We start from the raw sequence: 53679 nt of genomic DNA on the forward strand, positions 1-53679 counted from the left end.
CGCCTTCAGCTGCTGCGGCTGCTGATGGACGAGCCGAACGTGCTGTTCCTGGACGAGCCGACCAACGACCTGGACATCGAGACCCTCAACCAGCTGGAGGACCTGCTCGACGGCTGGCCCGGCTCGATGATCGTGATCAGCCACGACCGGTTCTTCATCGAGCGGACCACCGACACCTCGTACGCGCTGCTCGGCGACCGCCGGATGCGGATGCTGCCGAACGGCGTCGACGAGTACCTGGAGCGCCGCACCGCGATGGCGGAGGCCGCCGCCGCGGCCGCGGCCGCGCAGATCCCGGCCGCCGCGGAGACCTCCGGCCTGTCGGCGGGCGACCTGCGGGCGGCGAAGAAGGAGATGCAGAAGCTGGAGCGGCAGATCGCCAAGCTGGACCAGCAGGAGTCCAAGCTGCACGCCCAACTCGCCGAGCACGCCGCCGACTTCTCCAAGGTCGCCGAGCTGGACGCGCAGCTGCGCAAGGTCCGCGAGGAGAAGGAGGAGCTGGAGATGGGCTGGCTGGAGCTGGCCGAGCAGGTCTGAGCACGGCGAGGGCCGCGCACCCGCCGGTGTGCGGCCCTCGCGGGTCAGCCGAGCAGGACGTCCAGTTCGTCCGCGGCCCGGGCCAGTACGCTGCGGGTCGGGTCGTGCGGGCCGGTCGGGCGGGCGGCGCGGCCGGACGGCGGGTGGTGGGCGCGGGCGGCGTCGGTGAGGCGGTCCAGCGAGTGCAGGACGCGTTCGATCACTTCCGGCTCGGGTTCCCGTCCGCCGTAACGGAGTTGGGCGGCGTACGCGGCGACCGCGCCGGCCAGCCGTTCCAGTGCGGAGGTGGCGGGCAGCCACTCCTCGGCGAGGCGTCCGGCGGGCGGGGGTTCGGCCAGGCCCAGGTCGACCTGGCGGCGGGCGTCGGCCAGTGCCCGGTAGGCGGTGCGGCGCAGCCACACCTCGGCGACGGGTTCGACCCGGGCCACCGCGGCCAGGTACTCGTGGACGGTGGCGGCGGCCTTGACGATGCCGGGCTCGATCCGGTGCGGGGCGCGTTCGGGCCACAGCAGGTAGCCGAAGACCAGCACGATCGCGCTGGCCAGCGTGGTGTCCAGCACCCGCGGCCAGAACTCGGCGGCGCCGCTCTCCCCGCCGAGCTGCACCAGGATCAGCGCCACCGGCGTCATCACGGCGGTGTTCAGCCCGTAGTGCGCGGCCGTCGAGTACGGCAGCAGCGCCACGCACAGCGACACCGCGACGCTCAGCGCCCAGGACTCCGTGGTGACGGCCAGCAGGACCGCCGTCGCCGCGATGCCGAGCACGGTGCCCAGCACCCGGCTGACGGCCCGATGGAACACCGAGCCCAGATCCGGCTTCAGGACGAACGCCACCGTCAGCGGCACCCAGTAACTGCGGCTCAGCGTCAGCGCGTTGACGGCCGCCTCGGCGACCGCCACGCACAGCGCGACCCGCAGGCCGTAGCGCACCGAGCCGGGCGAGAGCAGACGGGCGCGCAGCCGCCACGGGTCGGGCGGCGGCGGGGCGGCGGTGTCCAGCGGCGCCCAGCGGCCCGAGACGGTGTCGGCGGCGGCCCGCAGCGCCGTGTCGAACGCCGTCCGGGACGGGGTGTCCGGCTGCCAGTCCGGGTAGGCGGGCTCGGGTCCGCCGGTGATCTGCCGGGCCAGCGCCGCCGGGAACTCCACCAGCTCCGGCGGCACCGGCCGCCACGCCCAGAGCAGCCCGGCGGCGGCCTCGGTGGCGCCCAGCGCGGCCTCGTACGAGCGGCGCAGCCAGCGCAGCCGCTCCGACTCGCGGCGGCCCGGGCGGGTCGGCGGCAGCAGGTCCTGCATCTGGTTGAGGCGCGCGGTCAGCACCCGGCGGGCCGCCGGTCCGTCCGGGGTGCCGAGGGCGGCCAGCATGCCGCCGAGCGCCCGGTAGACCTCCGCCAGCGCGACGGTGCGCGGGTCGGTGCGGACGTCGGTGCGGTAGTGCAGGCCCAGCACCAGGACCAGCGCCGCGCCGCACGGCATCATCGCGGGCGCCGCCCACCACGGGTGGGGCAGCGCCATGCCGCCGCCGAGCGAGGCCGAGACCAGCAGCAGCATCCCGGCCGCCGAGCCGCGGGGGCCGGTCGCGGACAGGGCGCCGCCGGCGAAGCCGATCAGGGTCAGCGCGATGCCGACCAGCAGGCCGCCCGCGCCGAGGTGCTGGAGCGCCGCGCCGATCAGCATGCCGGTGGTGGAGGCGGTCAGCGCCAGCGCGATCCGCGGGGCGCGCAGCCGCAGCGGCTCCACCCGGTCGTTCATGGTGGCGTGCATCGCGCCCAGCCCCGCGAAGACGCCCAGGTCCAGGCGGCCGAACAGCAGGCCCGCCGACAGCGGCACCGCCATCCCGAGCGCCGCCCGCACCATCGGCCGCCACGGCACCGGCGGCCGGGCCGGCCGCAGGGCCAGCGCCCACCAGGTGGAACGGTCGGAGGAAACACGACTGCGGCCGGGGGCTGACACGGGATCACGCGCTTTCGCTGAACGGGAGTTCGCGGCTGCTGGGCGACATTGCAGAGCAGATCGGGTCTTCTCGGGCAGTTTAGCCCGCCCACCTGGTCGAAGCTGATTTCCCAACCGGTCCGCCGACCATGTAATGTCTTCCTCGTCGCAAGGGGAACCGCAAGGAACCCGGAGCAACAAGCCCCTATAGCTCAGTCGGTAGAGCGTCTCCATGGTAAGGAGAAGGTCTGCGGTTCGATTCCGCATGGGGGCTCAGCAGACGAAGGCCCCGCCACTCGGCGGGGCCTTCGGCGTCTGCCCGTTTCCCGACTCTTGGCCAAACCGCGACGGCGGTTTTTCGGTACGTCCCCTGGCGGCCCGCGCACGAATGCGCTGTGATGGTGCGTCTGTCCTGCCGAACCGGGGAGGGGGCGGCATGAGCGTGCGGCTCGTAGTGGCGGACGATCACCGGCTGATGGCCGAAGCCCTGGGCACCGCCCTGCAACAGCGCGGCCACCGGGTGCTCGGCGTGGGTTCGCCGTGCGGCTCGGTGCTCGACCTGGTCGTCGGGCGGCGCCCCGAGGTGTGCTTACTCGGGACGGCCGCCGGCCCGGACGACCCGTTCGACGTGCTGCGCCGGTTGCGCCGCGACCGTCCGGAGATCGCCGTGGTGGTGCTGGGGCCGCTGAGCACGCCCGGCCGGGTCGCGGCCGCGTTCGCCGCCGGTGCGGCGGGCTACGTGCGCAGCGACGAGCGGATCGACGTGGTGGACCGGGCGATCGCCCGGGTCCGGGCGGGGGAGGCGGCCGTCGCGGTCGAGGTGCTGCGTGCCGCGTTCGAGCACCTGCTGTGGCCGGTCGTCGAGCCCGACGACGAGGCGGTGCGGCTGCTGCGGCTGCTGACCCGCCGCGAGGTGCAGGTGCTGGGCCGGATCGCCGACGGCGAGGACACCGCGGCGATCGCCGCCGCGATGCGGATCGCCCCGTCCACGGCGCGCACGCACGTCCAGCGGGTGCTGACCAAGCTCGGCGCCCGCTCCCGGCTGGAGGCCGCCGCGCTGGCCGCGCGGACCGGCATGCTGGATCAACTGGCCTGAGTCGCAGCGGTGTTCAGCGCGCCGCGTAGGCAGGGGGCGGGACGCCGACGGTGCGGGTGAACTCGCGGGTCAGGTGCGCGTGGTCGCGGTAGCCGAGCTCGGCGGCGAGCCGGGACCGGTCCGGGGCGTCCGGGCGCTGCGCCGCCTCCAGGGCCTCGTGGATCCGGTAACGCAGGACCACCCACTTCGGGGGACGCCCACCCGGGCGGCGAACAGGCGCCGCAGGCCGCGCACCGTCAGGCCGCTGCGGGCGGCGAGGTCCGCGACCCGGGCGGACCGGGGCCCGGTCGGGGCGATGGGGATGTTCGCGGAGCCGGTCGGTTCGCCGGCGCCGATGGACCTGGTCGTGCACGGCTGGGACCTGGCCCGGGCCACCGGCCTGCCGTACGGGCCAGCGCCGGAGGCGGTCGCCGTGCTGGGCCCGCTGACGGCGGAACCGGTGCCGAACGGGCGGGCGGTGGGGATGTCCGCGGAGCCGGTGGGCTATGCCGGGGACGACGCGTTCGAGGCGCTGCTGGCGCTCACCGGCGGGCCCCCGCTGGTCGGCCGGACCGGGCCTTTAGTGCAGGTGCCATATGCTCCGAGCGAGGAACACCGAGCGTTGCGGAGGTCGAGGGCATGAGCAAGTACCTGGTCACGGGCGGAGCCGGCTACGTGGGCAGCGTGGTGGCGGCGCACCTGCTGGAGGCGGGGCACCGGGTGACGGTGCTGGACGACCTGTCGACCGGTTTCGCGGAGGCCGTGCCGGACGGTGCGGAGTTCGTCCGCGGCCGGATCCAGGACGCTTCCGACGTGCTCGACGCGTCCTTCGACGGGGTGCTGCACTTCGCCGCGTCCTCGCAGGTCGGCGAGTCGGTGGCGGACCCGGAGAAGTACTGGCGCAACAACGTGGCCGGCTCGCTGGAGCTGGTGTCGGCGATGCGCAAGGCCGGCGTCGGCAAGCTGGTGTTCTCCTCGACCGCGGCCGTGTACGGCGAGCCGGAGGAGGTGCCGATCAAGGAGACCGCGCGCACCTCGCCGACCAACGCCTACGGTGCCACCAAGCTCGCCGTGGACCACCTGATCACCTCCGAGGCGATCGCCCACGGCCTGGCCGCCGTCAGCCTGCGGTACTTCAACGTGGCCGGGGCGTACGGCCGTTACGGCGAGCGCCACGAGCCGGAGTCGCACCTGATCCCGCTGGTGTTCCAGGCCGCGCTCGGGCAGCGCCCGCACATCGCGGTGTTCGGCGAGGACTACCCGACCCCGGACGGCACCTGCATCCGCGACTACATCCACATCGCCGACCTGGCCGAGGCGCACCTGCTGGCGCTGGACGCCGCCAAGTCCGGCGAGCACCTGATCTGCAACCTCGGCAACGGCACCGGCTTCTCGGTGCGCGAGGTGATCGAGTCGGTCAAGCGGGTCACCGGCCGGGAGATCCCGGTGCAGGTCGCGGACCGCCGCCCGGGCGACCCGGCGGTGCTGGTGGCCGCCGCGGACCGGGCCCGGGAGGCCCTCGGCTGGGCGCCGAAGCACCCCGAGCTCGACCGGATCGTCGCCGACGCCTGGGAATTCACCCTCGCCCACCGCGCCTGACCAGCCCCGCTCCCGGCCCGACTCCGACCCCCGAAGTCTCTGCGTACAGGAACTTCACCAAATCCCCACGCCGTACGGGCGGCCGCCCGTACGCTGATTGAGGCACCGGTGGGGGTCGGGCCAGGAGCAGGGGGGCAGGACGATGGGGCGGATTCGCGTCCTGGTGGTCGACGGCCACCGTATTTTCGCCGAGGCACTCGCCACGGCGCTCGCCGCCGAGCCCGATGTGGACGTCGGGGCGGCCGGCAGCGCCGCCGCGGCCGAACGCGCGCTGGAACGGGCGGCGGCCGAACGCCGCCCGTACGACGTGCTGCTGGTCGACGCCGACCTCGGCGCCGCCCCGGCACCACCACCCCGTCACCACCTCGGAGTGCCCCAACAGCGGCCAGCCGCCGGACAGTTGACGCGCCCATCGGCCGCCGCCCGGCCGCCCGTCGACGGGACGCGACCGGGCGACGGGATCGCCCTGGTCGGCCGGGCCTGCCGGGCCCACCCGACGCTGCGGGCCGTGATGCTGGCCGTCGCCGACGACCCGCAGCGGGCCGTCCGCGCCCTGCAGGCCGGCGCCAACGGCTGGGTGGCACGAGAAAGTTCGCTGGGCGCGCTGATGGCCGTGATCCGCGGCGTGCTGCGCGACGAGACCCACCTGCCGCCCGCCCTGCTGACCGGGGTGGTCCGCGAACTCACCTCCGCCCGCCGGGACCGCTCGGAGAGCGAACGCCTGGTCGCCGCGCTCACCCCCCGCGAGGAGGAGGTGCTGCGCTGCATGGTCGCGGGACTGGGCAGGCAGGCGGTGGCCGAGCGGCTGTTCCTCTCTCCGCACACCGTCCGCACCCACATGCAGAACGTCCTGGGCAAGCTCGGGGTGCACTCCACGCTCGCGGCGGTCGCCGTCGCCCGCCGTGCCGGGATCGCCCCCTCCGAGCCGCCCGGGCCGCCTATCGTGCCCGCCCCCGCCCCACCGCCGACCGTCGCCTCGACCGCAGGCCCCGGCGCGGGCTGAACGAGCCCCGCCTTCCGAGCAGGTTTCCACTCCGTGAGTCAGCGAGACCGGAGGTCAGATGTCGTCGCACCGCGCTTCCGCACGCCCGCACGCAGCCCGCGCCCGCACCCGCATCCCCGAGCAGCGCGCCGGCTCGGCCGGCATGCGCACCCTGGTCGTCGGGGCCGGAGCGGCCGGCACGGCACTGGTCCGCGACCTGGACCGGACCCCCGAGTTCGGCCTCACCCCCGTCGGGGTGCTGGACGACGACCCCGCCAAGGCCGGCCGGCACGTCTCCGGCCGCCCCGTCCTCGGCCCGCTCGCCGACCTCACCCGCCACGCCCTCGCCCACCGCGCCCAGGTGGTCGTCCTCGCCATCCCCGGCCTGCCGCACCAGCGCGTCCGGGAACTCGCCACCGCCGCCGCGGCGGCCGGCGCGGCCGTCCGCTACCTGCCGTCCTTCCTGTCCGCGCTGCGCCGCGCCGTGGTCGGCTCCGACCTGCGCACCCTGGACGTCAACCGGCTGATCGGCCGGCACGAGGTCCACGTCGTCTCGCCCGACGTCCGTACCGTGATCGAGGGCCGCCGGGTCCTGGTGACCGGCGCGGGCGGCTCCATCGGCAGCGAACTGTGCCGCCAGGTCCAGGCGTTCGGCCCCGCCGCGCTGTACATGCTCGACCACGACGAATCCAACCTGCACCGGCTCCAACTCGACATCTGGGGCGAGGCGTTGCTCACCGACGAGTCCCTGGTGATCGCCGACATCCGGGACCGCCCGCGGATCCAGCAGATCTTCCGCGACCTGCGCCCCGAGGTCGTCTTCCACGCCGCCGCGCACAAGCACCTGCCGCTGCTGGAACGCCACCCCAGCGAGGCCGTCAAGTCCAACGTCCTCGGCACCGACCACCTGGTCGAGGCCGCGCTCGCCACCGGCGTCGAACGCTTCGTCCTGATCTCCACCGACAAGGCCGCCGACCCCACCTCCGTCCTCGGCGCGAGCAAACGCCTCGCCGAGCTGATCGTCCAGGCCAACGCGAAGGACGCCCGCAACCTCGGCACCGGCGTGTTCGCCGCCGTCCGCTTCGGCAACGTGCTCGGCTCCCGCGGCTCGCTGCTCTCCGTCCTGGAGGAACAACTGCGCAGCGGCGGGCCGGTGACGGTCACCCACCCCGACGTCACCCGGTTCTTCATGACCATCGAGGAGGCCGTCGGCCTGGTCCTGGAGGCCGGACGGATGGCCGAGGGCGGCGAGGTCTTCGTCCTCGACATGGGGGAGCCGGTGCGGATCGTGGACCTGGTCCACAACTTCGCGGAACAGGTCCAACTGGACGCGGCGGAGGTCGAGATCCGGTACACCGGGCTGCGGGCGGGCGAGAAACTCAACGAGGCGCTGTTCTCCGACACCGAGGAACGGCTTCCCACCGCACACCCGCGGATCTACGCGACGGCGGCGAACGCGACCGGCGTCGAGGACCTGGCGGGGGGCCTCACCGCGTTGTACGGGGCCGCGACGGGCAACGAGGACTCTGCGGTTCGCGACTGCTTGGCGGCGCTGCTGCCCGGCTACAAGAGTGCCCCGGACAAGCCTCCGGCGCTCTCGGCCCTGTATCCGGACGGCTTTTGAGTTTTTGTCTTCAGGGGCTCGGGGAACGGCGAGGCCGGGACTGCGGATGGTCGGACCTTGCGATGCGGTCGTGCTGCTTCGGGTGTCTTGAGGCACCGGGAGACCCGAAACGTATGAACGCTCAGCGCCCTGTTGATCAACCGCAGACTCGGCCTCGCCGTTCCCCGGGCCCCTGAAGAGCCGATCTTCCGGCCCCTCGAAAAATCAGCCTGCCCGGTCGAAGGGGATGACCAACTGGCGGAGCAGGGACGCGAGTTCGGCGCGCTGGGTGGGTGCCAGCTGCGCGAGGATCTCGCGTTCGTGGGCGAGGAGGCCGGCCAGGGCCTGGTCGGCCTTGTCGCGGCCGGCGTCGGTGAGGCGGACGAGGACGCCGCGGCGGTCGTCGGGGTCGGGGAGGCGGACGACCAGGCCCTTGGTGGTGAGGCGGTCGATGCGGTTGGTCATGGTGCCGGAGGTGACCAGGGTCTGGGTGAGGAGCTGGCCGGGGGAGAGCTGGTAGGGGTCTCCGGCCCGGCGCAGGGCGGTGAGGACGTCGAATTCCCAGGGTTCGAGGCCGTGCTCGGCGAACGCGGTGCGGCGGGCGCGGTCCAGGTGGCGGGCGAGTCGGCTCACCCGACTGAGGACCTCAAGGGGCTCCACGTCGAGGTCGGGGCGCTCTCGGCGCCATGCTGCGACCAGGCGGTCGACCTCGTCCTCCATGACGATCAGTGTATCGGGGGATGTGTCGATGTGAAGTCTCTTGACATCAAGAGATAACAAAGGAACGCTCGGCGTCCGAAAGATATCTTGACGTCGAGATACTTCTGGAGGTCCGCCATGCCCGCCGACTGGGACGCCCACCAGTACCTGCGCTACGCGGAGGAACGCATCCGGCCGCTCAACGAACTGCTCGCCCGGGTCCCCGAACTCCCGCCCCGCCCCACCGTGCTGGACCTCGGCTGCGGCCCCGGCAACTCCACCGCCGTGCTGCGCCGCCGCTGGCCCGAGGCCCGCCTGCTCGGCCTGGACACCTCGCCCGCCCTGCTGGAGACCGCCCGGGCCACCGGCGAGCCCACCGCCGAGTACCGGCTGCAGGACGTCACCGCGTACGACCCCGCGCCCGAACGGCCCGACCTGATCGCGTCCAACGCCGCCCTGCACTGGATGGACACCCCGACCGCCGACCACCTCACCCTGCTGCCCCGCTGGGCGGCGGCGCTGCGCCCCGGCGGGGTGATCGCCTTCCAGCTGCCCGGCAACTTCGCCGCCCCCAGCCACACCCTGCTCGCCGAGCTGAGGCAGAGCGCCCGCTGGCGCGAGCGGCTGGGCACCGTCCGCCCGGACGCGTCCTGCCACGCCCCGGCGCGTTACCTGGAGGCGCTGCTGGCCGCGGGCTGCACGGCGGACGTCTGGGAGACCACGTACCTGACGGTGCTGCAGGGGCCGGACCCGGTGCTGGAGTGGGTCAAGGGCACCGCGCTGCGCCCGGTGCTGGAGCGGCTGCCCGATCCGGGCGAGCGGCAGGCGTTCCTGGCGGAGTACGGGGCGCTGCTGCGCGAGGCGTACCCGGCGGGCGAGTACGGCACGGTGTTCCCGTTCCGCCGGGTGTTCGCGGTGGCGGTCAGGCGCTGAGGGAGGGTCACTTCGCGCTGGGCAGGGCCGGGTGGCGGCCGAGCACCACCACGCCGACCACGATCGCGGCCATCCCGGCGCTCTGCCAGGCCAGCGCGGCGGGGGTGATCCGGACCCGGTCGCCGAGGAATCCGACCGCGCAGGCGATGCCGGCCAGCGGCTGGGCGGCGGTGAGCGCGGGCAGCGACATCCGCAGCGGCGCGGCCTCGAACGCGGACTGCACCAGCAGCAGCCCGACCACGCCGATGCCGATCACGGTGTACGGCTGCCAGGAGGCGAACGCGGCGGGGGCGCCGTGCTGGTCGATCAGGTCGAAGGTGGAGCGGGTGAGGGCGTCCTGGAGGCCGTAGAGCAGGCCGGCGGCCAGCGCGAGCAGGGTGGCCTCCTCGAACAGGGGGAGGCGGCGGGCCACCGAGACCAGCAGCAGGGCGAGGCCGGCGACGGTGCCGATGACCAGCCACTGCCGCACCGGTCCGACGCCGGGGCCGCCGCCCTGGGGCTGTCCGGCGGCGATGAACGCGGTGACGCCGAGCGCGATCAGGGCGACGCCGATCCAGCCGGAGCGGCCCAGCCGGGTGCCGGTGATCCGGCGGGCCAGCAGCATCGCCCAGACCAGGTTGGTGGCCAGCAGCGGCTCGACCAGGGTGACCTCGCCCTGGCTGAGCGCCAGCGCGGACAGCACCTGCCCGGCGATCATGAATCCGATGCCGAGCAGCCAGTCGGGCATCCGCATCAGGTCGAGCAGCAGCCGCCAGCGGAGCATGTCGCCCTTGGGGGCGCGCTGGGCGGCGTGCTGCTGCAGGACGAAGCCGAGTCCGAGGCAGCAGGCCGCGCCGAGGGCCAGCAGGAAGACCGTCAACAGGTTCTCCTGTCGTGCGGGACGGCCCGGTGGCCCCGGTGACGGGGCCGGGCCGGTCAGTTCTTGCGGTCCCCGACCAGCTTGGGGTGCCGTTCCAGGCCCTCCAGGCCGTGCCAGGCGAGGTTGACCAGGTGGGCGGCGACCTCCGCCTTGGCGGGCTTGCGCACTTCCAGCCACCACTGGCCGGTCAGCGCCACCATGCCGACCAGCATCTGCGAGTACATCGGCGCCAGCCGGGCGTCGAAGCCGCGGGACTTGAACTCCAGGCCGAGGATGTCCTCGACCTGGGTGGCGATGTCGCTGATCAGCGAGGCGAACGAGCCGGTGGACTGGGCCACCGGCGAGTCCCGGACCAGGATCTTGAAGCCGTCCGTGGAGGTGTCGATGTAGTCCATCAGCGCGAACGCGGCCTGTTCCAGCAGCTCCCGGGAGTGCCCGCCGGTGAGCGCGCCGGTGACCATGTCCAGCAGGAGCTGCATCTCGCGGTCGACGACCACGGCGTACAGGCCCTCCTTGCCGCCGAAGTGCTCGTAGACGACCGGCTTGGAGACCCCGGCGCGTTCGGCGATCTCCTCCACCGAGGTGCCGTCGTAGCCGCGTTCGGCGAAGACCGTTCGGCCGATCTCCAGCAGCTGCTCGCGGCGCTGCTTGCCGGTCATCCGCACCCGGCCACTTGTCTTCGCGGCGGCGCCGCGGGCCGCGCCGCGCCGCGAAGGCTGCTGATGGCCGGCGCTGTCTCCGTTGGTCCCGTTCACCCCTCCATCATGCTGCAGGCGCTGCCTCATGCGGCGCGGCGGGCGGCGATCCGCTCCGCACCCGGCCAGCGGACGTCGGTGGCCCAGCCCGCCTTCTCGAACCAGCGGATGACCCGCGCCGAGGAGTCGACCTGGCCGCGCAGTACGCCGTGCCGGGCCGAGGTGGGGTCGGCGTGGTGCAGGTTGTGCCAGGACTCGCCGCAGGACAGTACGGCCAGCCACCACACGTTGCCGGACTTGTCGCGGGACTTGAAGGGGCGTGAACCGACCGCGTGGCAGATCGAGTTGACCGACCAGGTGACGTGGTGCAGCAGCGCGACCCGGACCAGCGAGCCCCAGAAGAAGGCGGACAGCGCGCCCTCCCAGCTCCAGGTGGCCAGGCCGCCGATCACCGCGGGCAGCGCCAGCGAGAGCGTCGTCCAGAGCCAGAACAGCCGGGAGATGCGCCTCATGGCCGGGTCGCGGACCAGGTCGGGCGCGTACTTGAGCTGCGGGGTCTGCTCCTCGTCGAACATCCAGCCCATGTGCGCCCACCACAGGCCCTTGAGCAGGGCGGGCACGCTCTCGCCGTAACGCCACGGGGAGTGCGGGTCGCCCTCCTTGTCGGAGAAGCGGTGGTGCCTGCGGTGGTCGGCGACCCAGCGCACCAGCGGGCCCTCGACGGCGAACGAGCCGAGCACGGCGAGGCCGATGCGCAGCGGCCGCTTGGCCTTGAACGCGCTGTGGGTGAAGTAGCGGTGGTAGCCGATGGTGATGCCGTGGCAGGTGAGGAAGTACATGGCGACGGCGAGGCCGGCGTCCAGCCAGGACAGGCCCCAGCCCCAGGCGATCGGGACGGCGGCCAGCAGGGCCAGGAACGGCACCGCGATGAACAGGGCGAGGGTGACCCGTTCCGCGGGGCCCTGTTTCTCGCCGCCCCTGGTGGCGGACAGACGGGGGAGAAGGTCCTCGGCGGCGCTCGGCGGCGCCTGCCCGGCCTGGATGGTCATGGCGCTTCCCGGGGGAGGAGGGTGGTGCCAGCGGATACCTACGTTTCCGTAACCTACGGCATCGTAGGTATCGGACGGCGGTAAGCGGAAGGCTCGCGCGCGGACGTGTCGCGGTGTTCGTCCGCCGGATTCCGGCAGGACGGCCACCCGAGTCGGGTGTGTCGTTCGTGTGCTTCGCGGAAGGTGGTGGAGCTACGGGCCGTCAACCCGTAGGCTGTGCTGGGCGCGGCAACCGCGCCTTTCCGCCGTGGTGTAATGGCAGCACAGGGCCCTTTGGAGGCCTTTGTCTGGGTTCGAATCCTAGCGGCGGAGCCTCCACGACCGTTTCGGTCGTTTTCCGCCCGTCTCGTCTCGGTATTCTCGGTGCACCCTCACCCCGCATCGACCGAGGAGTCTCCCCGCGTGAGTGCAAACCAGCCCGCTGCCGTGATCGTGCTCGCCGCCGGGGGCGGCACGCGGATGAAGTCCAAGGCCCTGCCGAAGGTGCTGCACGAGATCTGCGGCCGCTCCCTGGTGGGCCACGCGGTGTCCGCCGCCCAGGAGTTGACGCCCGGTCAGCTGCTGGTGGTGATCGGCCACCTGCGCGAGCTGGTGCAGGCGCACCTGGCCGAGCAGTACCCGGCGGCCCGCCCCGTCGTGCAGACCGAGCAGCTCGGCACCGGCCACGCGGTGCGCACCGCGCTGCAGGCGCTGGCCGCCGACGGCGTGGAGCTGGACGGCACCGTGCTGGTCACCACCGGCGACGCCCCGCTGCTGACCGGCGGCACGCTGTCCGCGCTGGCCGCCGCGCACGCCGAGCAGGGCAACGGCGTCACCGTGCTGACCGCCCTCGTCCCCGACGCCACCGGCTACGGGCGGATCCTGCGCGAGAGCGACGGCGCGGTCGCGGCGATCGTCGAGCACAAGGACGCCAGCCCCGAACAGCTGGCGGTCAACGAGATCAACTCCGGGGTGTTCGCGTTCGACGCCAAGCTGCTGGCGCACGCGCTGTCGCTGGTCGGCACCGACAACTCGCAGGGCGAGGAGTACCTGACCGACACCCTGGAGATCCTGCGCCGCGAGGGCCACCGGGTGGGCGCGGTGGTGGCCGCGGACCACCGCGAGATCGTCGGCATCAACGACCGGGTGCAGCTGGCCGAGGCCCGCCGCCTGCTCAACGACCGGCTGCTGGAGCGCGCGATGCGGGCCGGCGTGACGGTGGTCGACCCGGCCACCACCTGGATGGACGTCCAGGTCGGCTACGAGCCGGACGCGCTGGTGCACCCCGGTACCCAGCTGCTCGGCGCGACCCACCTGGGCGAGGGCTGCGAGGTCGGCCCGAACACCACGCTGACCGACACCTCGGTCGGCGCGGGCGCCCGTGTGAGCAACACCACGGCGGAGCGCGCCGAGATCGGCCCGGAGGCCTCGGTCGGCCCGTACGCGTACCTGCGGCCGGGCACCGTGCTGGCCCGGAAGGCGAAGGCCGGCACCTACGTGGAGATCAAGAACTCCCAGCTGGCCGAGGGCGCGAAGGTGCCCCACCTGTCGTACATCGGGGACGCCTCGATCGGTGAGGGCACCAACGTGGGTGCGGCGTCGGTCACAGTGAACTACGACGGTGTGAACAAGCACCGCACGGTCATCGGAGCCCACTGCCGCACGGGTTCCGACAACATGTTCATCGCCCCGGTGACGATCGGTGACGGCTCCTACACCGCCGCCGGATCCGTGATCACCAACGATGTTCCGGCCGGTTCGCTGGCCGTCGCGCGGGCCCAGCAGCGCAACATCGCAGGCTGGGTTGAGCGGAAGCGGCCCGGTTCGGCGTCCGCCCGCGCCGCCGCCGAGGCGTCCTCGCCGGAGTAGCCGGACCGGACGGCCGGGGATCTTGAACGGAGGTCCCCGGCCGTCGGTCACGGTCCGGGGCGCGTAACCTGAAGTACATACGTGCGCCATCGGGCCTGCTGGGCCGTGCCTCGGCGTACTCACTCAGAGTGGCAAATACACGAGGAGACGGTGCAGTGAGCGGGATCACGACCTCCGGTGAGAAGAAGCTCAAACTCTTCTCCGGTCGAGCCCACCCGGAACTTGCCGAGGAGGTTGCCCGCTCGCTGGGCACCGAACTCGTCCCGACCAAGGCCCTGGACTTCGCCAACGGCGAGATCTACGTCCGCTTCCTGGACTCCGCGCGCGGCGCCGACTGCTTCGTGATCCAGAGCCACACGGCTCCGATCAACCAGTGGATCATGGAGCAGCTGATCATGATCGACGCGCTGAAGCGCGCGTCGGCCCGCAGCATCACCGCGATCCTCCCGTTCTACGGCTACGCCCGGCAGGACAAGAAGCACCTCGGCCGCGAGCCCATCTCGGCCCGCCTGGTGGCCGACCTGCTGCGCCAGGCCGGTGCCGACCGCCTGATGGCCGTGGACCTGCACACCGCGCAGATCCAGGGCTTCTTCGACGGCCCGGTCGACCACCTGTTCGCGCTGCCGATGCTCGCCGACTACGTCGGCGACCGGGTCGCCGACCGGTCCAAGCTGACCATCGTCTCGCCGGACGCCGGCCGGGTGAAGGTCGCCGACCAGTGGTGCGACCGCCTGGACGCCCCGCTGGCGATCATCCACAAGCGCCGCGACATGACGCAGGCCAACACCATCCTCTCCGCCGAGGTGGTCGGTGACGTCCGCGGCCGCACCTGCGTCCTGGTCGACGACATGATCGACACCGCCGGCACCATCTGCGCCGCCGCCGACGCGCTGTTCGACGCCGGCGCCGCCGACGTCATCGTGGCCGCCACCCACGGCGTGCTCTCCGGCCCCGCCGCGGACCGGCTGAAGAACTCCAGGGTCAGCGAGTTCGTGTTCACCAACACGCTGCCGACTCCGGCCGAGCTCCAGATGGACAAGATCACCACGCTGTCGATCGCCCCGTCGATCGCCGCCGCCGTGCGCGAGGTGTTCGAGGACGGCTCGGTCACCAGCCTGTTCGAGGGCGTGCACTGACCTCTCGCGGGCGCTGACCCCTTGTCAGCCCCTTGATCGGCCCCCGGTTCCGCCTGGAACCGGGGGCCGATTTCACGTCCGCGCCACCGCCCGGTTAGTCTGGGGAGACTGCTCGGCGAGGGATGCCCGTTTTCGGTGCTCCGTGATCGACGCGCGAGAACGATGCGCTTTGATCGAACCGCCGAGTGTCCCCCCAAACGTTATTGAGGGTGTGGCCCGGCGGTTCTGTCGTTCCTGCACCCCTGCGCATTTCCGAGGAGTGCAGTCGTGTCCGAGATCCGCATCGCCGCTGAGTCCCGCACCGAGTTCGGCAAGGGTGCCGCCCGTCGCGCCCGTCGCGCCGGCTTCGTCCCCGGTGTCGTCTACGGCCACGGCCACGCCCCGGTTCACCTGAACCTGCCCGGCCACGACCTGATGATGGCCCTGAAGACCCCGAACGCCCTGCTGGTCCTGCCGATCGACGGCAAGGACGAGTACGTGCTGCCGAAGGCCGTCCAGCGCGAGGCCATCAAGCGCTCCATCGAGCACGTCGACCTGCTGCTGGTCAAGCGTGGCGAGAAGGTCACCGTCGAGATCCCGGTCCACACCGAGGGCGAGCTGGCCCCCGGCGGCAACCTGGTCGAGCACGTGCTGAACGCGCTCCCGATCGAGGCCGAGGCCACCCACCTGCCCGAGTCGGTCACCGTCTCGATCGAGGGCCTGGAGGCCGGCGCCTCCATCACCGCCGGTGACATCGCCCTGCCGGCCGGCGTCGCGCTGGCCGTCGAGGCCGACGCCGTCGTGCTGCAGGTCATCGGCGCCCAGGCCCCCGAGGCCACCGAGGAAGAGGCCGAGACCGAGGCCGTCGAGGGCGAAGAGGCCGCTGTCGAGGCCTGATCCTCGCGATCTCTCCGTCGCTGCCCCGGCCGCCTTCCGCTTCGTGCGGGCGGCCGGGGCAGCGGCATGTCCGGGATGATGGACGACGCAACGACACCCGCGTGAGGAGCGGCATGAGCGAGTACGACGGCCCCTGGCTGGTGGTGGGCCTCGGCAACCCCGGCGAGGGCTACGCCCGCAACCGGCACAACATCGGCTTCATGGTGGCCGACCTGCTGGCCCAGCGGATGGGCGCCAGGTTCAAGGCCCACAAGAGCCGCGCCCAGGTCGCCGAAGGGCGCCTCTCGGGCAAGCGGGCGATCCTCGCCAAGCCGATGACCTTCATGAACCTCTCGGGCGGTCCGGTCACCGCACTGCGCGACTTCTACAAGGTGCCCGCCTCGGCGATCATCGCCGTCCACGACGAACTCGACCTCGACTACGCGGCGTTGCGGATCAAGCTCGGCGGCGGCGACAACGGCCACAACGGACTGAAGTCGATCACCAAGTCGCTCGGCCCCGACTACCACCGGGTGCGCTGCGGCATCGGCCGCCCGCCCGGCCGGATGGAGGTCGCGGACTTCGTGCTCAAGGACTTCTCGTCCACCGAGCGCAAGGACCTCGACTGGTTCGTCGACCGCTCCGCGGACGCCGTCGAGGCACTGCTCGCCGACGGCCTGGAGCGCGCACAGCAGAACTACAACTCCTGACCTGCTTCGACCACCCTCCGTACACAACATTCATGCAACGCTTGCCTCGTGGAAGCTGACTGGTGGTCAGAACACGCCAGGAATCGGATACCGTCGGACCCGGTGCAAGGATTGAAGTGCCGTCACTGGGGGTATGGAGCGTGATCCGCTCGAAGCGTGTGGGCAAGGTCGTCGGTGGCACCGTGCTGTGCCTGGCCGCCGGAGGATGGGCCGCTGCGCCGGCGCTGGCCGCCGAGCCTGTCGTCGCGGTCACCCCCGAGCCGGCCGCGGCCAAGCTCGCCCCGCCCACCGGCTCCGTCGGCTCGGCCGGCGTGTACGCCGTCGGCGGCGGTCTGGTGGTGGTGGCCGGCGGTGCGGCGACCTGGCTGCGCAAGCGCAAGAAGGCCTAGCGGGAGTCCACAAACGGACGAGGTCCGCTCCGCCGGGGAGTTCCCCCGCGGAGCGGACCTCGCTGTTTCGGTGCGTCAGCCGGTGTTGCGCAGGCCGGCCGCGATGCCGTTGACGGTCAGCAGCAGCGCGCGGGCCCGCAGCGGGTCCTCGGGGCGGCCGTGGGCGACCTCCTCGCGCTGGCGGCGCAGCAGCGCCACCTGCAGGTAGGAGATCGGGTCGAGGTAGGCGTCGCGGACGGTGAAGGTCTGCTTCAGGACCTCGTTGTGCTCCAGCAGCTCGGACTCGCCGGTCAGCCGCAGCACCTCCCGCAGCGTCAGTTCGTGCTCGGCGACGATCTGGTCGAAGACGTGCCGCAACTCGCCCGGCACCAGCTGCTCGACGTAGTGGCGGGCGATCCGCAGGTCGGTCTTGGCCAGCGTCATGGCGACGTTGGACAGGAAGTTGCGGAAGAAGTGCCACTTCCCGTACATCTCGTCGAGCACGTCCGCCAGGCCCGCCGCGCGGGCCGCCGCCAGGCCGGAGCCGACGCCGTACCAGCCGGGGACGATCTGCCGGGACTGCGTCCAGCCGAACACCCACGGGATGGCCCGCAGGCCGTCCAGGCCCGCGCCGCTGTCCGGGCGGCGGGACGGGCGGGAGCCCAGGTGCAGCGAGGCCAGCTGGTCGACCGGGGTGGACGCGAAGAAGTACTTCGGCAGGTCCTCCTGCTCCACCAGCCCCCGGTAGGCGGTGTGCGCGGCCTCCGAGACCCGGTCCATCGCGGCGTCCCAGCGGGCCAGCTCCTCCGGGGCCTGGCGCGGGGCGGTGTGCAGCGCGGACGCGGCCAGCGTGGCGGAGAGGGTCAGCTCCAGGTTCTCCCGGGCCAGCGACGGCAGCAGGTACTTGTCGGAGATCACCTCGCCCTGCTCGGTGACCTTGATCTCGCCCTCCAGGGTGCCCCACGGCTGGGCGAGGATCGCCTCGTGCGAGGGGCCGCCGCCGCGGCCCACGGTGCCGCCGCGGCCGTGGAACAGCCGCAGCCGGATCCCGTACCGGTGCGCGACGTCGCGCAGCCGGCGCTGGGCGCGGTGGATCTCCCACTGCGAGGTGGTGATGCCGCCGAACTTCGAGGAGTCCGAGTAGCCGAGCATGACCTCCTGGATGTCGCCGCGCAGCGACACCAGCAGCCGGTACGACGGGTCGGAGAGCATCTCCTCCAGGATCCGGTCGGCCTGCTGGAGTTCGTCGGTGGTCTCCAGCAGCGGCACGATGCCGATCTTGGCGATGCCCGCGTGCAGGTCGATCAGCCCCGCCTCGCGGGCCAGCACCACGGCCGCGAACACGTCGTCCGCGCCCTGGCACATCGAGATGATGTACGACTCGACGATCTCGTCGCCGAACCGCTCGAAGCCCTGCCGGATGGTGCTGAACACGCCGAGCGTCTTCGCGCCCGCCGCGTCCAGCGGGGCCGGGGTCGGGGCCAGCGGGCGGCGCGAGCGCATTTCCTTCGACAGCAGGCGCTGGCGGTACTCGCGCGGCATGTCGGTGTAGCGCCACGCCTCCTCGCCCAGCCGGTCGAACAGCTGGCCCAGCGCGTGGTGGTGCGCCTCGGCGTGCTCGCGGACGTCCATGGTGGCCAGCTGGAGGCCGAACGCCTCGATGGTGCGGATCGCCCGGGCGAGCCGGCCGTCGGCGATCAGGCCGCCGCGGTGGGCGCGCAGCGAGTCCTGGATCAGCTTCAGGTCGGCGATCAGGTCCCGGGTGCCGACGTAGTCCCGGCCGGGGACGTGCGGGGTGCCGGCGGCCAGCCGCTCGCGGGTGTTCTCCAGCTTGATCCGGATGCAGGTGGCCTTCAGCCGGTACGGCTCCTCGGCGTTCATCCGCTTGTAGCGCGGGCTCAGCTCCGGAAGGTGCGTCAGGTCGGCGTCCAGCGAGGCCAGCAGCTCCTCGGAGGCGCCCGCCAGGCGCACCGAGGTGGACAGCGAGGCGCGCAGGTCGTCGATCGCCGCCAGCGCGTCCTTGATGCCGTACTCGTGCTGCAGGTTGAGCACGTCCCAGGTGACCTGCGGGGTGACGTTCGGGTTGCCGTCGCGGTCGCCGCCGATCCAGGTGCCGAAGGTCAGCGGGCGCACGCCCTCCGGCAGGGCCAGGCCGACCCGGGCGAGCTCCTCGTGCAGCTCCTCCAGCACCGCCGGCACCGCCTCGCGGTACAGCTCGTCCAGGTAGTAGACGGCGTTGCGGGCCTCGTCGGTCGGCTCCGGGCGGGCGATCCGCAGCTCGTCGGTCTGCCACAGCAGGTCGATCACCTCGGCCAGGCGGCGGTCCGCCTGCCGGCGCGCGGAGGTCTGCCGGGCCGAGTCGACCTGGCCGGTCGCCGCCTGCTCGCGGTGGATCCGCTCCAGCAGCTCGCCGACCCGGCGCAGCTTGTTCAGCACGCTGCGGCGGGCCGCCTCGGTCGGGTGCGCGGTGAAGACCGGACGCACCGCGAGGTTGGCCAGCGTGTCGGCCAGGTGCTTCGGGTCCGCCTCCTTCAGCTGGTCGGCGGTCTGCGACAGCACCGAGCCCTCACGGGCCCGGCGGGACGCGAACTCCCGTCCGCGGTGCACCTGTTCGGTGACGTTCGCGAGATGGAAATAGGTCGAGAACGCGCGCACCAGCTTCGCGGCGGTGTCCAGATCGATCGACGCCAGCAGCTGGGCCGTCGCCTCGCCGTCGGTACGGCTCAGCAGGCGCACCTGTTCGACCAGGCCCAGCAGTTCCGGGCCCTCCTGACGCACGAGGGTCTCTCCGAGCAGGTCGCCGAGGCGGCGGATGTCCGCACGCAGCGCGGCATTGTCTGCCTGGTCGGCGGTCGGGGATGGGTTGTCCGCCGAAGTGGGGACCGGAGCGGTCACGGCTGGCTCCCTGTGGTGGTGGGGTGTTCGGCAACGGCTCTGCCATCACCGCGATGCGGGTGACGGGTGCGGACCGCGCTGTCCGACGGGCAACAGCATAGGTGGCACCCGGTGCCAGAACGGAGAGGTGGCCGGATGGCGGACAGGGGGGCGCGAGCGCAGGCGGGCGAACAATCAGGGGCTCGGGGAACGGCCCCGCCGTTCCCCGGGCCCCTGCTTTCGCACCGGCCTGCGTAAGGTGTCCGTTATGAGTAATCAGCCGGCGGGGGACGGCGTGTGGTGGTGGGCGCGGAGACGCAGCGCGGCGCTGGACGTGGGATTGGCGTTGGTGGCCGCGTCGGAGTGTGCGGCCGGGGCGTACGGGCTGGTGAGGATCCGGCTGGAGCTGGGCCTGGGGCCGGCCGTGGTCGGGATCGTGCTCGGGGCGCTGGCCGGGCTCTCGCTGGTGGTGCGGCGCAAGTGGCCGGTGCTGCCGGTGGTGGTGGCGCTGGTGTTCGTGCCGGGCTTCTTCGGCGTGATCCTGCTGGTGGTGTCGTTGTACACGCTGGCGGCGACCTGGGAGTGGCCGGTCAGGCGGGCCCGGGTGATCGTGCTGTCGGCGGTGGCCGCGGTGGAGACCTTCGGCATGGTGGTGCTGGCGATGTTCGCGCCGAACCCGTCGCCGCCGCAGGAGCCGTTGCCGCCGGCGTGGGTATTGGTGATCGCCTCGGCGTTCGTCGCGGTCGGCATGGCGGTGGCCCCGGTGGTGACCGGCCTGTACATCGGGGCGCGGCGCCGCCTGGTGGAGTCGCTGAAGGACCGCGCGGAGGGCCTGGAGACCGAGCTGACGCTGCTCGCCGAGCAGGCCCGGGAGCGGGCCTGGCGGGCCAGGGTCGAGGAACGCACCCTGATCGCCCGGGAGATGCACGACGTGGTCGCGCACCGGGTCAGCCTGATCGTGGTGCACGCGGCGGCGGTGGAGCGGATCATCCCCAAGGACCCGGCGAAGGCGCAGCAGTCGGCGAACCTGATCGGCGAGGTCGGCCGGCAGGCGCTGGACGAGCTGCGGGAGATCCTCGGCGTGCTGCGGATGACCGAGGCGCAGGACCAGGTGGAGGCGCCGGTCGGCGGTCTCAGGGAGCTGCCGGAGCTGGTGGACCAGTCCCGGGCGGCCGGCATGGCCGTCTCGCTGACCGTCAGCGGCGAGCACCTGGTGTACGTCGCGGAGGCCGAGCAGACCGCGTACCGGGTGGTGCAGGAGGGCCTGACGAACGCCCACAAGTACGCCGGCGGGGCGCGGGTGGCGGTGCTGCTGGCGTACGTGCCGAACGGTGTGCGGGTGTCGGTGGTCAACGACTGCCCGGGCGGCGCGGCCGTGCCGGTGGCGCTGCCCAGCGGCGGCAACGGGCTGGTGGGGATGCGCGAGCGGGTGCTGGCGCTGGGCGGGATGTTCCACGCCGGGCCGGAGAGCGACGGCGGCTTCCGGGTCGAGGCGGTGCTGCCGTCCAGGCTGCGGCTGGCCGTCGCACCGCTGGACTGACCTCCGCCTATGCCCCGGCGGTGCGCAGCCGGTGCGGGGCCAGGCCGAGCACCAGGGTGGCCAGCGCCTGGTCGACGCTGTGGCCGAGGAACCATTCGCCGGTGTGGTCGAGGCTGTAGACCCGGCCCTGCTCGTCGATGGCCAGCAGCGCCTGCCCGTGCAGCTCCTCGCCGAGCGGGGCGAGCCGCGTACCCAGGGCGCGCCCCAGGTCGGTGAGGGTACGCGGGGCGTGCAGGCCGCAGCGCGGGTCGAGCAGGAACGGCGTACGGGCCATCGTCCGCCCGGGGCCCGGGACGTCGAAGGCCAGGCCGCCGAACTCGGCCCAGGCCTCGACCGCGGCGGGGAACACCGTGTGCTGCGGGTCCGTCGGACCGCCGTGCGCGACCATCGCATCGGCCCACTGCTCGGCCTGGCGGATCTCCCACCGGCCCGGGTGCCAGCCGGCCTGCTTGAGGGCGGCGGCCACGTCGGCCGGGAAGCGGGGTTGGGTACGGACGGTGCTGGCGTTCAGGACGTGCTCCGGTGGTTCGGGGACGGGGAACAAGAGGGTCAGCGGCGGCCGGGCGGCCCGACCGCGACGCTGGCCACGCTCAGATGATCCAGCAGCGGAGCGCAGGAGCGGCACGGCGGTGCGTGCGTGCCGTGCGCCGGGTCGCCCTCCTCGCGGATCCGCACCGTGGTCATCCGGGCGCCCTTCAGCGCCTTCCGGGCCTCCTGCACCGTCATCGGCTTGCGCGAGGCGCGCTTCGAGCGGGACGCGTCGACCTGCCCCAGGTACTGCGACAGCAGTGCCGGCTCCGGGCAGCGGCCGAGGAAACGCTCCCGCTTGTCGACCGGCAGCGCCGCCAGGAACTCGCCGACCAGCGGGTGCAGCATCGGCGAGAGGTCGGACTTCTCCCCGGCCAGTGTGTGCACCTCGCCGCCGCGCAGCATCAGCGCCGCGGCCACCGCGGGCAGCAGGCTGTCGCGCTGGTGCCGCAACACGGGCGGCGGGCCCGACTGGTCCATGACTGCTCCTCGGCGTTGTACGGCGCACCGGCAGTTTTCCGCTGCCGGGGGTCTGCTGACGGACGGTGAATCCTCACCCCGAAGCATCCAGCCTGCCAAACGGATCCGACTTCTGCCGAGCCGGGGTGCGACACGGGGGCGCGCGGAGGTGTACGGAGGGCTCAACTCCCGTACCGCACGCTCCTGGTGGCGTTCACCGGGTTTTCCGATTGTGCCTCGACCGGCCCGGCCGGGCCGGTACCGTTCGAGCGACGCGGCGGCAAGGGGGGTCTTGCGATGGGGTCGAACGTCGTGGCGCACGAGGCGCCTGGGGAACACGTGCCCACACCGGGCAGTACCGACCGGGAATCCGACCGGCGGATCGGACTCGCCGTCGTCGGAGCCGGCTACTGGGGACCGAACCTGGTCCGCAACGCCCAACAGACCGCCGCACTGCACCTGCACTGGCTGTGCGACCTGGACGAACAGCGCTCCCGCAAGGTCCTCGGCGAGTACTCCACCGTCACCGCCACCACCTCCTACGAACAGGTGCTCGCCGACGAACGGGTGCAGGCCGTCGCCATCGCCACCCCCGCCGCCGCCCACCACCGCCTGGCCCGGGCCGCCCTGGAGGCCGGCAAGCACGTCCTGGTCGAGAAGCCGATCACCACCACCGTCGAGGAAGCCGCCGACCTGGTCGCCCTCGCCGAGGAACGCGGCCTGGTCCTGATGTGCGACCACACCTTCTGCTACACCCCCGTGGTGCGCCGGATCCGCGAGTTGGTGCACAGCGGCGACATCGGCGACATCCAGTTCTTCGACTCGGTCCGGATCAACCTCGGACTCGTCCAGCCCGACGTGGACGTGCTGTGGGACCTCGCCCCGCACGACCTGTCCATCCTCGACTTCGTGCTGCCGCCCGGCGTCGAACCCGTCGGCGTCAGCGCCCAGGCCGCCGACCCGATCGGCGCCGGCCGCGCCTGCGTCGCCTACCTGACGGTGCGCCTGTCCAACGGCGCACTCGCCCACTGTCACGTCAACTGGCTCTCCCCGACCAAGGTCCGCACCACCCTGATCGGCGGCTCCCGCCGCACCCTGGTCTGGGACGACCTCAACCCGCAGGCCCGCCTCGCGATCCACGACCGGGGCGTCGACCTCACCCCGCCCGAAGAACTCACCGACGCCATCCGGCACCGCGCCCTGATCTCCTACCGGGTCGGCGACATGGTCGCCCCCGCCCTGGTCGAACAGGAAGCCCTGCGCAACGTGATGGCCGAATTCGCCGCCGCGATCGACGAGGGCCGCACCCCGCTCACCGACGGCCGGGCCGGCCTGCGCGTGCTGCGACTGCTGCACGCCGCGTCCCTCAGCCTCGAACTCGGCGGTTCGACCGTCCCCGTGGAGACCACCCGTCAGACTGCCGTGTTGGAGAGGGCCACCGTCCGATGAACGCCGCCGCCCAGCTGGAAGGCTCGCGCTGTGTGGTCACCGGCGGCGCCGGAACCATCGGCTCCACCGTCGTCGACCAACTGATCGAGGCCGGCGCCCGCGAGGTCGTCGTACTCGACAACTTCGTCCGCGGTCGCACCGAGAACCTGGCCCGCGCCCGCGAGATCGCCGCCCCCGGCCAACTGACCGTGGTGGACGGCGACATCCGCGACCGCGCGCTGCTGCGCGAACTCCTCGCCCCCCGCACCGACGTGCTGTTCCATCTCGCCGCGATCCGGATCACCCAGTGCGCCGCCGAACCCCGGCTCGCCCTGGAAGTCATGGTCGACGGCACCTTCGACGTGGTGGAGGCCGCCGCGGAGACGGGGGTGGGAAAGGTGATCGCCTCCTCCACCGCGTCCGTGTACGGGCTGGCCGACACCTTCCCGACGCCGGAGAACCAGCACCCCTACAACAACGACACCCTGTACGGGGCCGCCAAGGTCTTCAACGAGGGCCTGCTGCGCAGCTTCCACAGCATGTACGGCCTCGACTACGTCGCCCTGCGGTACTTCAACGTGTACGGCCCCCGGATGGACGTCCACGGCCGCTACACCGAGGTCTTCATCCGCTGGATGGAACGCATCGCCGCCGGACAACCACCACTGATCTTCGGCGACGGCGCCCAGACCATGGACTTCGTCTACACCGAGGACATCGCCCGGGCCAACCTGCTCGCCGCCACCACACCCGCCACCGACCGGGTCTACAACATCGCCTCCGGCACCGAAGTGTCGCTGCGCGGCCTCGCCGACGCGCTGCTGGAGGCCATGGAATCGGACCTCGACGTCGAACACGGGCCCGCGCGGGACACCGCCGGGGGCGTGGTCCGGCGGCTCGCGGACATCTCGGCGGCCGAGCACGACCTGGGCTGGAAGCCGGAGTTGGGGCTGGCGGACGGGCTGCGGAAGCTCGTCGCCTGGTGGCGCGAACAGGTCTGACAGGGCGGACTCGAACGTCGGAAAGATCGCGGCAGGACGAGTGACTTGCACGTGGGCGCGACCCAGCGAAGGAGCAACCCGATGTCCACCATTCCCGTGATGATCCCGTGGCTCGGCGAGGAAGAGGCCCGGGCCGCGGCGGATGCCGTCCGTTCCGGGTGGGTCGCGCAGGGCCCGCGCGTCGCCGAGTTCGAGCGGGCGTTCGCCGAGGCGGTGGGCGTGCCGCACGCCGTCGCGGTCTCGTCCTGCACCACCGCGTTGCACCTGGCGCTGATCGGCGCGGGCGTCGGGCCCGGTGACGAGGTCGTCGTCCCGTCGTTCTCGTTCATCGCCACCGCCAACGCCGTCACCTACGTCGGCGCGACACCCGTCTTCGCGGACGTCGACCCGGCCGGCGGCAACCTCACCCCCGAGACCGTCGCCCCCCTGCTCACCGGCCGGACCCGGGCGGTGATCGCCGTCGACCAGGGCGGTGTCCCCGTCGACCTGGACGCCATCGAGGAGTTGGTCCGGCCGCGCGGCATCGCCGTCGTCGAGGACGCCGCGTGCGCCGCCGGCTCCGTCTACCGGGGCCGCCCGGCCGGCGCGGGCGCGGACATCGCCGCGTTCTCGTTCCACCCGCGCAAGCTGCTCACCACCGGGGAGGGCGGCATGGTCACCTGCCGGGACGGCGAACTCGCCGCCCGGCTGCGGCGGTTGCGGGAGCACGGCATGAGCGTCTCCGCCGCCGAGAGGCATTCCGGGGCGGGCGGGGCGGCCGTGCTGGAGACGTACGACGAGATCGGCTTCAACCACCGGATGACGGACGTCCAGGCGGCGATCGGGCTGGTGCAGCTCGGGAAGCTTCCGGCGATGGTGGCTCGGCGGCGCGAACTCGCTTCTGCGTACCGGGAGTTGCTCGGGCCGGAGCTCGGGGGGCGGCTGGTGGGTGATCCGGCGCACGGGACGTCGAACTTCCAGTCGCTGTGGCTGCTGCTGCCGGAGGGTGCGCCGGAGCGGGGCGAGGTGCTCAGGCGGCTGGCGGCGGAGGGGGTTTCGGCGCGGCGGGGGATCATGGCTGCGCATCTGGAGGCGCCGTACAAGGGGTCTTCCCGAGTGGGGTTGCCTGTCACGGAGTTGCTGACTTCGCGGACGTTGATTCTGCCGCTGTACCACTCGTTGACGGGGGAGCAGCAGGAGCGGGTGGTTGAGGCATTGAAGGGAGCGCTCTGAGTGCTCGGGGCGCTCTCACGTGCAACTACCTGTCTCTGACGCGATCTTTCCGACGTTCACCTTCCGCTTCGCGCAGTTCCTCGCGCCCCTGGGCGCGAGCTTGGTTGAGAGGCTGAATCTCAGTGACGGACATTCCCCTGGTTGATCTGCACGCCGCGCACGCCGAGATCGCCGATGAGGTCCGGGAGGGCTTCGAGGCGGTGCTGGCGAGCGGGGCGTACATCAAGGGCCCCGACGTTGCCGCGTTCGAGCGGGAGTTCGCGGCGTTCTGTGGGGTGGGGCACGCGGTCGGGACGGCGAACGGGACCGACGCTCTCGAACTGGCGTTGCGGGCACTCGACTTGGCGCCGGGGGGTGGGGTGGTGCTGCCGGCGAACACGTTTGTGGCCACGGCGGAGGCTGTGGTGCGGGCGGGGCTCAGGCCGGTGTTGGTGGATGTGGACGAGGAGTGCTTGCTGATCGATGTGGAGCAGGTGGCCGAGCGGGTGGCGGGGGCCGTCGCGGTGGTGCCGGTGCATCTGAATGGGCAACTCGCGCCGATGGAGGCGGTGTTGGAGGTTGCCGGCGGCTTGCCGGTGGTGGAGGACGGGGCGCAGTCGCAGGGGGCGGCGCGGCACGGGCGGGTGTCGGGGAGTTGGGGGCGGATCTCGGCGACCAGTTTCTATCCGGGGAAGAACCTGGGGGCGTACGGGGACGCGGGTGCGGTGGTGACGGACGACGCGGAACTCGCCGGGGCAGTGCGGCTGATCGGGGACCACGGGTCGGCGCGGAAGTACGTGCATGAGCGGTTCGGGTTCAACTCGCGGATGGACACCTTGCAGGCGGTGGTGCTGCGCAGCAAGTTGCGGCGGCTTCCGGCGTGGAACGAGGCCCGGCGGGCGGCGGCCGAGCGGTACGACAAGCTGTTGGGCGGGTTGGAGGGGGTGACGTTGCCGCGCACGCTGCCCGGCAACGAGCACGTCTGGCACCTGTACGCGGTACGGGTGGAACGGGACCGGGAACGGGTGCTCGCGGAGTTGCAGCAGGCCGGGATCGGGGTGGGCGTGCACTATCCGGTGCCGGTGCACCTCCAGCCGGCGTTCCGTGAACTGGGATACCCGGAGGGCGCTTTCCCGGTCACCGAGCGGGCCGCCGGGCAGTTGCTGACGCTGCCGATGTTCCCGCAGCTCACCGAGGGGCAGCAGGTGCGGGTGGCGGAGACGCTGGTGCGGGCGGTGCGCCGGAGCTGACATGGTGTCGGTCCCGTCCGGGCGGTACCCCGGCCGGGTACCCCCGTGACCCTTAACGTGGTCGGTCGTTGCCCTACGCTGGTCCCCGAGGATTTCGGCTTCTGCTGTGGGGGACCCCAGATGACGACAGGTCGGCCCGGCACCGCTGCCGTGCCCAACGCGGCGTACGCGGGCCAGGTGGTGCAGTTCCCGGACCCGGTCCGGGCCGAGCGGCACCCCCAGGGCGTCCGCATCGACGAGCACGGGTTCCCGGACTTCTCGCCGTACGCGGTCGCCGCCGCCGAGGTCGCCGACCCGCCGGAGGGCTTCGGCGTGGACGAACTGCGGCTCACCGACTACGTGTCGGCGAACGCCGCGCTCTACACCCAGGGCCACGAACTGTGGGCCGACCTGGACACCGCCGTCGCCACCCCGCAGGGCTGGACCTGGCACCACGTGGCCGGCCGCGCCCCGGCGGGCTGGCGGCGGATGGAGCTGATCCCGGTCGAGGTGAAGGCCCTGCTGCGGCACCACGGCGGTCTGGCGGTCTCCACCGCCGACCATGCCCGGCGCGGCACCCGCCCGCTCCAGGAGCGCCGCCCCGTGCACCTCCCGCTGGCGAAGGACGGCGGCGACCCGCTGGCCGTCACCGAGGACCTGGTGCAGCGCGCCGAACAGCGCCTGGGCCACCCGCTGCCGCCCGTCTACCGCGACTTCCTGAAACTGGCCGGCGGCCGCGCCCCGGCCGGTGCCGCGCTGGACGTCGACCTCGGCCTGCTGGTCGACCAGCCGTTCCTCACCCTCAGCGAGGAGTACGGCACCCAGGACCTGGTGTACGCCAACAAGTGCCTGCGCGACCACCTGACCAAGGACTACCTGGCCATCGCCTACCAGCAGGGCGGCCTGCTCACGCTCAAGGTCCGCGGCGAGCAGACCGGTTCGGTCTGGTTCCTGCCCTACGACGACGCCCGCGACCAGGGCGCGGACGAGCCGCCGGAGCAGCGGGTGGCCCGGCTGCTGCTGCCCTGCGGCGACAGCTTCGACGCCTTCCTGCTGCGGCTCGCGGGCAGCCCCCCGGAGCTGGAGACCGTCGCCGAACTCATGGTGGACGGTGGCTTCGCGCGCGCCGTCCCGGTGAACTGACCGAACGACAGGGGTGGGACGAGACGTGGTGACCACGTACGCGCAGGCGCAGGAGACCGCCGAGGACTGGATCAACGCCGGCGTGCCGCGCTCGCTCCAACGCGAGGTGCGGGTCCGGGAGTTCGACCTCGGCTACGTCTGCTGGGCGGTGGACGGCAGCGAGCACGGCGGCGGGCCCGGCACCTCGCCGCGGCTGGTGATCGCCCGCGACAGCGGAGCCAGCATGCTCTGGCCGCCGCTGCCGATCAACGAGGTGGTCCAGCAGTTCGAGGAGCTGTACGGGAGCCCCGTCGAACCCAACCCGGCCGGCGCCGCCAAGCCGGTGCGCGGGGCGGTCGAGGCCACCTCCTTCCTGCTCAGCCCCCCGCAGTGGCTGCAGGACGCCGGTGCCGCGGCGGTGGCCGCCGAGGCCGCGCAGCTGTCCGGGTCCGCGACGCCGCCGCCCGCCGCGGTGCCGGCTGCGCCGACTGCGCCGGTGCCGACGCCGCACGTGCCGGTGCCGCCCGCGCCGGTGGCTGCTGCTGCGCCGCCGGTGCCGCCGATGCCGTCCGTGCCGGGTGAGGAGGGCCCCAACTACTTCGACGCGTCCGGGATGCCCGTCCCCGGCGCGCCCGTTCCGCCCCCGCCGGGCGCGGAGGCTGCGACCGTGCTGGCGCCGGCCCAGCCGTTCCCGGTCGGTGGGACGCCCGTTCCCGGGACGCCGGTGCCGGTCGGGGCGACGCCGCCGTTCCCGCTCGGCGGGCCGGCAACTCCCGCGCCCGTCGGGGCGACCCCGCCGTTCCCGCTCGGGGGGCCGGCAACTCCCGTGCCCGGTACGCCCGTTCCGCCGGACGGGCCCGCGCCGTCGATCGACTACGCGCCGACCATGCTGGCCACCGACGGCCCGCCCGGGCTGATGGGGCTGCCCGGTGCGCCTGGTACGCCCGGCACGCCCGCGCATGGAGTACAGCTCGGCCGGTCCGGTCCGACCGCTCCGCCGCCGCCCCCGCCGAACGACCTGTTGCCGCCGACCGGCGGCCCCGCGCACGTCGGCCTCGGCCGGTCCGGTCCGACCGCTCCGCCGCCGCCCCCGCCGAACGACCTGCTGCCGCCCACCGGCGGCCCCGCGCAGGGCCCCGGCGGCCGCACCGGCCCCGGTGCCCCGCCGCCGCCCGCGCCCGCCGAGCTGAGCGGCGCCGCCGGTGCGCCCGCCGCGCCGCCGGCCGCTCCGGCGCCCGAGGCCGCCGCCGTCGCGTACCAGGCGACCCAGCTGGCCCCGGCGATCGAGATGCCGCCGACGGGTGGCCCGGCGACGCCGCCGTTCCCCGTGCCCGGGCCGCAGCAGGGTGCCCCGTTCCAGGCCCCGCCGCCGTTCCCCGGTCCGCCGCAGGGCATGCCGCCGCAGCCGTTCCCGGGCGCCCCCGTGCCGCCGCCGGGCCCCGGCCCCGCGCCGGTCGCGCCGGTGCCGCCGTCCGGTGTGCCGACCACCGGTCCCGGCACCACCGCGGTGGTCAACTACCGGGCGCCGGACGGCTCCGAGCGGAGCCTGGTGATGATGTCCGAGCTCGGCACCCCGCACCCGGAGTGGAAGGCGCTGCAGGAGCTGCGCCGGATCGGCGTGCCCGCCGACCAGGTGCTGGAGGTGCACACCGACCTGGAGCTGTGCGACCTGCCCGGCGGCTACTGCGCCCGGATGGTGAAGGCGTCCTGGCCGAACGCGCGGATCAGCCACACCGCCCCGTACGGCCGGGACACCGCCGCCCGGCAGGCCGGCATGGCGGTGCTGAGCGAGCACGTCGAGCAGCTGCACCAGCTGGTGTCCGCGCCGCCGCGCCCCCGTACCCAGCGGGTGCCGCTGCCGCCGCCCGGCTCGGTGCCGCCGATGCCGCCGATGGTTCCGCAGCAGCTGGCCGCCGAGCTGGGGCAGCTGTTCGGCCCGGGCGTGTTCCGGTTCGAGCAGCGCGCGGTGGCCCGGCAGGGCGTGCCGGACGCGGTGGCCCAGACCCTGATGTGGGTCGGTCTGCCGCGCGAGTTCCCGCCGTTCTTCTGGGCGCAGGCCCAGGAGGGCCGGCCGATCCCGACGCTGGCCGAGCTGGCCGCCGAGCGCGGCCTGCCGCCCGGCCCGGACTTCGGCGGCTACCTGGTGCTCGGCAACGACTACGGCCGTCAGCTGTGCGTCCAGTACGGCACGGCCGCGGTGGTCGCCGTGGACATCGAGAACCCGGCCGAGCCGCCGCGGTTCGTCAACAGTGGTGTCCCGGAGTTCGTCCGCTGCCTGACCGTGCTGGCCCGGATGTGGCACCTGCGACACGGCCTCACGCCCGAGCAGGCCGGCCGCTGGACCACCGACTTCCAGGCCCAGCTGCTGGCGGTCGATCCGGCCGCCGTGCACACGCCCGAAAGCTGGTGGGCCGTGCTGGTCGAACAGCTCTGGGACGGACTGTTGTAGCCCCTCCCGCGCGGCCGGTTCCCCCGGCCGCGCGGCAGCGGCCTGTTTGGTTTGCGTTCGTATCTGCGCAAAATAGGTCAATGGGACGGACGATTCCGCCCACCGAACCACGCACCCGGCGGGGCTGCGCAGCCCGCGAGCACGAGGAGAACAGCCGAATGAGCGACGCCGTGTCCCAGTACGGCTTCACCGTCTCCCGGCGCGGTTACGCGCCCGAACAGGTCGACGCGGCCGTGTCCGCGCTCAGCCGCGAACGGGACGAGGCCTGGGAGCGCCTCAGCGTGCTCGGCTCCGGGCTGCGCGAGATGGAGAAGCGCCTCACCGACATCCAGCAGGCCGCCGAGGACGCCCCCGACCCCGACTTCGGCGAGCTCAGCGAGCAGGCCGCCGCCCTGCTGAAGATCGCCCAGAACGAGGCCGAGGCGATCCACAACAAGGCCAAGCGCTCCGGCGAGGACGCCCGGGACGCCGCCCACGAGGCCGGCGAGGCCGCCGCCCGGGACGCGAAGCAGTACGCCGCCAAGCAGCGCGAGGACACCGACCGGTTCGCCCGCAGCACCGACGAGCGCAGCCGCGCCGAGGCCGAGCGGATCCGCGCCCAGGCCGACGCCGAGGCCCGCGCCGTCGTGCACGCCGCGACCGGCCACGCCGCCCGGATCCGGGTCTCCGCCGCCGACGCCTCCGAGCAGTCCGAGGTCACCCTCGCCGAGCGCCGCCGCAAGGCCGACGAGGAGTTCGCCACCGCCGAGGCCGATGCGGACGCCGCCGTCGCCAAGATCACCCTCGCCGCCGAGACCCGGGTCAAGGAGGCCGAGCAGCACCGCGAGGCGATGCTCGCCGAGGCTCGCCGCCTCGACACCCAGGCCCAGGTCAAGGCCGACGCGGAGATCGCCGCCGCCAAGGAGAAGGCCGCCCGGATCAAGCTCGCCAGCGAGCGCGAGCAGGCCGACTTCACCAAGCGCCTCGACAAGGTGCAGACCCACCTCGACCACATCAAGGGCACCCTGGCCTCGCTCACCGGCGCCGCCGTCGGCGCGATCGAGGACCCGGAGGACGGGACGCCGGCCGCCGCCGCGAAGAAGGCCGACCTCACCAAGGGCCCCGTCGGTACTGCCACGGCCACCGCCACCAAGCCGGCCGTCGAGAAGCTCGTCGAGAAGCCCTCCGAGAAGCCCGTCGCCGAGAAGGCCAAGCCGGTCGACCAGCCGACCGCGGTGCTGCTGGGCCCCGTCAAGGGCGAGTCGGCCGCCAGGCCCGCGGCCGCCGACCCCCGCAAGCCGTACACCCCGACCCTGGCCGAGCCCCCGGCGCCGCCCACCAAGCCCGCCAGCTTCGCCAAGGACCCGCTGCCGCCCAAGCCCGCGACCCCGCCCGCCGCGTCGTCCGAGCCGGCTGCGCCTGTTGCGTCGGCCGCGCCCGCGGCGCCCGTGACCGCTCCGGAGGCGGAGACCAAGATCGTGCCCAAGATCGTCATCGTCGACGACCTCGGCCTGAACCACGACACCCGCCCCAACCGCGACCGCATCCAGCGCCGGGGCTGAGCGCCCGGGAACACCTCCGCCCCGTCCGACAGCTGCAGGCTGCCGAACGGGGCGGAGGTGTTTCGTCCGGCGGTCAGCCCAGGAGGGTCTCGCCGATCCAGCCGCCGGGTGCGCAGCCGGGCGGGATGGCGAAGACGGCGGAGCCGATCGGGGTGGTCCACTGGTTGAGCAGGTCGGACGCGGCGAGGGCGCGCTGGATGGGCAGGAACTGGGTGGCGATGTCCCGCTGGAACGAGGCGAAGAGCAGGCCGGTGTCGGGGGTGCCGTCGGCGGCCGGGGCGTCGTCGTAGTTGAACGGGCGGCGGAAGATGCGCTGCCGGGGGTCGCTCACGTGGGCGCGCCGGACGTGGGCGAAGTCGGAGATGACCGGGAAGCCGAGCCGGTCCTTGGCGTCGAAGTCGGGCGGGTCCGTCTCGGCGGTGCCGGTGAGCGGGGCGCCGGTGTCGAGGGTCCGGCCGATCGAGAACTCCTTGGCCTTGGAGTCGGCGGCGTCCCAGGTCTCCAGCTCCATCCGGATCCGCCGCAGCACCATGGTCGTGCCGCCGCGCAGCCAGTCCGGGCCGTCGCCGGCCCACACCGCCTGGGCGAAGATGTCGCTGCCGAGCTCCGGGTTGACGGTGCCGTCGATCTGGCCCATCAGGTTGCGCTGGGTGACGCCGTCGGCCTGGACGCCGCGGCCCCGGCGGAAGCCGCGCTGCGCCCAGCGAAGCCGGGCGAAGGTGCGGGCGTCCTTGATCAGCATCCGCTGGGCGTGGGCCACGGTGAGCGGGTCGTCGGCGCAGATCTGGATCAGCAGGTCGCCGCCGCACCAGTGGTCCTGGAGCCGGTCGATGGAGAACACCGGCAGCTGTTCGACCGAGGCGGGCCGCCGGTCGTCCAGCCCGGCGGCCTTGAAGAAGCCCGGGCCGAACCCGAAGGTGACGGTCAACCTGGCGGGCAGTTCGGCGAGTTGGGCCTCGGTGTCGGCGAGCGCCGGCTCGCCCTGGGTGAGCCGCACGGCGTCGTCGGTGAGCAGCCGCATCATGCGGCCCAGCGCGGCGCGGTCCGTTCCGGCGTCCAGGTCGAAGCCGAGGAACACGCCGTGGGCCTGGGCGGGGGTGTCGATCCCCGCCTGGTGCGGCCCGTGGAAGGGGACCTTCTGGGCGCCGTACGCGGGCGCTGCCGACCGCTCCTCGCCGGGGCGGCGGGGGCTGTCGGCCACGGCGGCGCCGATACCGCCGCCGGCCAGCGCCCCGCCGAGGGCGAGCGCGCCGCCGGTCAGCAGCCGGCGGCGGCCGACCGCAGCGGTGGCGGGTGCAGCGGCTTCGGTGGGGCTGGTGTCCATCGGGAGCTCAGCCCTTCGTCATGCCGGAGTTGTAGTCCTCCTTGCCGCCCGCGAACGCCTTGGCGACAGCGGTGAACTTCAGCGTCTTGCCGTCGTCGAGGGTCAGCGTGACGGTGACCTCGTCGCCCGGCTTCACGGGCTTGGACAGGCCCATCAGCATCACGTGGTCGGCGCCCGGCTTGAGTTCGTGGCTGCCGTTCGCCTCGATGACGAAGCCGCCTGCCTTCGGGCGCATGGTGGGCTTGCCGTCCACGTCCGCGACCTCGTGCAGTTCGGTCTTCGCCGAGACGGTCGAGGTGCCGGACACGACGGTGACCTTGGCGCCGGTGTTGTTGACCAGGGTGGCGAACACGCCGGTCATCTCGGTGTCGGACGCCTTCACCCACGGGTCCTTGACGGTGACCGGTGCCGAATCGGCCTTCGCGGTGGCGCTGGGCGAGGTGCTGGCCGCCGGGCTCTTGGCCGAGGAGGACGAGTCGCTGCTGCCACAGGCGACGAGGGCGGTGAGGGATATCGCCCCGACCGCCGTGGCGGCGACGAGGCGGCGCAGGCGGGGGGAACGGGCCGGGGCGGTGGTGATCGGCATGGGGGTGCATCGGCTTTCGACTCGGGTGCGGGCGTGGTTGTGTGCCGCAGTTACCGCAGTGGTCGGACCGGGTGGGCGGGAAGTTCCCGCGATCTGCCGGGAACTTCCGGGAGGCCGGCGACGACCACTGACACGTGAAGCCCCGAGTTCCCTCCCGCCCGGCGGTGGTGCCGTTCCTCACCGCACTGCTGCTGGCCACGCTGTCCGTCCTGGTGTCCGCGCCGCGGGCGGCGGCGCACGCGCAGCTGCTCGAATCCAGCCCGGCTGCGGACTCCGTGGTCGCCGAGTCGCCGACCTCGATCACGCTGACCTTCGACAGCGCGGTGCAGGCCGGCTACACCACGATCGTGGTCGCCGGCACCGACGGGACGTCCTACAGCGACGGCGCGCCGACCGCGACCGACCGCGAGGTGCGGCAGAAGGTCACCCGCCTGCCGAAGGGCCTCGTCCAGGTGACCTGGCGGGCGGTCGCGGCCGACGGGGCGCCGCTCCAGGGGCGCTTCAGCTTCACCAACGACGACCAGACCGCCCCGACCCAGCCGCCGCCACGGCCGTCGGCGTCCGCCTCTGCTTCTGCCTCGGCGGCGGGGTCCGCCACCGCCGGCGACAGTGGGGACTGGGTGTGGTGGGCGGCGGCCGGCGGTCTGTCGGTCGTCGCGGCGGCGGCCGTGACCGTCCTCGTGCGCCGGTCCGACACCCGCTCGCGAGGCTGACTCACAGCACCTCGACCGAGGCTCCCGTCAGGCGGTGGCGGCAGTCCAGGACGTACTGGGCGTGGGTGGTGACGGCGGTGTAGTCGAACTCGTCGTGGTCGGCGAGCAGGATGACCGCGTCGGCGGCGGCGAGTTCGGCGGGGGTGGCCTCGACGCGGTGGACGGTGGCGAGCGGGCCCGCGTCGTGGGGTTCGGCGACGTGGACGCCGGCGACCACGTGCGGGTCGGCGGCGCGGACTTCGGCGCCCTGGCGGGTGAGGAGTTCGACGATCCGGGCCGCCGGGGTCTCGCGGGCGTCGCCGGTGTTCTTCTTGTAGGCCAGGCCGAGCAGCAGCACCCGGGAGCCGTTGACGCTGCGGCGGCGCCGGTTGAGCGCGTCGGTGAGGCGGCGGACCACGTAGTCCGGCATGTGGCTGTTGACGTCGTTGGCGAGCTCGACGAAGCGGAAGGACTGGCCGAGCGCGCGCTCCACCCGCCAGGACAGGTACGAGGGGTCGATCGGCAGGCAGTGGCCGCCGACGCCCGGGCCGGGCGTGAAGCGCAGGAAGCCGAACGGCTTGGTGGAGGCCGCGTCGATGGCCTCCCAGACGTCGATGCCGAGGTCGTGCGCGAACATCGCCAGCTCGTTGACCAGCGCGATGTTGACGTGCCGGAAGGTGTTCTCCAGCAGCTTGGTCAGCTCGGCCTCCTTGCAGGAGGAGACCGGCACCGTCCGTTCCACCAGCTGTCCGTAGAAGTCCGAGACGGCCGCGAGCCCGTCCGGCGTGGTGCCGGAGACCACCTTCGGGGTGTTCTCCAGCTTCCACACCGGGTTGCCCGGGTCGATCCGCTCGGGGCTGTAGCCGAGGTGGAAGTCGTCCCCCGCCCGCAGTCCGGAGCCGGCCTCCAGCAGCGGCGCGAGCAGCTCCTCGGTGGTGCCCGGGTACGTGGTGGACTCCAGGACGACCGTCGCACCGCGCTTCAGGTGCCGGCCCAGCAGCTTCGCGGACGCCTCGATGTAGGAGAGGTCGGGCGCGCCGTCCCGCAGCGGGGTCGGGACGGTGATCACCGCGATGTCGAACCCCGCCACGTCGGCCGGGTCGGCGGACGGCAGGTACCGGCCGCCGTCCAGCAGCGGGCGCAGCCGGTCGCCCGGGATGTCCTCGACGTACGACTCGCCGACCGCGAGCCGCTTGATCCGGCGGTCGTCCACGTCGTACCCGACCACCTGATGGCCCACCTCGGCGGCGCGGACCGCGAGCGGGAGACCGACATAGCCCTGACCTGCGATGACAACGCGCATGACGAACCCAACCCCCTGGAAATCCCCCGGTGTCCCCACACCTTCTTCACAAGAGAGTACGGAGGCGCGACCGCCGCGCGGGCGGCTTCGCGGGAAGTGGCCGGAGACGGGCGGGTGACTGAACTCGGCCACCCCGCAAGGCCGGTGGATATCGGCGGACAGCGCGCCGACGCCGAGATCTCGCGGCGCAAGCCCCAGGCAAGCGCCGCGAGTCCCGGCGTGAGTGGCGCGGGCGCCCCCACCCAGGGTCGCCCGGCCTTCGCACTCCCGACCCCCATCGAGGTGCGATCGCGCTTCCGCAGCCATCCCCCACGGTTGGATGCGGCCTGCGCTGTGCTCCATCCTGCGCCGCCACCATGGACAGACAGTGACAGGAGTGTGTCGGCTGCATGATCTCTGGACGAGCCTGTACGAATACCGGTAAGTCGCCCCGGCGCCGCCGGTCCAGGACGCCACGCCACGTGCGGGGCCCCCGCGCGGCGTAGGCTGGACACCCCCCGGGCGCACCGCGTTCCGGGACTGTCGCGCTGCCCGGCGGCCGTCTGCTTCCGGGCCAACTCCCCGCCGTGGAGAAATTGACGTATGAGCCTGTCCGGACTGCTCGATGTCGTCGTACGGGACGCCGCAATCGCCGAGGCGATCGAGGCGGCGGCCACGGGGCACAGGCAGCACCTCGACCTGGTCGGCCCGCCCGCCGCCCGGCCGTTCGCGATTGCGGCGCTGGCCCGTTCGCTGGCCGCCCGGGCCGGTGAGAGCGGCCGCCCGGTGCTGGCGGTCACCGCCACCGGCCGGGAGGCCGAGGACCTCGCCGCCTCGCTGCGCTCGCTGCTGCCGCCCGACGCGGTCGCCGAGTTCCCGGCCTGGGAGACGCTGCCGCACGAGCGGCTCTCCCCCCGCTCGGACACCGTCGGCCGCCGCCTCGCCGTGCTGCGCCGGATCGTCCACCCGCGTGCCGACGACCCCGCCGCGGGGCCGGTGCAGGTGGTGGTCGCCCCCGTGCGCAGCGTGCTGCAGCCGCAGGTGAAGGGCCTGGCCGAACTGGAGCCGGTGGCTCTGCGGCGCGGTGAGCAGCACGACCTGAACGAGGTCGCCCACAAGCTCGCGGCCGCCGCCTACGCCCGGGTCGAACTGGTCGAGAAGCGCGGCGAGTTCGCCGTCCGCGGCGGCATCCTGGACGTCTTCCCGCCGACCGAGGAGCACCCGCTGCGGGTGGAGTTCTGGGGCGACGACGTCGAGGAGATCCGCTACTTCAAGATCGCCGACCAGCGTTCGCTGGAGATCGCCGAGCACGGCCTGTGGGCGCCGCCCTGCCGCGAGCTGCTGCTGACCGACGAGGTGCGCGCCAAGGCCGCCGAACTGGCCGCCCGGCACCCCGAGTTGGGCGAGATCCTGGACAAGATCGCGCAGGGCATCGCGGTCGAGGGGATGGAGTCGCTGGCCCCCGTGCTGGTCGACGACATGGAGCTGCTGCTCGACGTGCTGCCCACCGGCTCGATCGCGGTGGTCTGCGACCCGGAGCGGGTCCGCACCCGGGCCGCGGACCTGGTCGCCACCAGCCAGGAGTTCCTGGCCGCGTCCTGGGTGGCCGCGGCCGCGGGCGCCGACCGGCCGATCGACCTGGAGGCGATCGACGTCTCCGCCGCGTCGCTCCGGTCGCTGGCCGACGTGCGCGAGCACGCCGCCGGGATCGGGCTGCCCTGGTGGTCGGTCAGCCCGTTCGCGACCAGTGACTCGACTGTTTCCGAGATCCTCGCCCGCGGCGGAGCCGCTGATTGGCACGGCGACGCCGACACGCTGACGCTCGGCATGCACGCCGTCGAGGCGTACCGGGGCGACACCGCGCGGGCGATCACCGACGCCCGGGAGCGGCTGGCCGCCGACTGGCGCGTGGTGCTGGTGACGGAGGGCCACGGCCCGGCCGCCCGACTGGCCGAGGTGCTCGGCAACGAGGGCATCCCGGCCCGGCTGGTCGCCGACCTCGGCGAGGCCCCGACCCGGGACGTCGTCTACGTCTCCTGCGGCTCGATCGAGCACGGCTTCGTCGACGAGGCCCTCAAGCTCACCGTCATCACCGAGACCGACCTGTCCGGCCAGAAGTCCTCCACCAAGGACATGCGCCGGATGCCGTCCCGCCGCCGCAACGCCATCGACCCGCTGGCGCTGGCCGCCGGCGACTACGTGGTGCACGAGCAGCACGGCGTCGGCCGGTACGTGGAGATGGTGCAGCGCACCGTGCAGGGCGCCACCCGCGAGTACCTGGTGCTGGAGTACGCGCCCGCCAAGCGCGGCCACCCCGGCGACCGGCTGTTCGTGCCCACCGACCAGCTCGACCAGGTCACCAAGTACGTCGGCGGCGAGGCCCCGACCCTGCACCGCCTCGGCGGCGCGGACTGGGCCAAGACCAAGCAGCGGGCCAAGAAGGCCGTCAAGGAGATCGCCGCCGACCTGATCAAGCTGTACTCGGCCCGCATGGCCGCCCCCGGCCACGCCTTCGGCCAGGACACCCCCTGGCAGCGGGAGCTGGAGGACGCCTTCCCGTACGCCGAGACCCCCGACCAGCTGACCACCATCGGCGAGGTCAAGTCGGACATGGAGAAGTCCGTTCCGATGGACCGGCTGATCTGCGGCGACGTCGGCTACGGCAAGACCGAGATCGCCGTCCGGGCCGCCTTCAAGGCCGTGCAGGACGGCAAGCAGGTGGCCGTCCTGGTGCCGACGACGCTGCTGGTGCAGCAGCACTTCTCGACCTTCGCCGAGCGGTACGCGAACTTCCCGGTCAACGTGAAGGCGCTGTCGCGCTTCCAGACCGACACCGAGGCGAAGGCCGTCCTGGAGGGCCTGTTCGAGGGCTCGGTGGACGTCGTCATCGGCACGCACCGGCTGTTCTCCTCGGAGACCCGGTTCAAGGACCTCGGCCTGGTCATCGTCGACGAGGAGCAGCGCTTCGGCGTCGAGCACAAGGAACAGCTGAAGAAGCTCCGGGCCAACGTGGACGTGCTCACCATGTCCGCCACCCCGATCCCGCGCACCCTGGAGATGGCGGTCACCGGCATCCGCGAGATGTCCACCATCACCACCCCGCCCGAGGAGCGCCACCCCGTCCTCACCTTCGTCGGCCCCTACGACGAGAAGCAGATCTCCGCGGCGATCCGGCGCGAACTGCTGCGCGAGGGCCAGGTGTTCTACATCCACAACCGGGTCGAGTCGATCGACAAGGCCGCCGCGCGGCTCAAGGACCTGGTGCCCGAGGCGCGCGTCGCCACCGCGCACGGGCAGATGGGGGAGACCCAACTCGAAAAGGTCGTCGTCGACTTCTGGGAGAAGGAGTTCGACGTCCTGGTCTCCACCACCATCGTCGAATCCGGCATCGACATCTCCAACGCCAACACCCTGATCGTCGAACGCGGCGACACGTTCGGGCTCTCGCAGCTCCACCAGCTGCGCGGCCGCGTCGGCCGAGGGCGGGAGCGTGGCTACGCGTACATGCTGTACCCGCCGGAGAAGCCGCTCACCGAGACCGCGCACGAACGCCTCGCCACCATCGCCCAGCACACCGAGATGGGCGCCGGCATGTACGTCGCCATGAAGGACCTGGAGATCCGCGGCGCGGGCAACCTGCTCGGCGGCGAACAGTCCGGCCACATCGCCGGCGTCGGCTTCGACCTCTACATGCGGATGGTCGGCGAAGCCGTCGCCGACTTCCGCCAGTCCCTGGAGAGCGGCGGCGCCGAACCGGAGGAGGAGCCGCTCGAAGTCAAGATCGAACTGCCGGTCGACGCACACGTCCCGCACGACTACGCCCCCGGCGAGCGGCTGCGCCTCCAGGCGTACCGGTCGATCGCGGCCGTCAACTCGGAGGCCGACATCGCGCAGGTCCGCGAGGAACTGACCGACCGCTACGGCAAGCTCCCCGAACCGGTCGAGAACCTCCTGCTGGTGGCCGGCCTGCGACTGTTCGCGCGGCGCTGCGGCATCGGCGACATCACCCTGCAGGGCAACTTCGTCCGCTTCGGGCCGGTCGACCTGCGCGAGTCCCAGCAACTCCGGCTGAACCGGCTCTACCCCCGCACCCAGATCAAGTCCGCGGCCCAGCAGCTGCTGGTGCCCCGGCCCAGCTCCGGCGGACGCATCGGCGGCAAGCCGCTGGTGGGGCGGGAGTTGCTGTCGTGGAGCACGGAGTTCCTGAGCACCATGTTCGACGACCTGAAGCGGTAAGCGGAGGGGCTCGAGCGAAAGCGGGGGCGCGGGGAACTGCGCGAAGCGGAAGGATCCGACCGCAAGATCGCGACGCAGGACAATGACCTGCACTTGATCGCGACCTTGCGGACGTGGTGTGCGCTTGTCGCGCAGTTCCCCGCGCCCCCAGTTTCGCGCCCGTCTGCGTTTCGCACCCACCTGCGTTTCGCGCCCGCCTGCGTGCCCTTACAGCTTCCACTGCCCCGTCTGCTGCGCGAAGCCGCTGTCCAGCGCGAACTGGATCTTGTCGAGCTTGGCGTCCGCCGGGATCTCGAAGGTGATGAAGCCGAGGGCGGTCTCGCCGGGGGCGATGTTCGCGGGGACGGGAAACTCGGGGCCGGCCTTGGTGTCGGCGACGGTGGAGCTGTAGCCCTGGCCCTTGTCGTCGAGGACCTTCGCGCTGTTGGCGGGGGCGTCGGCGTAGGCCGCGCTGCCGGTGGCCTTGATCCGGAACTGGACGGAGACGAAGCGCTTGCCGTCGGCGGGCTTGGTGTACTCGTCCGCGCCCTCCGAGTTGTCGACGACCTTCACCAGCGTGACGTCCGCGGTGTTGGACTTCTCCACGCCCTTCAGGCCGATGGTGTCGCCGGGCTTGGCCACCGAGGAGCCGGCCGCCTTGCCCTGGTCGCCGCCGGCGCTGGAGGCGCTCGCGGAGTCGGCGGCCTTGGGGGCGGTGGAGACGGAGCTCTTGTCGGGGCCGCAGGCGGTCGCGGCGGCGAGCAGGCAGGCGCCGAGGAGGACGGCGGCGGTGCGGCGGGTGCTGATGCGGATGGACATGACGGGCTCTCCCCCAGGGATTCTGCGGTGGGCCGGGGTTCCGGCGATGACTCCAGTAAAGCCCTGGCTGTGAACAGTGTCAATGCAAGTTCACGAAACGTCTCTGTTCACGTGTGAACGCGTCGGGGTGGCCTCCTGGCTATGCTGTGTGGCCACACCCAGCTGCTGAGGAGCCCGCGCATGTCGGAAAGTCCCGAGGTCACGGCCGCCGAGATCGCCCGGCTCGCCGGGGTCGGCAGGGCCGCCGTGTCCAACTGGCGCCGCCGCCACATCGACTTCCCCCGGCCCGCGGGCGGCACCGAGACCAGCCCGACGTTCCGGCTCGACCAGGTCGAACAGTGGCTCCGCGCGCAGGGGAAACTCGCCGAACTTCCGCTGCTGGAACGGGTCTGGCAGCAGCTGGAGCTGCTCCGCGACCCGTCCGGCTCGGCCGTCGCCCCGCTGGTGACGGCCGGTTCGCTGCTGCTCCTGCTGCACCGCGCCCCGTCCGCGTGGGCCGAACTCGCCGAGCAGCCGGACACCCGGCTGGCCACCGCGCTGCCCAAGGCGCTGCGCCGCACCGTCGGAGCGCTGCTCGGCCCGGACGCGCCCGCGACGCTCGACCTGCCGCTGATCGCCGGTGCCACCCACCTGGACCTTGCCCGGCTGCTGGCCCGGCTGACCGCGGAGAGCGCCCCCGCCGCCGCGTACGAGCAGCTGCTGACCAGGTACACCGAGGCCAACCCCCGCCTCCAGCAGCCGATTCCGGCCCAGACCGCCGCCCTGCTGGCCGCCCTCGCCGGACCGCCGGGCAGCGACCAGGCGGTGCTGGACCCGGCGTGCGGCACCGGCGGGGTGCTGCTCGCCGCCGCGCCCGCCGCGCGCCGCGGTCAGGACGCCGACCCGGGCCTGGCCGGCGTCGCACTGCTGCGCCTCGCGCTGGCCGCCCCCGCCGACCTCCCTGGCCCGCTGCCGGTGGACGTCCGGGCCGGGGACGCGCTGCGCGCCGACGCCTTCCCGGGGCTGGCCGCCGACGCCGTGCTGTGCCGGCCGCCGTACAACGAACGCGACTGGGGCCACGACCAGTTGCAGTACGACAGCCGCTGGCCCGGCGGGGTGGTGCCGCCGCGCGGCGAGTCCGAACTGGCCTGGGTGCTGCACTGCCTGGCGCACACCCGCCCCGGCGGGACGGCTGTCCTGCTGCTGCCGCCCACCGTCGCGTCCCGCCGGGCCGGCCGCCGGGTGCGGGCCGAACTCGTCCGCTCGGGAGCGCTGCGCGCCGTGATCGCGCTGCCCGCCGGCGTCGCCCCGCCCTACGGCGTGCCGCTGCACGTGTGGGTGCTGCGCGGACCCGAGCCCGGCGACGACTTCCGGCACCTGCTGCTGCTGGACGCCGCCGCCGACGGCGGCCGGGAACGGATCGACCGCACCGCGCTCCAGCAGGACGTCCTGACGGCGTGGCAGGCGTTCGACACCGCCGCCCGCACCGGCGGCCCGCTGCCCGCCGACCGGCCCGGCCGCTCCCGGGCCGTGCCCGCGCTCGACCTGCTGGACGACGAGACCGACCTCACCCCCGCCCGCCATCTGCCCGCCCTGCCCGCCGAGGCCGCCCCCGACGCACTCACCGCCCTGCGCGAACACCTGGCCGCCGAACTCGCCCGGCTCGCCGACCTGGACGCCGCCCTCCCCGCCCTCGCCGCCACCGGTGCGGCCGCACCCCCGCAGGTCAGCATCGGCGAACTCGCCCGCTCCGGCGCGCTCGAGGTGCACTCCTCCGGCCAGGGCGCCCCCGCCCGCCCCGGCGGCCGCACCCCGCTGCTCACCGACCAGGACCTCCAGGCCGCCGCCCTACCGAGCGCCGCCACCGACGCTTCGGACGCGCTGACGATCCGCCACGGTGACGTGCTGGTACCGGCGTTGGGCGGCGAGGGCGCACAGGCGGTGCACCCCGGCAGCCCCTACGCGGGCGCCGCACTCGGGGCCCGGCTCCACCTGCTCCGGCCCGACCCCGCACTGCTCGACCCCGACTTCCTGGCCGGCCAGCTCCGCGCCACCGGCGCCGGCCGACGCGCCAGCAGCTACGCATCCACCACCAGCCGCCTCGACATCCGCCGGGTCGAAGTCCCGCGCGTGCCGGTCGAGCAGCAGCTCGCCCTGGGCGCCGCGTTCCGTCAACTCGCCGACTACGAGGCCGCCCTGACCCGCACCACCACCGAGGCCCGCACCCTGACCCGCGCCCTCACCGACGCCCTCGCGGCCGGAACGGCGAAGCCATCCTGACGCGCTCTGGGGAACGGCGAAGCCGTTCAGGGGCTCGTGGGGGCACCTCCCAGCCCCCAAGGGCTGGGGTAGAACGGCGAGGGCGAGTCTGCAGAGGGCCAGCGGGGCGTGTGAGGTCCCGCCGTTTCCGGTCCCCGTCTTTGACCCGCCATCAGTCGTGGCAGCCGCTTCCGGTGGGGGTAGCGTGTGCGCAGCACATTCCCGTCGTCGAGGAGCGTCCATGCCCGCCCGCGCCGTCTCCGGCCCGCCCCGGATCTGGGTGACGCTGCTGTGCGCGGCGGTGCCGGTGCTGACCCTCGGGATGCTCGGCATGGTGCCCTCGCTGGTGCTGGCGGTGGGGCGGCGGCGCCGGGCCGACATCGTCGGCGCGATCATCATCGGGCTGATGCAGTTGGGGTTGTACGTGGGTGCCGGGCTGACCCCGGAGGGCGGGACGATCAACAACCTGGTGGGTCTGTTGCTGCTGCTCCCGCTGTTCCTCGGTACGCCGGTGCACTACCTGCTGATGAACCAGCGCCGGTTCTGGCCGCAGGCCGTCGCCACCCCGCCGCCGTACCCGTACCCGGCGCACCCCGGGTACTCGGCGTCGGCCCCGACGTACCCCTCCGGCACCCCGTACCCCTACCCGGCCCCGGCCCCGGTCGCGCAGCCCGCCACCCCGCCGCCCGCCGCCGCACCGGGTGGCGCGACCGGCACCGCCGAGCTGCGCGAGCTCGGTGAGCTGCTGCGCCGTCAGGCCGGGGACGGGCAGCCGTGAGCCGCACCGTCGGTGGGCGGTACGTGCTCGAGGAGAAGATCGGGCACGGCGGGATGGGGCAGGTCTGGGCGGCCCGGGACCAGCAGTTGGGGCGGCAGGTCGCGGTGAAGCTGCTGCGCGCCGACGCGGTGCCGGACCAGGCCGGGCGCGGCGACAGCCAGGGCGAGCTGCTGCGGCAGCGGTTCCTGCGCGAGTGCCGAATCGGCGCGTCCCTCGACCACCCGGGCCTGGTCACCGTGTACGACGCGGGCGCCGACGGGGACGAGCTCTACCTGGTGATGCAGCGGGTCCCCGGGATGAGCCTGGCCGACCTGATCGCCGAGGAGGGCCCGCTCGACGTTGTTCGGGCCGTCGCGGTCGCCGGGCAGCTGTGCGCCGCGCTGTCCGCCGTGCACGGGGCGGGGGTGGTCCACCGGGACCTGAAGCCGAGCAATGTGATGGTCCGTCCGGACGGGCGGGTGATCCTGCTCGACCTCGGCATCGCCGCCGCCATCGACCCCACCGCCACCCGGCTCACCCTCACCGGCAGTCCGATCGGCAGCCCCGCCTACATGGCCCCCGAGCAGGCCATGGCCGCCGACACCGACCGGCGCAGCGACCTGTACGCGCTCGGCTGCATGCTGCACGAGATGCTGGCCGGCGGCCCCCCGTTCCCCGCGCCCACCGCGCTCGGCGTGCTGCGTCGCCAGCTCGACGACCCGCCGCCGCCGCTGCGCGGCTTGCGTCTCGAAGTCCCGCCCGCGCTGGAGAAGTTGGTGCTGTGGCTGCTCGCCAAGCAGCCCGACCACCGGCCGGTCGACGCGGCCGAGGTGCACGCCCTGCTGATGCCGCTGCTGCCCGCCCCGACCGGCCGCCCGCGTACCCGGCTGCCCGCCGTCCCCGACCCGGCGGACCCGTACCGCTACCCGCACCATCCAGAGCCCGCAGGGGGAGCCGAACTGCCGCCGCCGGAGCCGGTGTTCATGCCTGTCGTGCCGCCGCCCGTCCGGTTCGAGCAGCCGCCCGGGCAGGAGACCCTGGCCGTGGCCTGCGCCCGGCTCTCCGACCTGGTCGCGGCGGGCCGGCACGGCGAGGTGCTCGAGCTGTCCGCACGGCTGCTGCCCCGGGCCGTCGCCGAGCAGGGCGAGGCCGCGCCGCTGGTGAAGACGGTGCGGGCGATCCGGGCCCGCACCCTGCTCGCCGAACGGCAGTGGGCCGAGGCGCTGCCCGAACTGCGCGTGCTGGCCGCCGCCGCGGCGGCCGAGCGCGACCCGGCCGCCCTCGACCACCGCCGCCACGCGGCCCGCTGCCTGGAGCAGCTCGGCCTCACCCGCGAGGCCCTCGCCGAGTACCAGGCCGTCCTCGCGTCCCTGCCGCCCGGCTCCGCGCACGCCCCTGAACTGCGCGAACGCATCGGCCTGTTGCTCGCCGCCACCGGCCACGTCGAGGCGGCCTGGCAGAGCCTGCTGGAACTCCTGCTGGAGACCGAGCGCCGTCAGGGCCCGCACCACCCCGACGTCCGCCGGCTGCGCGCGCACCTGGAGCAGCTCGGCAGCCACCGCACCACCACCAACCCGTACGCGACCTGACCGAGGAGCCGGCCCTGCGGCGTGTATCGGAAGTGGATCCCGGGCGGTGAACGATCGCGGTGCGGGCCGACCGGGCACACACTCGCGACGGTCCTCAGACGACGTCGAACTCGTTGCCCTCGGGATCCCGCATGGCCGCGGCGTACAGCCCCATGCTTGGCTCGTCCCTGATCTCCAGCACTGTGGCACCGGCCTCGACCAGCTGATCCACCGCGGCCCTGACCCGCTGCGCGCGGACGTCCAGCGGGACGTCACGACCGCCACCGACCGTGAGGTCGAAGTGCCACCGGTTCTTGACGGTCTTCGGCTCCGGCACCTGCTGGAACCACACGCGCGGTCCACGACCCGCCGGATCGACGATCGACTCCGGAATGTCGCCGGCCCCGGCCGGCAACTCCTCCGCAGGCACCCCTATCGCCTCCCAGTAGGCGCGCCACGTGGCGTGCCCGTCGGGCGCGGGCTCGGGCACATAGCCCAGGGCCTGCGCCCAGAAGGCCACCATCCGCTGCGGATCGGAGCAGTCGATCGTCAGCTGCATTGTCATCTCCATGCCCGGATCCTCCCAGGCGGATCTGACAGATCTGACGGATCTGACGGTCGATTCCGGCGTCGCCGCTGTGGGCGCCGAGATCGACCGCGACGATCCGCCGTCGCCGCGGCGGGGGCTGTCAGCCCGCCGGGGGGATGCGCCATTGCTGGGTGGTGTTGCCCGGGGTGCAGTTCTCCATGGTGGCCGCGTTGCCGGAGCCGTTGTCGGTCAGGCAGAGGCTGGCCATGTAGTCCTTGAGGTAGTACGCGCCCGGCGTGGGCGCCTGGACCACCGACCAGCTGGTCAGGACGTTGAATCCGGAGCGGAGGGTGACTGCCGTCCCGGTGGCGTTCTGGACCAGGATCGGCTTGCTCATGTTGCAGGGGTACAGCGTGTACCAGCCGCCCGGGTCCGGGCCGGAGCGGTACCAGCCGAACGAGGTGTTGCGGTCCATCACCGCCGCCGTGCCGCCCGCCAGGGTGTTCGCCGCCAGGCCGAGCCGCTGTCCGCTGCCCACCGAGGTCAGGTATCCCCAGCCGGCGCCCCCGCAGCCTGCGGGGGGTCCGGGGGTCGTGCCGCCGTTGGCGGGTGGCGTGTTCGGCGGGGCGGTGGTGCCGCCGGGTTGCTGATTGCCACCACCGTTGCCACCACCACCGTTGCCACCGCCACCGTTGCCACCGCCACCGTTGCTGCTGCCTCCGCCGCCGGTTCCGCCGCCGCCGGTTCCCCCGCCGCCCTGGGCCGGGCGGGTGTCGGTGGTGCCCGGCTGGTCGGACGAGGGCTGTTGCGGGCCGGGGGAGGGCGAGTCGGAGGCCGGGGCCGGGGCGGAGGCGGACGGCGAGGCGGACCCGGGCGGACCGCCCGACGTCGACGCCACCGGGAGGGGCGATCCGCCGCCGGGTGCCGAGACCGGGCCGGAACCCGTCTGCGAGGTGTCGGACTTCCACGGCGCGGCCTGGACCAGGAAGACGCCGCCCGTGCCCAGGGAGATCACCACCGGCACGACGATCGGCAGCAGCAGCCGGCGCCGCCGGCTCTCCGGGGGAGGGGTCTCCGCGGTCCGCGCGCCGGTGTCCGCCGGAGGGGCGGCCGGGACGGTGCTCGGCGTCGGGCTGTCCGGCACGGTGGCCAGCAGCGTGTCCGCTGCCACCGCCTTTGCCGAGGCCGGAAGTTCGGCCGCCGAGCGCGCCGCCGCGGCCATCGCCGCCGCGTCCGGGAAGCGGTCCGCCGGGTCCTTGGCGAGCGCCCGCGCGACGAACGCCCGCACCGGCGCCGGGAACGCCTCGGCCAGTCCCGGCGGCGGCTGCTGGAGGTGCTTGACCACCACCTCCAGCACTGTTTCACCCGTGAACGGCGGTTGCCCCGTGAGCAGTTCGAAGCAGACCACACCGATCGAGTACAGGTCGGAGCGGGGCGTGACGGCCTGGCCGCCGGCCTGCTCCGGCGCCGCGTACAGGGCCGTGCCCAGCACCGAGTGGGTGGTCGTCAGCCGGGTGCCCGCCAACGCCCGGGCTATCCCGAAGTCCGTGACCACCACGCCGCCGTCGTCCCGCACCATCAGGTTCGACGGCTTCAGGTCCCGGTGCACGATGTCCCGCGCGTGCGCGGCGTGCAGCGCGTCCAGCGCCTCCGCGACCAGCCCCAGCGCCCGGGCCGGCACCATCGGGCCGTCCTGCGCCAGCACCAGGTGCAGCGGGCGGCCCTCGATCAGCTCCATCACGATGTACGTCGCCCGGACGTCGGTGGTCTCGGCCGGCTCGCAGTAGTCGATCACCTGGACGATGCCCGGATGCCGCACCGTCGCCAGGATCCGGGCCTCGCGCCGGAACCGCTCGATGAAGTCCTGCTCGTCACCCAGCCCCGGATGCATCACCTTGATCGCGACTGCCCGGCCCAGTACCCCGTCCTCGGCCCGCCAGACCTCGCCCATGCCGCCACTGCCCAGCCGCTCACCCAGCGTGTAGCGCCCGCCCAGTACTGTGCCCGGTCCCCACATCCCGCTTCCCCCATGAATCGGGCTGACATGACATCTCGTCAAGAGTCCCAAGCTTTCCGGACCCGCGACACCCGCCCGCCGTCAATCCCGCTCCTCGTTGCCGAACTGCGACCTGCGACCTGCGATGTCCGCGTCCGACCGGGCCGAAGCCGACCACCAGGTCGACGGAGTGCGGTCTACCGCAGTGCCACCCAGAACGAGCTGGTCGAGTTGGCGGCCTGGCCGAACGTCACCTTCGCGGGCAGCCCGGTCTGGCCGGTGCCGTACTGGCCGTAGCGTGGCGGCTGGCCGGGGAGGCCCACGTTGATGGCCGTGGTGGAGAGGAAGGAGCCGCGGCCGAAGCCGGGGCTTGTGGCGCCGTTGGTGAGCAGGGCCACCCAGTACGAGCCGGCGGGCAGGACGGCGGGCACGCCGGCGGTCCTGGTCAGCGGGACGGTCTTCAGGCCGGTCCCGGTCCAGTCGGCACTCTGGTCCGCGCTGCTCGCCAGCAGCGACCCGTCCGCCCCGTACAGGCCCACCAGGTTCTGGCCGGCCGTCAGCCCGGCGCCGGCGCCGGTGACGGCGACCAGCGCCGCGGAGACCTGCTGCGGGGTGCGCAGCAGGACCCGGACCAGCTGGATCGTCCCGGGCGTCGGCGCCCCGGTGCTGCCGAGCGAGGACGGGTCGAACGCCCAGGTCAGCAGCCCCTGATCGACGGGCTGCGGGGTCGGGTCGAGCAGCGGGGTGACGACTCCCGCGCTCGCGAAGGACAGCTGGTCGGGGCCGCTGCGCAGCCCGTCGGAGGGGTTCCAGGCGGTGGCGTTGTTCTGATACGTGCCGGTGATCAGGTTCGGTCCGGTGCTCAGCCGGCCCTGCCCGTCCCAGTTGACCGCCTGCCCGCCCGCGATCGTGGACAGCGCCGCGGCCTGCAGGCCCACCGAGGACGAAGTGGCCACGGTGAGGCCGTAGTACGGGGACTCCTTCGTCGCCTTGTCGTCGCGGAACGCCGTGACCACCATGCCGGTCAGCAGGACGGGCGCGGTGCAGCCGGTGATGCTGACGCCGGAGAACCGGCCGCCCGCGGTGCTGCCGTCCCGGCGGGCGCAGCAGCCGTCGAACTGGACCGCGGCCACGCCGCCGATCCGCTCCAGGTGGAAGCCGTCCTGCTCGTTCTGGTCGGTGGTGCAGGCGGTGAGGACGACCGCGCCGATCGGCTGGTCGTCCGTCCACTCGAAGCCGTGCCGCGCGCTGTGTTCGGAACGGCACTGCGCGAACTGGTTGTTGCTGGACCGGACGAGCCGCCAGCCGGACCCTCCGGTGCCGTACGCCAGGCAGCCGGTGAACTGGCTGTCCCGGGCGTCCAGTTCGAAGCCGTTCCCCTGGGTGCCCCAGGTGCCGACCTGGCGGAACCGGACGGTGGTCGGGGCCTTGTCGTTCGCCGCGAGCAGCCGGATCCCGGCGCCCTTGGTCTGCGTCACCTGGACGTTCTCCACCAGCAGTTGGGAGACCGCCCCGACCACGTCCAGGCCGACTGCCGTCCCGGGCGGGGCGTCCGCCGCGCGCAGCGTGAGGTCGCGGATCGACACCGCGATGTTCTCGCCCCGGCTGTCGTCGATCAGCATCAACTGGTTGCCGGAGAACGACGGCGAGGCGTTGATCACCGTCTCCCGGGAACCGCCGCCCGAGTACCAGGACGAGCCGCTGCCCTGGATCCGCACGCCGGTCGGTACCACCAGCGGCGACGAGATCAGGTAGTTGCCGGTCGGCAGGACCACCACGCCGCCCGGACCGGCATCGTTCAACGCCTTCTGCAGCGCCGGCGCGTCGTCGCCCGTGCCGTCGCCCTTGGCCTGGTAGGCCACCTTGACGTCGATCCAGCCCAGCGGCCGGGCCGGGTCGGCGACGGCCGCCGCCGCGCTCCCGGTGCCCGCCATCGTCGCCGCGCCGACTCCCGCGCCGGCCGCGGCGACCCGCAGCAGGTTCCGTCGAGTGGTCATGTTCCGTGTCCCCCAGGTGAGTAGGCCGAATCGCGGCAGATCCTAGGCGAACGTTCGTCCACCCCCGGGAGCGGTGGACGATCTCGGACGGGGGACCTGCGCGCGGGGTCTGGCACCAGGGGACGGGGCTCCCTATTGTTCGTCCCAGCCACGTACGCGAAGCACCACCGGAACGCGCTCCATCGACCAGGAGGCCCCAGTGACCCGCACCAGCTCCGTCCGCCGACTGCGCGCCGCACTCGGCGTGACAGTCGCCGCCGCCGCGCTCTCCGCCTGCGGCGGGGCACCGGCGTACCAGGGGGCCGCCGCCGTGGTCGGCGACGAGCGGATCACCATCGCGCAGGTGCAGGCCAGGATGTCGGCGGTCCGCGCGGGCGGTGCCGGGCAGGCCGGCGGGCAGGCGGCGAACGAACAGTCCGGGCTGGTCAGGCACACCGTCAACGAGCTGATCTTCGACAAGGTGATCGGCCGGGCGCTGGCGGACCGCCGGCTGAAGGTCGACGCGAGCGAGATCGGCGCGGCCCGGGCCGCGGACAGCCGCACCGTGGGCGGCGACGCCAAGTTGGCCGAGCTGCTGCGGGTCAAGCAGGGCGTCCCGGCCGACGGGATCGACGACTTCTACCGCCAGCAGCTCGGCCTCACCAAGCTGGCCGGCGGCCAGGACCCGACCGGCGCCGCCGGTGACGCCGCGATCCGCAAGGCCCTGGTGGACGCGGGCACCGCGCTGCACATCCAGGTCAACCCGCGCTACGGGACGTGGGACACCGCCCGGATCGGACTCACCGACACCAACGACAACTGGCTGCCGATGAACGTCCGCCCGCTCTGATCCGGGCCCACTCCGCTCCGGGCCCACTCCGCTCCGGGCCCGCTCCGCTCCGGGCCCACTCCGCTCCGGATCGGTACAACTCGGGCTAGCACAGCGACAGGTCGCAGCCGCCACCCCAGGAGGTGTCGCCGGTCGTGCTCGCGCCGTCGGCCCGCACGGCCGCCGCCGGGCCGGACTGGGTCGCCGCGATCATCGCGGGGGCCGCGCCGGCCAGGGCGAGCAGCAGACCGGCGAACGCGACGGTGCGAGCGAACCGCTTCATGGCAGAGTCCTCCTGAGGACGGGAAGAGACGGGGATCTCGGTGTCCGGGCTTTCAACCAAGGCCCGGCGCCTGGGAACTAGCATGACGACCGCCGGGTGCCCGAACCATCGTGCAGCCACCTCACCAACTGCTCTGGCAGCAAGATGACCGAGGGACGAAAATGGACCTATCGGCCCAAGCTCCGTGCGCCGGAGTCGAGTTCGCGCCCGATCCGGCCGATGCCGCGGCCTACTCCTGGGTGCTGGAACACGGCCGCCTCGACCCCGACGCGCTGGCCGGACACCTCGCCCGCCAAGGGCTCGACCCGGCCGCCGCCACCACCGCCCTGGACCGCCTGGCCGCCTGGCAGCTGCTCCAGCCCGACCCGGCCGACCCCGCCCGCTGCCGGGCCCTGCCCCCGCAGACCGCGATCGCCGCACTCGCCGCCCCCGTCGAGGCCGAGATCCAGCGCAGCCGCGCCGAACTCGCCCACCGCCAGGCCCAGGTGGCCGGTTTCCTGGCCTACCACCGGCAGGTCCGGGAGACCGGCGGAGCGGGCGAGATCGAGGTGATCGGCGACCTCCAGGACGTCCGCGACGCCCTCGACCGGGCCTCCGCCGAATGCCGCAGCGAAGTGCTCACCAGCCAGCCCGGCGGCGGCTCCCGCGTCCCCGCCGCGATGGAGGAGGCCCTGCGCCGCGACCGCGCCCTGCTCGGCCGAGGGGTCCGGATGCGCACCCTCTACCACCACACCGCCCGCTTCAACGGCCCCAGCCAGGCCTATGTGGAGGCCGCCACCGCCCTCGGCGCCGAATACCGCACAGCGCACGAGCTGTTCGGCCGCCTCATCGTCTTCGACCGCGAACTCGCCTTCCTCCCCCTCAGTGACGGCACCTGGGGCGCGCTGGTGGTCCGGCAGGAAGCGCTGCTCGCCTACCTCTGCGGCATCTTCGAACAGGCCTGGTCGCTTGCCCGCCCGTTCGCCGCCGCCGCCGAGGACGGCCTCGAACAGGTCTCCCAGGAACTCGACCGCACCATCGTCCGCATGCTCGCCGCCGGCCTCAAGGACGAGGCCATCGCCCGCCGCCTCGGCATGTCACTGCGCACCGCACGCCGCCACATCGCCGACATCATGGACGAGTTGGGCGCCGAGAGCCGCTTCCAGGCCGGCGTCGCCGCCGCCCGGGCCGGCCTGCTCGACGACTGACTCACCCCACCTCCGCGTGTCACGCGGTCCCGGGACCGGCCACCCGTTACCGGTCGCCCGGGACCGCCAAGCCGTGACTGTCCGTCAATACCGCCGCACCGCACTATTGATGTCAGCGGGGCACACCGGGCCCCACCGGACAGCGGAACGGAGGTGGCGACAGTGCACTGGGGACAGGACGAAGACCGTCCGGCCGACCAGGAACGCGAGGTCGTCGCCTTCCTGAACCGCCGACTCGGCACCGGCCCGGCACTCCTGTGGACCGAAGGCGAACACCCCGGCCGCAACCCGCCGGACGCCGCCCCGACGCACGGCGCGGCCCACTGGGCCGACACCCTGCGTCACCACCTCGGCCGCCCCGTCGAACCCGCCCCGAGCCGGCCCGTCCGGCGGCTCGCCGCCCCGGAGGACAGCAGCCTGCTGCTCTTCCAGCACCACGGCGGAAGCCGGGTCCACCCCACCGGCCTCGGAACCCACCAGGGCGTCCGGCTCCTCCCCGGCCACTGGCTGCTGCTGCCCCCCGGCTGCGGCTGCGACCTCCAGTGCCGCCCCGGCGCCGAACCCCTGGCCCTGCGGATCCCGACCGTCTGACCCCCCGAGCCGCGCCCGTGGGCGGAACACGCCCCGAGCGGCCCGATTCATCCCGATTCATCCCTCTCCCCTTAGGAGTCCTGTCATGGGTGTTCAGAGCACCGAGTCCGCTTCGAAGTTCGCCGCGCTGGCCCGTCAGGCCGCGCTGTCGGTGGCGGTTGCCGCCGCCGTGGGTGGCGCCGTGTTCGCGCCGGCCGTCTCGGCCCAGGCCGCGACCGCCCCGTCCGTGACCGCGGGCACCGTGACGCCGGACGGCTGCGCGGACTGCTACCCCGACGTCATCTGATCCACCACCCCTCACCCCGACACACACGACCAAGAAGGAGCCCTGCCATGGGTGTTCAGAGCACCGAGTCCGCTTCGAAGTTCGCCGCGCTGGCCCGTCAGGCCGCGCTGTCGGTGGCGGTTGCCGCCGCCGTGGGTGGCGCCGTGTTCGCGCCGGCCGTCTCGGCCCAGGCCGCGACCGCGCCGTCCGTGACCGCGGGCACCGTGACGCCGGACGGCTGCGCGGACTGCTACCCCGACGTCATCTGATCCACCACCCCTCACCCCGACACACACGACCAAGA

The 53679-nt window shown here is 73.3% G+C and carries 46 protein-coding genes, 2 tRNA genes and 1 pseudogene (1 of these 49 cut by a window edge); 32 read left to right on the forward strand and 17 right to left on the reverse strand.

What is annotated here, in order from left to right; translation table 11 throughout:
* On the forward strand, window positions 1-537 hold the end of the coding sequence (locus tag ACIHEI_RS01495; protein ID WP_387638129.1) for an ABC-F family ATP-binding cassette domain-containing protein. It extends 1275 nt beyond the left edge of the window; only the last 537 of its 1812 coding nucleotides appear in the window; its start codon lies beyond the left edge, outside the window; the stop codon is at window positions 535-537.
* Between the two features lie 44 nt (window positions 538-581).
* Here the strand turns inward: ACIHEI_RS01495 and ACIHEI_RS01500 are convergent, their stop codons facing one another.
* Window positions 582-2486 (reverse strand): FUSC family protein, encoded by a 1905-nt coding sequence (locus tag ACIHEI_RS01500; RefSeq protein ID WP_396605236.1) that lies wholly within the window; start codon window positions 2484-2486, stop codon window positions 582-584.
* Between the two features lie 180 nt (window positions 2487-2666).
* Here ACIHEI_RS01500 and ACIHEI_RS01505 point away from each other — a divergent pair.
* Window positions 2667-2739, forward strand: a tRNA-Thr gene (locus ACIHEI_RS01505).
* A gap of 162 nt (window positions 2740-2901) precedes the next feature.
* Window positions 2902-3561 (forward strand): LuxR C-terminal-related transcriptional regulator, encoded by a 660-nt coding sequence (locus tag ACIHEI_RS01510; protein ID WP_396605237.1) that lies wholly within the window; start codon window positions 2902-2904, stop codon window positions 3559-3561.
* A gap of 13 nt (window positions 3562-3574) precedes the next feature.
* Here ACIHEI_RS01510 and ACIHEI_RS01515 read toward each other — a convergent pair.
* A pseudogene (locus ACIHEI_RS01515) lies at window positions 3575-3831 on the reverse strand (helix-turn-helix domain-containing protein); the annotation flags it as partial.
* Between the two features lie 25 nt (window positions 3832-3856).
* Between ACIHEI_RS01515 and ACIHEI_RS01520 the strand changes: the two are divergent.
* The 4 genes from ACIHEI_RS01520 to ACIHEI_RS01535 all read left to right on the forward strand — a co-directional run bounded on the left by ACIHEI_RS01520 (window position 3857) and on the right by ACIHEI_RS01535 (window position 7745).
* Window positions 3857-4183, forward strand: a complete 327-nt coding sequence (locus ACIHEI_RS01520) for a hypothetical protein (RefSeq protein ID WP_396605497.1) — start codon at window positions 3857-3859, stop codon at window positions 4181-4183.
* Window positions 4180-5139: a UDP-glucose 4-epimerase GalE gene (gene galE, locus ACIHEI_RS01525; RefSeq protein WP_396605238.1), complete on the forward strand. Its 960-nt coding sequence runs from the start codon at window positions 4180-4182 to the stop codon at window positions 5137-5139. The genes ACIHEI_RS01520 and galE overlap by 4 nt, the downstream gene beginning before the upstream one ends.
* Window positions 5140-5281: 142 nt before the next feature.
* The gene (locus tag ACIHEI_RS01530; RefSeq protein ID WP_396605239.1) at window positions 5282-6142 is read left to right on the forward strand and encodes a LuxR C-terminal-related transcriptional regulator; all 861 of its coding nucleotides are present in this window, start codon (window positions 5282-5284) and stop codon (window positions 6140-6142) included.
* A 58-nt stretch (window positions 6143-6200) separates the two neighbouring features.
* A complete protein-coding gene (locus ACIHEI_RS01535; protein WP_396605240.1) occupies window positions 6201-7745 on the forward strand; it encodes a polysaccharide biosynthesis protein in 1545 nt (514 codons plus the stop codon).
* 204 nt (window positions 7746-7949) lie between these two features.
* Here the strand turns inward: ACIHEI_RS01535 and ACIHEI_RS01540 are convergent, their stop codons facing one another.
* A complete protein-coding gene (locus ACIHEI_RS01540) occupies window positions 7950-8444 on the reverse strand; it encodes a MarR family winged helix-turn-helix transcriptional regulator (RefSeq protein WP_392952213.1) in 495 nt (164 codons plus the stop codon).
* Window positions 8445-8561: 117 nt separating this feature from the next.
* On the opposite strand from ACIHEI_RS01540, the gene ACIHEI_RS01545 reads away from it, so the two are divergent.
* Entirely contained in the window at window positions 8562-9356 is a 795-nt protein-coding gene (locus ACIHEI_RS01545) for a methyltransferase domain-containing protein (protein WP_392952210.1), read from the forward strand.
* 7 nt (window positions 9357-9363) lie between these two features.
* Here the strand turns inward: ACIHEI_RS01545 and ACIHEI_RS01550 are convergent, their stop codons facing one another.
* The 3 genes from ACIHEI_RS01550 to ACIHEI_RS01560 are packed head-to-tail and all read right to left on the reverse strand — an operon-like array spanning window position 9364 to window position 11959.
* Complete coding sequence (locus ACIHEI_RS01550; RefSeq protein ID WP_392952208.1) at window positions 9364-10215, reverse strand: DMT family transporter; 852 nt, start codon at window positions 10213-10215, stop codon at window positions 9364-9366.
* Window positions 10216-10271: 56 nt separating this feature from the next.
* Window positions 10272-10970: a TetR family transcriptional regulator gene (locus ACIHEI_RS01555; protein ID WP_387638102.1), complete on the reverse strand. Its 699-nt coding sequence runs from the start codon at window positions 10968-10970 to the stop codon at window positions 10272-10274.
* 26 nt (window positions 10971-10996) lie between these two features.
* Entirely contained in the window at window positions 10997-11959 is a 963-nt protein-coding gene (locus ACIHEI_RS01560) for an acyl-CoA desaturase (protein ID WP_396605241.1), read from the reverse strand.
* A 241-nt stretch (window positions 11960-12200) separates the two neighbouring features.
* Here ACIHEI_RS01560 and ACIHEI_RS01565 point away from each other — a divergent pair.
* The 6 genes from ACIHEI_RS01565 (at window position 12201) to ACIHEI_RS01590 (ending at window position 16897) form a co-directional block, all read left to right on the forward strand.
* Window positions 12201-12271: transfer RNA gene (locus tag ACIHEI_RS01565), tRNA-Gln, on the forward strand.
* Window positions 12272-12361: 90 nt separating this feature from the next.
* Window positions 12362-13807, forward strand: coding sequence for a bifunctional UDP-N-acetylglucosamine diphosphorylase/glucosamine-1-phosphate N-acetyltransferase GlmU (gene glmU, locus ACIHEI_RS01570; RefSeq protein WP_387638096.1), 1446 nt, complete (start codon window positions 12362-12364; stop codon window positions 13805-13807).
* 155 nt (window positions 13808-13962) lie between these two features.
* Window positions 13963-14943, forward strand: a complete 981-nt coding sequence (locus ACIHEI_RS01575) for a ribose-phosphate diphosphokinase (protein ID WP_387638093.1) — start codon at window positions 13963-13965, stop codon at window positions 14941-14943.
* A gap of 267 nt (window positions 14944-15210) precedes the next feature.
* Window positions 15211-15819 (forward strand): 50S ribosomal protein L25/general stress protein Ctc, encoded by a 609-nt coding sequence (locus ACIHEI_RS01580; RefSeq protein ID WP_387638090.1) that lies wholly within the window; start codon window positions 15211-15213, stop codon window positions 15817-15819.
* Window positions 15820-15932: 113 nt separating this feature from the next.
* The gene (gene pth, locus ACIHEI_RS01585) at window positions 15933-16508 is read left to right on the forward strand and encodes an aminoacyl-tRNA hydrolase (protein WP_392952197.1); all 576 of its coding nucleotides are present in this window, start codon (window positions 15933-15935) and stop codon (window positions 16506-16508) included.
* Window positions 16509-16648: 140 nt separating this feature from the next.
* Window positions 16649-16897, forward strand: coding sequence for a hypothetical protein (locus tag ACIHEI_RS01590; protein WP_387638085.1), 249 nt, complete (start codon window positions 16649-16651; stop codon window positions 16895-16897).
* Between the two features lie 75 nt (window positions 16898-16972).
* Here ACIHEI_RS01590 and ppc read toward each other — a convergent pair whose 3' ends face one another.
* Window positions 16973-19771 carry a phosphoenolpyruvate carboxylase gene (gene ppc, locus ACIHEI_RS01595; RefSeq protein ID WP_392952195.1) on the reverse strand — a complete coding sequence of 933 codons (2799 nt, stop codon included), beginning with the start codon at window positions 19769-19771 and terminating at the stop codon, window positions 16973-16975.
* Between the two features lie 247 nt (window positions 19772-20018).
* Between ppc and ACIHEI_RS01600 the strand changes: the two genes are divergently transcribed.
* The gene (locus tag ACIHEI_RS01600) at window positions 20019-21290 is read left to right on the forward strand and encodes a sensor histidine kinase (RefSeq protein WP_396605242.1); all 1272 of its coding nucleotides are present in this window, start codon (window positions 20019-20021) and stop codon (window positions 21288-21290) included.
* A 7-nt stretch (window positions 21291-21297) separates the two neighbouring features.
* On the opposite strand, the gene ACIHEI_RS01605 is transcribed toward ACIHEI_RS01600, so the two are convergent.
* Complete coding sequence (locus ACIHEI_RS01605) at window positions 21298-21801, reverse strand: SUKH-3 domain-containing protein (RefSeq protein WP_392952440.1); 504 nt, start codon at window positions 21799-21801, stop codon at window positions 21298-21300.
* Window positions 21802-21839: 38 nt separating this feature from the next.
* Window positions 21840-22298 (reverse strand): YwqJ-related putative deaminase, encoded by a 459-nt coding sequence (locus tag ACIHEI_RS01610; RefSeq protein WP_387638074.1) that lies wholly within the window; start codon window positions 22296-22298, stop codon window positions 21840-21842.
* Between the two features lie 276 nt (window positions 22299-22574).
* Here ACIHEI_RS01610 and ACIHEI_RS01615 point away from each other — a divergent pair, with 276 nt between their 5' ends.
* The 7 genes from ACIHEI_RS01615 (at window position 22575) to ACIHEI_RS01645 (ending at window position 32238) form a co-directional block, all read left to right on the forward strand.
* Window positions 22575-23726 (forward strand): Gfo/Idh/MocA family protein, encoded by a 1152-nt coding sequence (locus ACIHEI_RS01615; RefSeq protein ID WP_392952192.1) that lies wholly within the window; start codon window positions 22575-22577, stop codon window positions 23724-23726.
* Entirely contained in the window at window positions 23723-24706 is a 984-nt protein-coding gene (locus ACIHEI_RS01620) for an NAD-dependent epimerase/dehydratase family protein (protein ID WP_396605243.1), read from the forward strand. The genes ACIHEI_RS01615 and ACIHEI_RS01620 overlap by 4 nt, the downstream gene beginning before the upstream one ends.
* An 81-nt stretch (window positions 24707-24787) precedes the next feature.
* Complete coding sequence (locus tag ACIHEI_RS01625) at window positions 24788-25918, forward strand: DegT/DnrJ/EryC1/StrS family aminotransferase (RefSeq protein WP_396605244.1); 1131 nt, start codon at window positions 24788-24790, stop codon at window positions 25916-25918.
* A 122-nt stretch (window positions 25919-26040) separates the two neighbouring features.
* Entirely contained in the window at window positions 26041-27147 is a 1107-nt protein-coding gene (locus ACIHEI_RS01630; RefSeq protein WP_396605245.1) for a DegT/DnrJ/EryC1/StrS family aminotransferase, read from the forward strand.
* A 120-nt stretch (window positions 27148-27267) separates the two neighbouring features.
* Entirely contained in the window at window positions 27268-28269 is a 1002-nt protein-coding gene (locus tag ACIHEI_RS01635) for an SMI1/KNR4 family protein (RefSeq protein ID WP_392952182.1), read from the forward strand.
* Between the two features lie 25 nt (window positions 28270-28294).
* On the forward strand, window positions 28295-30697 hold the full coding sequence (locus ACIHEI_RS01640; RefSeq protein ID WP_396605246.1) for an SUKH-4 family immunity protein: 2403 nt from the start codon (window positions 28295-28297) through the stop codon (window positions 30695-30697).
* 158 nt (window positions 30698-30855) lie between these two features.
* A complete protein-coding gene (locus ACIHEI_RS01645) occupies window positions 30856-32238 on the forward strand; it encodes a hypothetical protein (RefSeq protein ID WP_396605247.1) in 1383 nt (460 codons plus the stop codon).
* Window positions 32239-32311: 73 nt separating this feature from the next.
* On the opposite strand, the gene ACIHEI_RS01650 is transcribed toward ACIHEI_RS01645, so the two are convergent.
* Window positions 32312-33562, reverse strand: coding sequence for a Dyp-type peroxidase (locus ACIHEI_RS01650; RefSeq protein WP_396605248.1), 1251 nt, complete (start codon window positions 33560-33562; stop codon window positions 32312-32314).
* A gap of 7 nt (window positions 33563-33569) precedes the next feature.
* Complete coding sequence (locus ACIHEI_RS01655) at window positions 33570-34148, reverse strand: copper chaperone PCu(A)C (RefSeq protein ID WP_396605249.1); 579 nt, start codon at window positions 34146-34148, stop codon at window positions 33570-33572.
* 134 nt (window positions 34149-34282) lie between these two features.
* Here ACIHEI_RS01655 and ACIHEI_RS01660 point away from each other — a divergent pair, with 134 nt between their 5' ends.
* On the forward strand, window positions 34283-34861 hold the full coding sequence (locus tag ACIHEI_RS01660; RefSeq protein ID WP_396605250.1) for a copper resistance protein CopC: 579 nt from the start codon (window positions 34283-34285) through the stop codon (window positions 34859-34861).
* Window position 34862: 1 nt separating this feature from the next.
* Here ACIHEI_RS01660 and ACIHEI_RS01665 read toward each other — a convergent pair whose 3' ends face one another.
* Window positions 34863-36143, reverse strand: coding sequence for a nucleotide sugar dehydrogenase (locus tag ACIHEI_RS01665; RefSeq protein WP_396605251.1), 1281 nt, complete (start codon window positions 36141-36143; stop codon window positions 34863-34865).
* A gap of 582 nt (window positions 36144-36725) precedes the next feature.
* On the opposite strand from ACIHEI_RS01665, the gene mfd reads away from it, so the two are divergent.
* Complete coding sequence (gene mfd, locus ACIHEI_RS01670; protein ID WP_396605252.1) at window positions 36726-40358, forward strand: transcription-repair coupling factor; 3633 nt, start codon at window positions 36726-36728, stop codon at window positions 40356-40358.
* 207 nt (window positions 40359-40565) lie between these two features.
* Here the strand turns inward: mfd and ACIHEI_RS01675 are convergent, their stop codons facing one another.
* Window positions 40566-41156, reverse strand: coding sequence for a DUF4352 domain-containing protein (locus ACIHEI_RS01675; protein ID WP_396605253.1), 591 nt, complete (start codon window positions 41154-41156; stop codon window positions 40566-40568).
* A gap of 180 nt (window positions 41157-41336) precedes the next feature.
* Between ACIHEI_RS01675 and ACIHEI_RS01680 the strand changes: the two genes are divergently transcribed.
* From ACIHEI_RS01680 to ACIHEI_RS01690, 3 genes are all read left to right on the forward strand, one after another.
* Window positions 41337-43415 carry an N-6 DNA methylase gene (locus ACIHEI_RS01680; protein WP_396605254.1) on the forward strand — a complete coding sequence of 693 codons (2079 nt, stop codon included), beginning with the start codon at window positions 41337-41339 and terminating at the stop codon, window positions 43413-43415.
* Between the two features lie 220 nt (window positions 43416-43635).
* Window positions 43636-44172: a hypothetical protein gene (locus tag ACIHEI_RS01685; protein WP_396605255.1), complete on the forward strand. Its 537-nt coding sequence runs from the start codon at window positions 43636-43638 to the stop codon at window positions 44170-44172.
* Complete coding sequence (locus ACIHEI_RS01690; protein WP_396605256.1) at window positions 44169-45740, forward strand: serine/threonine-protein kinase; 1572 nt, start codon at window positions 44169-44171, stop codon at window positions 45738-45740. The genes ACIHEI_RS01685 and ACIHEI_RS01690 overlap by 4 nt, the downstream gene beginning before the upstream one ends.
* Before the next feature lie 94 nt (window positions 45741-45834).
* On the opposite strand, the gene ACIHEI_RS01695 is transcribed toward ACIHEI_RS01690, so the two are convergent.
* From ACIHEI_RS01695 to ACIHEI_RS01705, 3 genes are all read right to left on the reverse strand, one after another.
* Window positions 45835-46290, reverse strand: a complete 456-nt coding sequence (locus tag ACIHEI_RS01695) for a VOC family protein (protein WP_387638023.1) — start codon at window positions 46288-46290, stop codon at window positions 45835-45837.
* Between the two features lie 118 nt (window positions 46291-46408).
* Entirely contained in the window at window positions 46409-48265 is a 1857-nt protein-coding gene (locus ACIHEI_RS01700) for a protein kinase (RefSeq protein ID WP_396605257.1), read from the reverse strand.
* Between the two features lie 176 nt (window positions 48266-48441).
* Window positions 48442-50241 (reverse strand): glycosyl hydrolase family 28-related protein, encoded by a 1800-nt coding sequence (locus ACIHEI_RS01705; RefSeq protein ID WP_396605258.1) that lies wholly within the window; start codon window positions 50239-50241, stop codon window positions 48442-48444.
* A gap of 199 nt (window positions 50242-50440) precedes the next feature.
* Between ACIHEI_RS01705 and ACIHEI_RS01710 the strand changes: the two genes are divergently transcribed.
* On the forward strand, window positions 50441-51070 hold the full coding sequence (locus ACIHEI_RS01710) for a hypothetical protein (RefSeq protein WP_396605259.1): 630 nt from the start codon (window positions 50441-50443) through the stop codon (window positions 51068-51070).
* Between the two features lie 85 nt (window positions 51071-51155).
* Here the strand turns inward: ACIHEI_RS01710 and ACIHEI_RS01715 are convergent, their stop codons facing one another.
* Window positions 51156-51332, reverse strand: a complete 177-nt coding sequence (locus ACIHEI_RS01715; RefSeq protein ID WP_396605260.1) for a hypothetical protein — start codon at window positions 51330-51332, stop codon at window positions 51156-51158.
* 161 nt (window positions 51333-51493) lie between these two features.
* On the opposite strand from ACIHEI_RS01715, the gene ACIHEI_RS01720 reads away from it, so the two are divergent.
* From ACIHEI_RS01720 to ACIHEI_RS01735, 4 genes are all read left to right on the forward strand, one after another.
* Complete coding sequence (locus ACIHEI_RS01720; RefSeq protein WP_396605261.1) at window positions 51494-52519, forward strand: LuxR C-terminal-related transcriptional regulator; 1026 nt, start codon at window positions 51494-51496, stop codon at window positions 52517-52519.
* A 162-nt stretch (window positions 52520-52681) separates the two neighbouring features.
* Window positions 52682-53110 (forward strand): hypothetical protein, encoded by a 429-nt coding sequence (locus tag ACIHEI_RS01725; protein ID WP_396605262.1) that lies wholly within the window; start codon window positions 52682-52684, stop codon window positions 53108-53110.
* Between the two features lie 85 nt (window positions 53111-53195).
* The gene (locus ACIHEI_RS01730) at window positions 53196-53396 is read left to right on the forward strand and encodes a hypothetical protein (protein ID WP_396605263.1); all 201 of its coding nucleotides are present in this window, start codon (window positions 53196-53198) and stop codon (window positions 53394-53396) included.
* A gap of 47 nt (window positions 53397-53443) precedes the next feature.
* Complete coding sequence (locus tag ACIHEI_RS01735) at window positions 53444-53644, forward strand: hypothetical protein (protein ID WP_396605263.1); 201 nt, start codon at window positions 53444-53446, stop codon at window positions 53642-53644.
* The last annotated feature ends 35 nt before the right edge of the window (window positions 53645-53679 follow it).

Origin of the sequence: Kitasatospora sp. NPDC051984, from assembly GCF_044593455.1 — a bacterium.
Taxonomy (GTDB): domain Bacteria; phylum Actinomycetota; class Actinomycetes; order Streptomycetales; family Streptomycetaceae; genus Kitasatospora.

Coding starts and splice junctions, on each gene's coding strand:
- ACIHEI_RS01510 (WP_396605237.1), top strand. CDS start 2,902: ATGAGCGTGCGGCTCGTAGTGGCGGACGATCACCGGCTGATGGCCGAA.
- ACIHEI_RS01520 (WP_396605497.1), top strand. CDS start 3,857: ATGGGGATGTTCGCGGAGCCGGTCGGTTCGCCGGCGCCGATGGACCTG.
- galE (WP_396605238.1), top strand. CDS start 4,180: ATGAGCAAGTACCTGGTCACGGGCGGAGCCGGCTACGTGGGCAGCGTG.
- ACIHEI_RS01530 (WP_396605239.1), top strand. CDS start 5,282: ATGGGGCGGATTCGCGTCCTGGTGGTCGACGGCCACCGTATTTTCGCC.
- ACIHEI_RS01535 (WP_396605240.1), top strand. CDS start 6,201: ATGTCGTCGCACCGCGCTTCCGCACGCCCGCACGCAGCCCGCGCCCGC.
- ACIHEI_RS01540 (WP_392952213.1), bottom strand. CDS start 8,444: ATGGAGGACGAGGTCGACCGCCTGGTCGCAGCATGGCGCCGAGAGCGC.
- ACIHEI_RS01545 (WP_392952210.1), top strand. CDS start 8,562: ATGCCCGCCGACTGGGACGCCCACCAGTACCTGCGCTACGCGGAGGAA.
- ACIHEI_RS01560 (WP_396605241.1), bottom strand. CDS start 11,959: ATGACCATCCAGGCCGGGCAGGCGCCGCCGAGCGCCGCCGAGGACCTT.
- pth (WP_392952197.1), top strand. CDS start 15,933: ATGAGCGAGTACGACGGCCCCTGGCTGGTGGTGGGCCTCGGCAACCCC.
- ACIHEI_RS01600 (WP_396605242.1), top strand. CDS start 20,019: ATGAGTAATCAGCCGGCGGGGGACGGCGTGTGGTGGTGGGCGCGGAGA.
- ACIHEI_RS01610 (WP_387638074.1), bottom strand. CDS start 22,298: ATGGACCAGTCGGGCCCGCCGCCCGTGTTGCGGCACCAGCGCGACAGC.
- ACIHEI_RS01615 (WP_392952192.1), top strand. CDS start 22,575: ATGGGGTCGAACGTCGTGGCGCACGAGGCGCCTGGGGAACACGTGCCC.
- ACIHEI_RS01620 (WP_396605243.1), top strand. CDS start 23,723: ATGAACGCCGCCGCCCAGCTGGAAGGCTCGCGCTGTGTGGTCACCGGC.
- ACIHEI_RS01625 (WP_396605244.1), top strand. CDS start 24,788: ATGTCCACCATTCCCGTGATGATCCCGTGGCTCGGCGAGGAAGAGGCC.
- ACIHEI_RS01635 (WP_392952182.1), top strand. CDS start 27,268: ATGACGACAGGTCGGCCCGGCACCGCTGCCGTGCCCAACGCGGCGTAC.
- ACIHEI_RS01645 (WP_396605247.1), top strand. CDS start 30,856: ATGAGCGACGCCGTGTCCCAGTACGGCTTCACCGTCTCCCGGCGCGGT.
- ACIHEI_RS01650 (WP_396605248.1), bottom strand. CDS start 33,562: ATGGACACCAGCCCCACCGAAGCCGCTGCACCCGCCACCGCTGCGGTC.
- ACIHEI_RS01655 (WP_396605249.1), bottom strand. CDS start 34,148: ATGCCGATCACCACCGCCCCGGCCCGTTCCCCCCGCCTGCGCCGCCTC.
- ACIHEI_RS01665 (WP_396605251.1), bottom strand. CDS start 36,143: ATGCGCGTTGTCATCGCAGGTCAGGGCTATGTCGGTCTCCCGCTCGCG.
- mfd (WP_396605252.1), top strand. CDS start 36,726: ATGAGCCTGTCCGGACTGCTCGATGTCGTCGTACGGGACGCCGCAATC.
- ACIHEI_RS01675 (WP_396605253.1), bottom strand. CDS start 41,156: ATGTCCATCCGCATCAGCACCCGCCGCACCGCCGCCGTCCTCCTCGGC.
- ACIHEI_RS01680 (WP_396605254.1), top strand. CDS start 41,337: ATGTCGGAAAGTCCCGAGGTCACGGCCGCCGAGATCGCCCGGCTCGCC.
- ACIHEI_RS01685 (WP_396605255.1), top strand. CDS start 43,636: ATGCCCGCCCGCGCCGTCTCCGGCCCGCCCCGGATCTGGGTGACGCTG.
- ACIHEI_RS01695 (WP_387638023.1), bottom strand. CDS start 46,290: ATGGAGATGACAATGCAGCTGACGATCGACTGCTCCGATCCGCAGCGG.
- ACIHEI_RS01700 (WP_396605257.1), bottom strand. CDS start 48,265: ATGTGGGGACCGGGCACAGTACTGGGCGGGCGCTACACGCTGGGTGAG.
- ACIHEI_RS01705 (WP_396605258.1), bottom strand. CDS start 50,241: ATGACCACTCGACGGAACCTGCTGCGGGTCGCCGCGGCCGGCGCGGGA.
- ACIHEI_RS01715 (WP_396605260.1), bottom strand. CDS start 51,332: ATGAAGCGGTTCGCTCGCACCGTCGCGTTCGCCGGTCTGCTGCTCGCC.
- ACIHEI_RS01720 (WP_396605261.1), top strand. CDS start 51,494: ATGGACCTATCGGCCCAAGCTCCGTGCGCCGGAGTCGAGTTCGCGCCC.
- ACIHEI_RS01730 (WP_396605263.1), top strand. CDS start 53,196: ATGGGTGTTCAGAGCACCGAGTCCGCTTCGAAGTTCGCCGCGCTGGCC.
- ACIHEI_RS01735 (WP_396605263.1), top strand. CDS start 53,444: ATGGGTGTTCAGAGCACCGAGTCCGCTTCGAAGTTCGCCGCGCTGGCC.